Origin of the sequence: Streptomyces sp. G-G2, assembly GCF_030063135.1 — a bacterium.
Taxonomy (GTDB): domain Bacteria; phylum Actinomycetota; class Actinomycetes; order Streptomycetales; family Streptomycetaceae; genus Streptomyces.
Genome location: NZ_JASISO010000021.1, coordinates 57,406 through 112,663 on the forward strand (window position 1 = coordinate 57,406; position 55,258 = coordinate 112,663).

At 73.4% G+C, this 55,258-nt stretch carries 54 protein-coding genes and 1 pseudogene (2 of these 55 running past the window's edge); 33 read left to right on the top strand and 22 right to left on the bottom strand.

Annotated elements, in window-relative coordinates; all coding sequences use genetic code 11:
- Positions 1-882: the 3' portion of a HelD family protein gene (locus QMF80_RS18295; RefSeq protein ID WP_283454593.1), read on the top strand. Its footprint begins 1,389 nt before the window's first position; only the last 882 of its 2,271 coding nucleotides appear in the window; the start codon falls outside the window, past its left edge; it ends in the stop codon at positions 880-882.
- 116 nt (positions 883-998) lie between these two features.
- On the opposite strand, the gene QMF80_RS18300 is transcribed toward QMF80_RS18295, so the two are convergent.
- Positions 999-1,673 (bottom strand): DUF6445 family protein, encoded by a 675-nt coding sequence (locus tag QMF80_RS18300; protein WP_283454595.1) that lies wholly within the window; start codon positions 1,671-1,673, stop codon positions 999-1,001.
- An 80-nt stretch (positions 1,674-1,753) separates the two neighbouring features.
- Positions 1,754-2,248 carry a hypothetical protein gene (locus QMF80_RS18305; protein WP_283454597.1) on the bottom strand — a complete coding sequence of 165 codons (495 nt, stop codon included), beginning with the start codon at positions 2,246-2,248 and terminating at the stop codon, positions 1,754-1,756.
- A gap of 423 nt (positions 2,249-2,671) precedes the next feature.
- Between QMF80_RS18305 and QMF80_RS18310 the strand changes: the two genes are divergently transcribed.
- Together QMF80_RS18310 and QMF80_RS18315 are read left to right on the top strand one after the other, a co-directional pair.
- A complete protein-coding gene (locus QMF80_RS18310; protein ID WP_283454599.1) occupies positions 2,672-3,382 on the top strand; it encodes a DUF4142 domain-containing protein in 711 nt (236 codons plus the stop codon).
- A gap of 94 nt (positions 3,383-3,476) precedes the next feature.
- A complete protein-coding gene (locus tag QMF80_RS18315) occupies positions 3,477-4,829 on the top strand; it encodes a DUF1996 domain-containing protein (protein ID WP_283454601.1) in 1,353 nt (450 codons plus the stop codon).
- A gap of 246 nt (positions 4,830-5,075) precedes the next feature.
- On the opposite strand, the gene QMF80_RS18320 is transcribed toward QMF80_RS18315, so the two are convergent.
- On the bottom strand, positions 5,076-6,170 hold the full coding sequence (locus QMF80_RS18320) for a PucR family transcriptional regulator (protein ID WP_283454603.1): 1,095 nt from the start codon (positions 6,168-6,170) through the stop codon (positions 5,076-5,078).
- 426 nt (positions 6,171-6,596) lie between these two features.
- Between QMF80_RS18320 and QMF80_RS18325 the strand changes: the two genes are divergently transcribed.
- The 4 genes from QMF80_RS18325 to QMF80_RS18340 all read left to right on the top strand — a co-directional run bounded on the left by QMF80_RS18325 (position 6,597) and on the right by QMF80_RS18340 (position 10,883).
- On the top strand, positions 6,597-7,808 hold the full coding sequence (locus QMF80_RS18325) for a hypothetical protein (RefSeq protein WP_283454605.1): 1,212 nt from the start codon (positions 6,597-6,599) through the stop codon (positions 7,806-7,808).
- Entirely contained in the window at positions 7,805-9,253 is a 1,449-nt protein-coding gene (locus QMF80_RS18330; RefSeq protein WP_283454607.1) for an NADH-quinone oxidoreductase subunit NuoF family protein, read from the top strand. Before QMF80_RS18325 ends, QMF80_RS18330 begins: the two co-directional genes overlap by 4 nt.
- Positions 9,254-9,368: 115 nt before the next feature.
- The gene (locus tag QMF80_RS18335; protein ID WP_283454609.1) at positions 9,369-10,391 is read left to right on the top strand and encodes an SCO0930 family lipoprotein; all 1,023 of its coding nucleotides are present in this window, start codon (positions 9,369-9,371) and stop codon (positions 10,389-10,391) included.
- A 3-nt stretch (positions 10,392-10,394) separates the two neighbouring features.
- Entirely contained in the window at positions 10,395-10,883 is a 489-nt protein-coding gene (locus tag QMF80_RS18340; RefSeq protein WP_283454611.1) for a hypothetical protein, read from the top strand.
- Between the two features lie 71 nt (positions 10,884-10,954).
- Here the strand turns inward: QMF80_RS18340 and QMF80_RS18345 are convergent, their stop codons facing one another.
- From QMF80_RS18345 to QMF80_RS18355, 3 genes are all read right to left on the bottom strand, one after another.
- Positions 10,955-11,281, bottom strand: a complete 327-nt coding sequence (locus QMF80_RS18345; protein ID WP_283454715.1) for a putative quinol monooxygenase — start codon at positions 11,279-11,281, stop codon at positions 10,955-10,957.
- A 75-nt stretch (positions 11,282-11,356) separates the two neighbouring features.
- Positions 11,357-12,127 carry an IclR family transcriptional regulator gene (locus QMF80_RS18350; RefSeq protein ID WP_283454613.1) on the bottom strand — a complete coding sequence of 257 codons (771 nt, stop codon included), beginning with the start codon at positions 12,125-12,127 and terminating at the stop codon, positions 11,357-11,359.
- 52 nt (positions 12,128-12,179) lie between these two features.
- Positions 12,180-12,629, bottom strand: a complete 450-nt coding sequence (locus QMF80_RS18355; RefSeq protein ID WP_283454717.1) for a flavin reductase family protein — start codon at positions 12,627-12,629, stop codon at positions 12,180-12,182.
- A 316-nt stretch (positions 12,630-12,945) separates the two neighbouring features.
- Here QMF80_RS18355 and QMF80_RS18360 point away from each other — a divergent pair, with 316 nt between their 5' ends.
- The 4 genes from QMF80_RS18360 (at position 12,946) to QMF80_RS18375 (ending at position 16,297) form a co-directional block, all read left to right on the top strand.
- On the top strand, positions 12,946-13,866 hold the full coding sequence (locus QMF80_RS18360) for a SigB/SigF/SigG family RNA polymerase sigma factor (protein WP_502962877.1): 921 nt from the start codon (positions 12,946-12,948) through the stop codon (positions 13,864-13,866).
- Between the two features lie 177 nt (positions 13,867-14,043).
- Positions 14,044-15,036, top strand: coding sequence for an anti-sigma factor RsbA family regulatory protein (locus tag QMF80_RS18365; protein ID WP_283454617.1), 993 nt, complete (start codon positions 14,044-14,046; stop codon positions 15,034-15,036).
- A 212-nt stretch (positions 15,037-15,248) separates the two neighbouring features.
- On the top strand, positions 15,249-15,635 hold the full coding sequence (locus QMF80_RS18370) for an STAS domain-containing protein (protein ID WP_283454620.1): 387 nt from the start codon (positions 15,249-15,251) through the stop codon (positions 15,633-15,635).
- A 260-nt stretch (positions 15,636-15,895) separates the two neighbouring features.
- Complete coding sequence (locus QMF80_RS18375) at positions 15,896-16,297, top strand: ATP-binding protein (protein ID WP_283454622.1); 402 nt, start codon at positions 15,896-15,898, stop codon at positions 16,295-16,297.
- Positions 16,298-16,951: 654 nt separating this feature from the next.
- On the opposite strand, the gene QMF80_RS18385 is transcribed toward QMF80_RS18375, so the two are convergent.
- From QMF80_RS18385 to QMF80_RS18395, 3 genes are all read right to left on the bottom strand, one after another.
- Positions 16,952-18,025 (bottom strand): cation diffusion facilitator family transporter, encoded by a 1,074-nt coding sequence (locus QMF80_RS18385; protein WP_283454624.1) that lies wholly within the window; start codon positions 18,023-18,025, stop codon positions 16,952-16,954.
- Positions 18,022-18,513, bottom strand: a complete 492-nt coding sequence (locus QMF80_RS18390; protein ID WP_283454626.1) for a hemerythrin domain-containing protein — start codon at positions 18,511-18,513, stop codon at positions 18,022-18,024. The genes QMF80_RS18385 and QMF80_RS18390 overlap by 4 nt, the downstream gene beginning before the upstream one ends.
- A gap of 67 nt (positions 18,514-18,580) precedes the next feature.
- A complete protein-coding gene (locus QMF80_RS18395) occupies positions 18,581-18,847 on the bottom strand; it encodes a GlsB/YeaQ/YmgE family stress response membrane protein (protein WP_283454628.1) in 267 nt (88 codons plus the stop codon).
- Positions 18,848-19,066: 219 nt separating this feature from the next.
- Between QMF80_RS18395 and QMF80_RS18400 the strand changes: the two genes are divergently transcribed.
- Positions 19,067-19,228: a hydrophobic protein gene (locus QMF80_RS18400; RefSeq protein ID WP_283454630.1), complete on the top strand. Its 162-nt coding sequence runs from the start codon at positions 19,067-19,069 to the stop codon at positions 19,226-19,228.
- A gap of 105 nt (positions 19,229-19,333) precedes the next feature.
- Here the strand turns inward: QMF80_RS18400 and QMF80_RS18405 are convergent, their stop codons facing one another.
- Positions 19,334-19,837, bottom strand: coding sequence for a MarR family winged helix-turn-helix transcriptional regulator (locus QMF80_RS18405; protein ID WP_283454632.1), 504 nt, complete (start codon positions 19,835-19,837; stop codon positions 19,334-19,336).
- 128 nt (positions 19,838-19,965) lie between these two features.
- Here QMF80_RS18405 and QMF80_RS18410 point away from each other — a divergent pair, with 128 nt between their 5' ends.
- From QMF80_RS18410 to QMF80_RS18435, 6 genes are all read left to right on the top strand, one after another.
- Complete coding sequence (locus QMF80_RS18410) at positions 19,966-21,132, top strand: PP2C family protein-serine/threonine phosphatase (RefSeq protein ID WP_283454633.1); 1,167 nt, start codon at positions 19,966-19,968, stop codon at positions 21,130-21,132.
- A gap of 102 nt (positions 21,133-21,234) precedes the next feature.
- Entirely contained in the window at positions 21,235-22,518 is a 1,284-nt protein-coding gene (locus QMF80_RS18415) for a PP2C family protein-serine/threonine phosphatase (RefSeq protein WP_283454635.1), read from the top strand.
- Positions 22,500-24,239 carry a sensor histidine kinase gene (locus tag QMF80_RS18420; protein WP_283454637.1) on the top strand — a complete coding sequence of 580 codons (1,740 nt, stop codon included), beginning with the start codon at positions 22,500-22,502 and terminating at the stop codon, positions 24,237-24,239. The genes QMF80_RS18415 and QMF80_RS18420 overlap by 19 nt, the downstream gene beginning before the upstream one ends.
- 26 nt (positions 24,240-24,265) lie before the next feature.
- Positions 24,266-24,700 carry a response regulator gene (locus QMF80_RS18425; RefSeq protein ID WP_283454718.1) on the top strand — a complete coding sequence of 145 codons (435 nt, stop codon included), beginning with the start codon at positions 24,266-24,268 and terminating at the stop codon, positions 24,698-24,700.
- A 117-nt stretch (positions 24,701-24,817) separates the two neighbouring features.
- On the top strand, positions 24,818-25,183 hold the full coding sequence (locus QMF80_RS18430) for an STAS domain-containing protein (RefSeq protein WP_283454639.1): 366 nt from the start codon (positions 24,818-24,820) through the stop codon (positions 25,181-25,183).
- Positions 25,184-25,273: 90 nt separating this feature from the next.
- Positions 25,274-25,672 (top strand): ATP-binding protein, encoded by a 399-nt coding sequence (locus QMF80_RS18435; RefSeq protein WP_283454640.1) that lies wholly within the window; start codon positions 25,274-25,276, stop codon positions 25,670-25,672.
- A 77-nt stretch (positions 25,673-25,749) separates the two neighbouring features.
- Here QMF80_RS18435 and QMF80_RS18440 read toward each other — a convergent pair whose 3' ends face one another.
- The 3 genes from QMF80_RS18440 to QMF80_RS18450 all read right to left on the bottom strand — a co-directional run bounded on the left by QMF80_RS18440 (position 25,750) and on the right by QMF80_RS18450 (position 28,513).
- On the bottom strand, positions 25,750-26,133 hold the full coding sequence (locus QMF80_RS18440) for a hypothetical protein (RefSeq protein ID WP_283454642.1): 384 nt from the start codon (positions 26,131-26,133) through the stop codon (positions 25,750-25,752).
- 330 nt (positions 26,134-26,463) lie between these two features.
- Positions 26,464-27,381 (bottom strand): MurR/RpiR family transcriptional regulator, encoded by a 918-nt coding sequence (locus tag QMF80_RS18445; RefSeq protein WP_283454644.1) that lies wholly within the window; start codon positions 27,379-27,381, stop codon positions 26,464-26,466.
- An 85-nt stretch (positions 27,382-27,466) separates the two neighbouring features.
- The gene (locus QMF80_RS18450; RefSeq protein WP_283454646.1) at positions 27,467-28,513 is read right to left on the bottom strand and encodes an aldo/keto reductase; all 1,047 of its coding nucleotides are present in this window, start codon (positions 28,511-28,513) and stop codon (positions 27,467-27,469) included.
- 104 nt (positions 28,514-28,617) lie between these two features.
- Between QMF80_RS18450 and QMF80_RS18455 the strand changes: the two genes are divergently transcribed.
- From QMF80_RS18455 to QMF80_RS18470, 4 genes are all read left to right on the top strand, one after another.
- Positions 28,618-29,262, top strand: a complete 645-nt coding sequence (locus tag QMF80_RS18455) for a TetR/AcrR family transcriptional regulator (RefSeq protein WP_283454648.1) — start codon at positions 28,618-28,620, stop codon at positions 29,260-29,262.
- Between the two features lie 176 nt (positions 29,263-29,438).
- Positions 29,439-29,858: an aspartate 1-decarboxylase gene (gene panD / locus QMF80_RS18460; RefSeq protein WP_283454651.1), complete on the top strand. Its 420-nt coding sequence runs from the start codon at positions 29,439-29,441 to the stop codon at positions 29,856-29,858.
- A 23-nt stretch (positions 29,859-29,881) separates the two neighbouring features.
- Complete coding sequence (locus tag QMF80_RS18465) at positions 29,882-30,229, top strand: GNAT family N-acetyltransferase (RefSeq protein ID WP_283454653.1); 348 nt, start codon at positions 29,882-29,884, stop codon at positions 30,227-30,229.
- A complete protein-coding gene (locus QMF80_RS18470) occupies positions 30,226-30,906 on the top strand; it encodes an arylsulfatase (protein ID WP_283454656.1) in 681 nt (226 codons plus the stop codon). Before QMF80_RS18465 ends, QMF80_RS18470 begins: the two co-directional genes overlap by 4 nt.
- 428 nt (positions 30,907-31,334) lie before the next feature.
- On the opposite strand, the gene gnd is transcribed toward QMF80_RS18470, so the two are convergent.
- Entirely contained in the window at positions 31,335-32,777 is a 1,443-nt protein-coding gene (gene gnd / locus QMF80_RS18475; protein ID WP_283454658.1) for an NADP-dependent phosphogluconate dehydrogenase, read from the bottom strand.
- Positions 32,778-33,058: 281 nt separating this feature from the next.
- Between gnd and QMF80_RS18480 the strand changes: the two genes are divergently transcribed.
- Complete coding sequence (locus QMF80_RS18480) at positions 33,059-34,312, top strand: transglycosylase family protein (RefSeq protein ID WP_283454660.1); 1,254 nt, start codon at positions 33,059-33,061, stop codon at positions 34,310-34,312.
- Positions 34,313-34,450: 138 nt separating this feature from the next.
- On the opposite strand, the pseudogene QMF80_RS18485 reads toward QMF80_RS18480, so the two are convergent.
- Positions 34,451-35,239, bottom strand: a pseudogene (locus QMF80_RS18485) (DMT family transporter); the annotation flags it as partial.
- A gap of 352 nt (positions 35,240-35,591) precedes the next feature.
- Between QMF80_RS18485 and QMF80_RS18490 the strand changes: the two are divergent.
- Positions 35,592-37,055: an SDR family NAD(P)-dependent oxidoreductase gene (locus QMF80_RS18490; RefSeq protein WP_283454663.1), complete on the top strand. Its 1,464-nt coding sequence runs from the start codon at positions 35,592-35,594 to the stop codon at positions 37,053-37,055.
- An 85-nt stretch (positions 37,056-37,140) separates the two neighbouring features.
- Here QMF80_RS18490 and QMF80_RS18495 read toward each other — a convergent pair whose 3' ends face one another.
- Positions 37,141-37,668 carry an HD domain-containing protein gene (locus QMF80_RS18495; protein WP_502962878.1) on the bottom strand — a complete coding sequence of 176 codons (528 nt, stop codon included), beginning with the start codon at positions 37,666-37,668 and terminating at the stop codon, positions 37,141-37,143.
- A 337-nt stretch (positions 37,669-38,005) separates the two neighbouring features.
- On the opposite strand from QMF80_RS18495, the gene QMF80_RS18500 reads away from it, so the two are divergent.
- Positions 38,006-38,182, top strand: a complete 177-nt coding sequence (locus QMF80_RS18500; RefSeq protein ID WP_283454665.1) for a hypothetical protein — start codon at positions 38,006-38,008, stop codon at positions 38,180-38,182.
- 193 nt (positions 38,183-38,375) lie between these two features.
- A complete protein-coding gene (locus QMF80_RS18505; protein ID WP_283454667.1) occupies positions 38,376-39,359 on the top strand; it encodes an NAD-dependent epimerase/dehydratase family protein in 984 nt (327 codons plus the stop codon).
- 35 nt (positions 39,360-39,394) lie between these two features.
- Here QMF80_RS18505 and QMF80_RS18510 read toward each other — a convergent pair whose 3' ends face one another.
- The 3 genes from QMF80_RS18510 to QMF80_RS18520 all read right to left on the bottom strand — a co-directional run bounded on the left by QMF80_RS18510 (position 39,395) and on the right by QMF80_RS18520 (position 42,289).
- On the bottom strand, positions 39,395-40,840 hold the full coding sequence (locus tag QMF80_RS18510) for a lipase maturation factor family protein (RefSeq protein ID WP_283454669.1): 1,446 nt from the start codon (positions 40,838-40,840) through the stop codon (positions 39,395-39,397).
- A gap of 67 nt (positions 40,841-40,907) precedes the next feature.
- Positions 40,908-41,471, bottom strand: coding sequence for a DUF1990 domain-containing protein (locus tag QMF80_RS18515; RefSeq protein WP_283454671.1), 564 nt, complete (start codon positions 41,469-41,471; stop codon positions 40,908-40,910).
- Positions 41,468-42,289 carry a YndJ family protein gene (locus QMF80_RS18520; protein ID WP_283454673.1) on the bottom strand — a complete coding sequence of 274 codons (822 nt, stop codon included), beginning with the start codon at positions 42,287-42,289 and terminating at the stop codon, positions 41,468-41,470. Before QMF80_RS18520 ends, QMF80_RS18515 begins: the two co-directional genes overlap by 4 nt.
- A 196-nt stretch (positions 42,290-42,485) precedes the next feature.
- Here QMF80_RS18520 and QMF80_RS18525 point away from each other — a divergent pair, with 196 nt between their 5' ends.
- The 5 genes from QMF80_RS18525 to QMF80_RS18545 all read left to right on the top strand — a co-directional run bounded on the left by QMF80_RS18525 (position 42,486) and on the right by QMF80_RS18545 (position 48,647).
- Positions 42,486-43,760, top strand: coding sequence for a DUF6777 domain-containing protein (locus tag QMF80_RS18525; protein ID WP_283454675.1), 1,275 nt, complete (start codon positions 42,486-42,488; stop codon positions 43,758-43,760).
- Positions 43,761-43,767: 7 nt separating this feature from the next.
- Positions 43,768-45,831 carry a SpoIIE family protein phosphatase gene (locus QMF80_RS18530; RefSeq protein WP_283454676.1) on the top strand — a complete coding sequence of 688 codons (2,064 nt, stop codon included), beginning with the start codon at positions 43,768-43,770 and terminating at the stop codon, positions 45,829-45,831.
- Positions 45,832-46,036: 205 nt separating this feature from the next.
- Positions 46,037-47,287, top strand: a complete 1,251-nt coding sequence (locus tag QMF80_RS18535) for a hypothetical protein (protein ID WP_283454677.1) — start codon at positions 46,037-46,039, stop codon at positions 47,285-47,287.
- A gap of 20 nt (positions 47,288-47,307) precedes the next feature.
- Entirely contained in the window at positions 47,308-48,171 is an 864-nt protein-coding gene (locus QMF80_RS18540) for an Fpg/Nei family DNA glycosylase (protein WP_283454679.1), read from the top strand.
- Between the two features lie 140 nt (positions 48,172-48,311).
- On the top strand, positions 48,312-48,647 hold the full coding sequence (locus QMF80_RS18545) for a hypothetical protein (RefSeq protein ID WP_283454722.1): 336 nt from the start codon (positions 48,312-48,314) through the stop codon (positions 48,645-48,647).
- A gap of 67 nt (positions 48,648-48,714) precedes the next feature.
- Here QMF80_RS18545 and QMF80_RS18550 read toward each other — a convergent pair whose 3' ends face one another.
- Together QMF80_RS18550 and QMF80_RS18555 are read right to left on the bottom strand one after the other, a co-directional pair.
- The gene (locus QMF80_RS18550) at positions 48,715-49,233 is read right to left on the bottom strand and encodes a hypothetical protein (RefSeq protein WP_283454681.1); all 519 of its coding nucleotides are present in this window, start codon (positions 49,231-49,233) and stop codon (positions 48,715-48,717) included.
- 183 nt (positions 49,234-49,416) lie between these two features.
- Entirely contained in the window at positions 49,417-49,956 is a 540-nt protein-coding gene (locus tag QMF80_RS18555; protein ID WP_283454682.1) for a sigma-70 family RNA polymerase sigma factor, read from the bottom strand.
- Positions 49,957-50,257: 301 nt separating this feature from the next.
- Between QMF80_RS18555 and QMF80_RS18560 the strand changes: the two genes are divergently transcribed.
- A complete protein-coding gene (locus QMF80_RS18560; RefSeq protein ID WP_283454683.1) occupies positions 50,258-51,430 on the top strand; it encodes a CapA family protein in 1,173 nt (390 codons plus the stop codon).
- Between the two features lie 26 nt (positions 51,431-51,456).
- Here the strand turns inward: QMF80_RS18560 and QMF80_RS18565 are convergent, their stop codons facing one another.
- The gene (locus tag QMF80_RS18565) at positions 51,457-51,918 is read right to left on the bottom strand and encodes a universal stress protein (protein WP_283454685.1); all 462 of its coding nucleotides are present in this window, start codon (positions 51,916-51,918) and stop codon (positions 51,457-51,459) included.
- 60 nt (positions 51,919-51,978) lie between these two features.
- Here QMF80_RS18565 and lysX point away from each other — a divergent pair, with 60 nt between their 5' ends.
- A protein-coding gene (lysX, locus tag QMF80_RS18570) for a bifunctional lysylphosphatidylglycerol synthetase/lysine--tRNA ligase LysX (RefSeq protein ID WP_283454687.1) crosses the window boundary here: on the top strand, positions 51,979-55,258 show its 5' portion. It continues 20 nt past the right edge of the window; the window shows 3,280 of its 3,300 coding nt (coding positions 1-3,280); it begins with the start codon at positions 51,979-51,981; its stop codon lies off the right edge, out of view.

Consider the following 55,258-nt stretch of genomic DNA (forward strand, 5'->3'; position numbering starts at 1 on the left):
GACGACAGCGCGCTGCGCGCGGCCGAGGAGAAGGAACGCCAGGACCGTGTCGCCTACGCGCAGGGCGTGCTGGACCTCTCGCAGGGCTCGGAGTCCTACGAGTTCGAGGACGAGGAGAGCGAGTTCCTCGCCGCGCACGACCTCATCGACGCCGAGCGCATGGCGGAGCGCCACGAGGAGGACGACCACCGCAGCACCGCCGAGCGCGCCGCGGCGGACCGGACCTGGGCCTTCGGCCACGTCATCGTCGACGAGGCGCAGGAACTCTCCGAGATGGCCTGGCGGTTGCTGATGCGGCGCTGCCCCACCCGCTCGATGACGCTGGTCGGCGACCCGGCGCAGACGGCCGACGAGGCGGCCTGCGGATCGTGGGAACGCATCCTCGCCCCGTACGTCGAGGACCGCTGGGAGCTGGCCCGGCTCGGCGTCAACTACCGCACGCCGGCCGAGATCATGGAGCTGGCGGCCGCCGTACTGCGCGCCCACCATCCCGGATTCGAGCCTCCCCGCTCGGTGCGCTCCACCGGGGTGCGCCCCTGGGTGCGGGAGACCGGTGACCTCCCGCGCGCCCTCGCCGAGGCGGTGGCGGCCCACCTGCCGGCGGAGGGGCGGCTCGCGGTCATCGCGCCGCGTCCGCTGCACGGGGAACTGGCCGAGGCGCTGGCGGACCTGCGGGTGGAGGTACGGGCGGGGGAGGAGCCGGACCTGACCCGGCCGGTGGTCCTGCTCGACCCGCGGCAGGCCAAGGGCCTGGAGTTCGACACCGTCATCGTGGTCGAGCCCGCGGACCAGCAGCCGAGCGACCTGTACGTGGCACTGACGCGGGCCACGCAGACGCTGGGCGTCCTGCACACGGGCAGGCTGCCACGAGGTCTCGGCTGAGCCCCGCGGCGGGGGGAGGCGGGCGGACCGGGCGGCCGCCCGGGCGGGTCGGGCCGCCGTCGGGGTAAGGCCGCCGTCGCGGTCAGGCCGCCGTCGCGGTCAGGCCGCCGTCGGGGTCAGGCGGCCTTCCAGAAGAAGACGGCCGTCATCCGCTTGTCCTCCAGCGTGGTCCCGCAGTAGTCCGTGGCGCTGTGGATCATGTTGGCGGAGTAGAGCAGCAGCCGGTTGGCGCGGTGCGGCACGTCGACGTCCGGGGTGAAGGAGTCCGGGGCGACGAACCGGGTGCCCAGTGCGTCCACCAGGGTGTTGTGCGGGGCGATGACCTGATTGCCGCCGAGCACCCCGCCGGGCAGGCTCTGGCGGTAGAAGCTGGTCCCGTACGCCTTGGGGACGCGGGGGTTGAGGTACAGCACGGCGGCGTAGCGGCACAGGCTGCGGGAGTCGGTGTGGGGGCGGGGCTCGCACTCGCCCGCGCCGACCACCTGTACGCAGTTGTGGTTGAAGGTGCCGCTGCCCGCGGGCCGTTCGGCCCAGATCTCGCGGGCGCCGGTCGCCGCGCGGACCAGGCGTTCCACCCGCTCCAGCTCGCCGGGGTCCAGTCCGGGCATCACCCGCAGCCCGGGCCAGCTCTCCGGCTTGTGGGGGTACCCCTCGGTCCAGTCGTCCCTGGCCAGCGCGCGCTCCCGTACCGCGTCCGGGTCGGGGAGCACGTCGTCCAGGACCCAGTAGTCCCGGCCGCGGGTGGGCTTGCGGTAGGGGAGGACCGGGAGGGCGGTAGGTCGTAGGGACATGGGAGGGACCGTAACGGTCCTCCCGTGCCCGGCGGTCGAAAGGTGGAGTCAATCTTGCGTCAAGTGTTCACCAAACGGAACTACGTGCGGAGGGCGTCGAGGACGCCCCGGGCGAAGGAGTCGACCTTCGTGTCCATGGGCTTGAGGCCCTCGGCCTTCGGCTGGTGGCGGGCCTCGGCGGTGATCGTCACGGTGAGCGGCAGATTGCTGTCCCACACCTGCAGTTCGCGCACCTGGTGCATGTCGGTGGGCTTGTCGAAGTTGAGCCGGGTGGCCTCCCTGCCCACGTCGTTCACCTCGACGAGTTCCTTGTCGGGCATGTCCTTGCGGGAGTCCTCCCGGCCCCGTCCGAAGACGTCCTTGGCGAAGTCGACGCTCTCGGTGAAGGCGAAGTCCAGCTCGACCTTGACGTCCCCGAACGCGGCGTCGGCGGCCTCCACCAGCGGCTGGGCGCACGTGAAGCCGGGAGAGCCGCCGCCCGAGCGCTTGGCCCGGTCGGCGGCCTCCTCGCGTCTGCCGAGGGGGTCGGAGAGCCGGTCGTAGGGCAGGGAATTGCAGATCTCGGCGGTGGCCACCCACGGGTAGCCCCCTTGCCCTCCTGCGAGACCTCCTTCTTGGACCCGCTCCCGCCCCCGCCCCCGCATCCCGTGGCGGCGAGGGCGACGGCCAGGGCGGCCACGGCGGTCAGGGCATGGCGGCCGTGGCGGGCATGGATGTACCGGCGCATCGCGGATCTCCTGTCGGATGACCTGTCAAATGATCGAAAATATACTCAACCACGCTACGCGGCAGGGGAGTTGGGAACCGGAGGATTGACCGCGCGGACGCGCCCCGGGCGGGCGGAACCGTACCAGCCGTCCGGGGCCTCGCCCGGATGTTTGTCCGTTCCTGATGGGCCTTCCGTACGGGCCCCCCAACTCGCCTAGCGTCCCTTGGCACCCGGGGGAGCGCAGCCGGACGACCGCACCGCCCTCCCGGATCACGCACAAGGAGGCACAGTGCTGTCATTCCGCCGCCGGGCCGCCACCGGCCTGTCGCTCGCGTCGAGACAGGTGATCGGCACGGGCATCGTCATCGGCGCGCTCGCCTTCACCCTCGTCGCGCTGCTGATCCCCGTGCACACGTTCGGCGGCTCGGCCGCCGCCGCGGGCGGCGCCCGGACCCCGGCCGCCGCCGACGACGACGGAGCCGGGACCCTGAGCACCGCCTTCGGGCCCCTGAGCCCCCAGGACCGGGACTTCGTCCGCAAGGTGCGCCTCGCCGGGCTGTGGGAACTGCCCGCCGGGCGCCAGGCCCAGCAGCGCGGCATCCGCCCCGCGGTGCGCACCGCCGGAGAGCACCTGGTCGAAGGCCACACCGAACTGGACCGGCGGGTGCGCGAGGTGGGCGAAGCCCTCGGTGTCGACCTTCCGGACCGGCCCACCGACCAGCAGCAGGGCTGGCTGAACCAACTCGACCGGGCCCAGGGCGCCGAGTACGAGCGGCTGTTCGTCCAGCTGCTGCGCCGGGCCCACGGCAAGGTCTTCGCCCTGGTGGCCCAGATCCGGGCGCAGACCCGCAACTCGATGGTCCGGGACCTCGCCACGGACGCCAACACCACGGTGCTGGACCACATCTCGGTCCTGGAGGCGAGCGGGCTGGTCGACTTCGACGGCCTCGCGGACGCCACCCCGGCCCCCTCGGCCAGCCCGGCCCGACCGACCAAGTGACCCACCGGCCAAGTGACCCACAAACCAAGTGGCCCACCGGCCAAGTGACCTACCGACGACGTGACCTACCGACGAAGTGAAGTGAAGTGATCGCATGAGTCAGAACGGCCACAAACGCAGGCTCCGTCCCGCACACAAGGCCCTCGCCCTGGTGTCCGCCCTGGTTCTGGGCGGCGGCGGAGTGCTGCTCGTCACCCAACAGGCCTCCGCGGGCCAGGACCCCGGCTCCCCCCGGACCGCCCCGGTGACCGCCACCATCGACTGCCCCGACGTGGGCGACCAGCTGCGCGAGGTACCGGACCAGGCCCGCCCCGAGGTCGACGACAACCTCGCGCAGCTGGACGCGCAGGTAGCCGACGCCTACACGAAGCTGGCCTCCGGCCGGGCCCGCGGCGACGACCTGCTCGGCACGTTGAAGCAGCAGCGGGGCGAGTCCATCGGCAAGCTCTCCGACGCGCTCGGGCGGGCCTCCGCACAGCCTCAAGGGCTGGACGCGCTCAGCGGCTGCGCGATGAAGGCGGCCCCGGCCGGGGACGAGGCGCGCGGCGCCGCCCTCCAGGGCAGCGGGGGGCCGGCCCGCGCCGACTTCGTCGCCATCAACACCGTACGGCCCAACGTGCGTACTCCCGGACCCTCGTCCCGCGCCTCGACCGGGTCCCTGTCGGTGGACTGCGGCCGCAACGAGAACCGGCACCTCAATCCGGACAACGTCATCGTCGCGCCCGGCGTCGGCAACGGCGCCCACCACATGCACGACTACGTCGGCAACAAGACCACTGACGCCTTCTCCACCAACAGCAGCCTCGCCGCGGCCGGGACCACCTGCGCCAACGGCGACCAGTCCACCTATTACTGGCCGGTGCTGCGGCTGCGCGACGGCCGGGCCGAGAAGGACGCCAAGGCGCCGGGCGGCGGCCAGGACGCGAACGTCGGCACCATCCTGCGGCCCAAGCAGGTGACGACCGAGTTCAAGGGCAGCCCGGCCGACAAGGTCACGGCCATGCCCCGGTTCCTGCGGATCATCACCGGCGACGCGAAGGCGTTCACCAACGGCACCGCCAACGCCAACGCGTCCTGGAGCTGCACCGGGTTCGAGAACCGGCAACTGAAGGACAAGTACCCGGTCTGCCCCAAGGGCAGCGACGTCGTGCGCACCTTCTCCTTCCAGAGTTGCTGGGACGGGCGCAACACCGATAGCGCCAACCACCGCACCCACGTGGCCTTCGCGGGGCGCGACGGCTCGTGTCCCGCCGGATTCAAGGCGATTCCGCAGCTCGTGCAGCGGATCGTCTACGGAGTCCCGCAGGGCGCGCGGTTCGCCGTGGACAGCTTCCCCGAGCAGCTGCACAAGCCGGTGACCGACCACGGCGACTTCATCAACGTGATGTCGGACGCCCTGATGGCGAACGCCGTGCGCTGCGTCAACTCCGGTCGTTCCTGCCGCTAGTCCCAGCGAATCCCCGCGAACCACCGCGAGTTCCCGCTGGTGCCAGAGAATCCCCGCTCACGGGGTCCGGCCGTGAGGCCGGACCCCTCACGGACCCTCGGGGCCGGCGCCCTCCTCCCACCTCCCCGCGCCGCCCCGAGCGTGGCTCCGGCCCCTCCCCCGCCTGCACGGCGGGGAAGGGGCCGGAGCCTGTATGTGTGGGGGCGGGGCGCCCGCTGGTCCCTTCGGGCCTCTTCCGGCCCTGGATCAGAGGCCGTTGACGCGGGCCATGACGCCGAGGGGGCGGAAGTCCGCCGTGACGCTACGGGCCCGGCGGCCCACCCGCGAGTGCTGGCGCCGGACCTGGGCCATGAGGCGGCGGCTGCGCAGGGCCATTTCCAGTTCGAAGCGGGTCCGCGGATCGCGCAGCCCGGGTCCGAAGAGCTTCTCCAGCTGCCGCATGCGGTAGCGCACGGTCTGCGGGTGCACGCTCAGCGCCTTGGCGGCCTCGGGTGCGCCGCCGCCCTCCAGCCAGGCCAGGAGGGTCACTTCGAGGCGCTCGCTCTGCCGGGGGGTGAGGTCGGTCAGCGGCCGGAGCCAGCGCGCCGCCAGCGCGTGCGCGAGGGGCTCGTCCTGGAGCAGCAGCAGGGTCGAGAGGTGGTCGTCCACGAAGACCGGCCGGGCGTCGAGCCCGGCTCGGGTCGGGGTGAGGGCCAGCAGCCGCAGCGCCCAGCGCAGCGAGGAGGCGGTGTCGCGCAGGGGGACGGCGTGGCCGACGGTCGCGAACCGGCCGCGCAGGGCGCTCTCCAGCGGCCCGCGGGCGTCCGGGTCGGGGCTCGGGACCAGCAGGCACGGCTGGCCGCCGACCATCCCGGCGAGGCCGTCGTCCAGGGTCGCCGCCAGCTGCTGGGTCTCGCCGGGGGTGGCGAGGGCGATGGCCCGGACCGTGTCCGGCAGCGGCCAGTGGGCCGCCGCGGCCAGTTCGTCGAGGTCCGAATCAGCCATGGTCATGTCACCCGTAAGAACGGCGAAGAGCTCCCGCCGCGCGTGGTCGGGCGCGGCGGCGGATCCCTGGGCCGGTACGGCCGTCAGTGCGGGGCGCGGAGCGCCGCGACCGGGTTCCTCCCGCTCGTCATTCTCCGGCGCGGCGGGCGCGCCGTAACCGAGGACCGTGAGCAGGGCCGCCTCCACTTGGCGTCTGACGGTTTCGTCTCCGAGGTCCTCCACGAGTGCGGAGAACGCCGGAAGCCCGTCCCGGAGTTCCTCCACTATCCCCGCGGCGAGCGCGGGCAGCTCCTTTCGCAGGACCCGGGTCCATTCGCCTCGGGGGCGGGACCAGATGCGGTTGAGAAGTTCGCACATTGTTACCTCGTTCATGCCGGGGTACGGCCTGTCCCGTGGGAGGGTGGCACGCCCGAAGGGGCCACCTTCTCCTGTGCAGCGGCGGACCGGGCGCCAACCCGGCCACATCCGCCCCACTGGAAGGGAATCTTCCGGGGATACTCGATGCGTTGACGGTGTGGGCACCAGAAGTTGTCACGTTTCGATAAATCCTGTGGAGACGTTGCGAAGCTCCACGATGCTTCTGCACTCCGGCCCCCGCTCCCCGGTCGGCGAGGCACCCATCCGCCGCCCGCTGCCGAGCAGTTCCGACGATCACCCCGGGCGCCGAGCGCGTGAGGTGGAGTGCTCGGTCCTGGCGTATGGGAGAACTCGATGCCCCTGTCCCAGACCCGTGCGCCCCGCTCGCACCGGGCCCACCGAGCCAGACGCCACGCCGGAGCCGCCATGGCCGCGGCTGCCGGGCGTCGGGCCCTGCGGCGCCCGCCCCTGCTGTCCGCCGAGGGCGGCCCGCACCCCGGCGCGCTGTGCGCCGCCGCGCTCGCGGCCCTGCTCTCCCTGGGCGTGGCCGCCCGGGCGGGCGCCCTGACCCACCTGTGGGACTTCCTCGACTACGGGGCGGGCGTGCTCTCGCTCGTCTCCCTCACCGCCGCCGTCCTGTGGGGCCTGGCGGCCACCGACCGCACCCTGCTCGCCTCCGGCCACCGGCTCGTCGCCCAGGGCGCGCACCGCGGCCTCGCCGTCGCGGGGCTCGGCTTCCTCGCCCTGCACGTCTGGGTGAAGGTCGCCGAAGCGCGCACCACGGCCACCGCGGTGCTCGTGCCCTACGCCGACCCGGGCCAGCCCGTCCTCATCGGGCTCGGCACCCTCGCCGGGTACCTCTTCGTGGCCGTCGCGGTGTCCGGCGCCGTCCGCAGCGCCTTCGCCACCAAGGGCCGCTCACTGTGGTGGCGGGCCCTGCACATGGGCGCGTACCCGGCCTGGGGCGCGTCGCTGGTGCACGGGCTGAAGTCCGGCCGCGCCGCGAGCGGCTGGGTGACCGTCGCGTACGCCCTGTGCGTGATCGGGGTCGCCTGCCTGCTCGCCCTGCGGCTGCGGACCAGGCTGCGCGCCCTGAGCGGGCTGCCCGCCCGCGCCGCCGCTCCGCGTTCCGCCCCCGCTCGTGCCGAGGCCCCGCGCCCCGAGGCCGCCCGTGCGGCCGCCCCGCGGGCGGGGGCGGTCCTGTCCGGTGGCGGCCCGGCGGTCGCCGCGTGGGTGCCGGGGCAGCGGATCGGCGCCGATCCGCGTCCCTTCGTACCGCAGCCCGTGGAACAGGCCGGTGACCGGATGACGGCCCGCCTGGTACCGACCCCGTTCGACGAGGACCGGTCGACGACCCGCCTGGTACGGACCCGGCAGCGGCGCGCCGTCACCGAAGGGGCCGCGGCCGACCCGCTGCTCACCCCGCGGGCCGCGGCCGGTCCGGTGCTGGCGACCCGCTCGGCGGCCCCCTTCGCAGCGGCGCCCGCGGCGGCCCCGCCGCCCTTCCCGGGCCCCGATCCCGTGCACGAACGGCCCCCCTACGACCGGGTGTTCCTCGGCGGCGTACCGGTCGCGGGCGCCGACGGGCCCGGCGGCCCGCTCGGTGAAGCCCTCGGCGGACACTGGGGCCGACTGTGACGGGGTCGCCCCTCCCGGGCCTGGGCTGCGTCGGGCAGCCCCGGCTGCTGGCCGGGCTCGACACCGCCGAACGCCTGGACCGGGAAGCCCACTTGGCCGTCCACGGCCCGCTTCCCCGGCACAGCCCCGACGCCCTCCTCGCGCTGGCCGAGAACACCGACCTGCGCGGCCGCGGGGGAGCGGGCTTCCCCTTCGCCCGCAAACTCCGAGCCGTCACCCGGTCCGCCCGCGCGCGTGACGGACGGAGCGCCGTTGTCGTCAACGGCAGTGAAGGAGAGCCGAGTTGCCTGAAGGACACCGCGCTGCTGCTGCACGCACCGCACCTCGTGCTCGACGGCGCGCTGCTGGCCGCCGCCGCGCTCGGCGCCGAGGAGGTGGTCGTCGGTGTGACCCGGGAGGACGTGGAACGGTCGGTGCGCGCGGCCGTGGCCGAACGCGGTCCCTGCGGCAGCCGGGTCCGCGTGACCCGGCTCCCCGAACGGTTCGTCACGGGGGAGGGCACCGCGATGATCGCCGGCCTCGACGGCGGCGCCGCTCTCCCCTCCGGGCAGAAGGTGCGCACCAGCGAACGCGGGCTCGGCGGTCTGCCGACCCTGCTGTCCAACACCGAGACGTACGCCCAGCTCGCCGTCGCCGCCCGGCTCGGCGCCCTCGCCTACCGATCGGCCGGACTGCCCGCCGAACCGGGCACGATCCTGCTGACGGTCGCCGGATCCACGGTGGTGGAGGTACCCACGGGCACCTCGCTGGCGTACGTGCTGGGGCTGTGCGGATCGGGACCCGGCCAGGGCGTCCTGGTCGGTGGCTACCACGGCCGGTGGCTGAGCCCGGGGGCTGCGCTCTCCGCCGCCCTCTCCCGGGAGTCCCTCGCCTCCTTCGACGCGGTGCTCGGCGCCGGAGCGGTGCTGCCGCTGCCCGAGGACACCTGCCCGGCGGGCGAGGTGGCCCGGGTGGCCCGCTGGATGGCCGACGAATCCGCGGGCCAGTGCGGGCCGTGCGTCCGCGGGCTGCCGTCCCTCGCGAGCGCGGTGGCCGAGCTGGTCGGCGGGGGCGGCCGGGCCGCCCTCGAAGCGCTGGAGGCCCGGATGCGCGCGGTGCGCGGCCGCGGAGCGTGCAGCCACCCCGACGGTACGGCGTCCTTCGTGGCCTCCGCACTGGCCGTGTTCCCCGACGAGTTCCGCGACCACGCCGTGGGCAGCGGCTGCGGCCGCCGGGTCCTGGGCGCCCTTCCGCTGCCCGCCGACGCCAACCCGGAACGCCTCGTCGTGGACTGGACGCTGTGCAAGGGGCACGGGCTGTGCGTGGACCTGCTCCCCGATGTCGTCCGGCTGGACGCCGACGGCTATCCGGCGCAGGGGGTCATGGCGGTGCCCGCGCTCCTGCGTCCGAAAGCCCTCCGGGCGGTGCGCCGTTGTCCCGCGCTCGCGCTCCGCATTCAGGAGTAGTTCACCGTTTGGCGCGATCTGACAAATTCCCGGGGATCGCAAGGGAATTCGTTCCGCAGGCCCTAAGAAGGAGTCAGGGCGCGAAAGGCGCCGTACTCCACTGGAGGGATCCATCATGAACAACAGGCGTCGTGGCGCGATATTCGGATCGACGGCCGCGGTGGTATTGCTGGCGGCCGGATGCGGAAGCGGCGGAGCGAATTTCGGTCCGGCGGGCGCGGCGAAGCCGGCCGCCGCGAGCAAGGCGGCCGGGGGGGCCTACGATTCCACCGGATCCGGCGATTACGGCTCCGGATCCGGCTCCGCCTACGGGGCGGACGCGCCGGCGGCCTCCGCGGCGCCTCCCGCCGCCGGCTCGGGTTCGGCCTCGGGCGCCGCGGCCGGACCGGCCGGGCAACTGGCGGTACGGGCCGTGGCGGCCGTGGGCGACGTGGTGACGGACGGCGCCGGAGCCACCCTCTACCGTTTCGACAAGGACACCGCCCAGCCCCCGAAGTCGGCCTGTGTGGACACCTGCGCCACCACCTGGCCCGTCGTGCCGGCCGACGACGCCACCGCCTCGGCGGGCATCGCGCCCAACCTGCTGGGCGCGGTCGTCCGCCCGGACGGCACCCGCCAGCTGACCCTCGCGGGCTGGCCGGTGTACCGCTACGCGAAGGACTCCCAGCCGGGCGAGGCGAAGGGCGAGGGCGTCGGCGGAACCTGGCACGCGCTGGCCCCCGACGGAAAGAAGGCGGTGGACGCCGCCGCCCGCGGCGCCGAGCAGAAGAACTCCGAACCGCAATTGTCGGTGACCCGGGACGCGAAACTCGGAAACATCCTCGTCGACGCCGGAAAGCGCACGCTGTACCGGTTCAACAAGGACAGCGCGTGGCCCATGAAATTCGGTTGCCTGGACGCCTGCCTGGACACCTGGAAGCCGGCCGCTCCCGTGGACAAGCAAAAGGTGGACGGAATTCCCGCCGCACTGGTCGGATCGGTGAAACGCCCCGACGGCAGCATGCAACTGACCATCGACTGCTGGCCCGTCTACACCTTCACGGGCGACACCGCGCCCGGCCAGACCAACGGGCACAATAAACAGGGGCTCTGGTTCGCGGTCACGGACACGGGCAAGAAGGTTCCGGCGGGCGGCTGAACCATGGCCCGCCCACCGCGCCCCGACCGCCGCCTCGTGCCGTTCGCCGCAGCCGCGTCCGTCACCCTGGCCGCCACCCTGCTGGGCGCCGCCTGCTCCGGCCCGGCGCCCCACCCGAAACCCCGCGCGGCGCCCGCCGCTCCCGGGTCCGTCACGCTCCAGCAGCTCGCCACCGCCCTCGGCTGCACGGCCGAGGTCACGGTGGACGCGGAGGAACTGCGCGAGGGGGCGTGCGGGTCGGGCCCGGCCGCCTACCGCCTGGCCACCTTCGCCGCCGACGAGGGCCAGCGGGCCTGGCTGGCCGAGTCACGCGCGTACGGCGGCAGCTACCTGGTCGGTCCCCGCTGGGTCATCACGGCCCCCACCCCCGAATCCCTGACCCCGGCCCGCACCCGCCTGGGCGGCACCCTCGAATCCGGCGCCACGCACGGGACGATGGAGGGCATGGAGGGCATGGAGGGCATGGAGGGCATGCGGGGCATGGACCACTGACGCACCCCTCGTGCGCGGGCGCCGTGGATTCGGTGCTTCGGGGCCAGGGATTCGGGGCCAGGGATTCGGGGTCAGCGGTTCGGGGTGAGCTCGGCCATGGTGTTCCAGCCCTGGCCGGGCACCTCGACGTTGATGATCTCGGGGGCGGTGGCGATCGCGTCGGCCATGACGGCCATGCCCGCCCGGAAGTGCTCGGACCGGACGTGGGCCTCGCCCGCGGCGGCGTCGGCGAAGGCCTCCAGCAGGACGTACTGGTTCGGGTCCTCGATGCCGCGCGACCAGTCGTAGAAGAGGTTGCCGGGCTCGGCGCGGGTGGCCCGGGTGAAGTCGTCCACGACGGTGAGCCAGTCGTCGGCGTGCTCGCGGCGGACGGTGAACCTGACGGCGATGAAGATGATGCCGCCCATGGTGGCCCGTACCGGCCGGACCGGCCACCGCAGTCCCCGCGGATTCCGGGCCTGCCGGAATTCCGGTCAGAGCGCGTCCGCCGCGGCCCGCGCCACGGCCGCGCGGACGTCCCCGCGGCGCCGCCGGAAGTCCTCGGTGGCCAGCGATACGGACAGCGCGTGGACGGTGCCGTCGGGGCGCGGCCCCGGCAGGCTCACGGCGAGGCAGGTGTACGCCGGATCCGCCTCGCCCAGCGAGACGGCGAAGCCCTGCCCCCGCACCCGGGCGAGTTCGGCCTCGAAGCGGTCGGCCGCGGTGATCGTACGGTCGGTGAACCGGGCCATGCCGTGTTCCGCCAGGTACCGCCGCCGCACCGGGCGGGGCAGCTCGGCCAGCAGGGCCTTGCCGTGCGCGGTGGCGTGGGCGCGGATCTCCGGACCCGGGACGAACGGCGCTGCGGTGTCCGTCACCGGAGCCGTGCTGTCGACGACCGTGATCACTCCGCCCCGGTACACGGTGTAGTACGCCTCCGCCGAGGCGGCCCCGCGCAGCCGGTGCAGCATCTCGATGACGCCCGGGGCCGGGCGCAGGTGCCGCTGGAACGAGCGGTGCAGGGCGGGCACGCGCGGACCGGGAACGTACCCCTCGGCGGTGCGGGCGAGGTGCCCGCGGGCGGTCAGTGCCCCGAGCAGGTGGTAGGCGGTGGACAGTGAGCACTCCACCTGGCGGGCCAGTGCCTTCGCGCTCACCGGCCCCGGCGCGTCGGTGACGGCGTCGAGCAGCGCGAGCGCCCGCTCCACCGACCGGAGGCCGGAGGAGGCGGACGGTCCGGGAGCGGGGGTCGTCGTGCCGGTCATCCCCCGAGCCTACGGCCGCCGCCGGCCGCGCGGGCCCGGGACGGCCCGCCGCTCAGGCGGGATGGCCCGGCGGCAGCTCCTTGACCGCGCGGTACCTGAGCAGGGCGGGCGCGGGGCCGTCGGGCCGGGCGGGGGAGTGCTCGGTGGGGGCCAGCAGGAAGCCCGTGTGGTCGCCGCCCTCGACGCGCCGCTCGATCCGGCCGACGAACCAGGCGCAGGCGTCGGTGAGCACCGGGCTCCCGTCCGCGCTCGGCCGCCAGGCGACCCGCGCGAACTTGTCGACGTGGTCACCGGTCTCGCCGCCGAACAGCTCCGCGAGGTCCCGCTGGTCGCTCCCCAGTACGTGCACCGTGAGGAAGGTGGCGTGATGGCTGACCCGGAAGGTGTGGTTCAGGTGGGACAGCCACACGAAGAAGCGGGGCGGGTGGATCGAGCACTGGGAGGCGAAGCCCACCAGGCACCCGGCCCGCTCGCCCCCGGCCGCGACCGTGACGACGTACATCGGACCGTCGAGCACGTCCGTGAACGGGTCCAGCGGATCCGACGGGGCCGAGGGGTCCGGGGGCACCAGCGGCACCGAGGGCGCCGGGGGGTCCGACTCGTTCGGTTCGGTCACGGGGCCACTTCCTCGGGGCGGCTGGCACGATGGTGGTACTGCTTCTGCCCGCGCGTCCGGTACGTATGCGGGCCCGCCGGGGCCGACGGTTCGCAGGTCCGCACGGGCCCGTCCGAAAAGACCGCCGCGCGGTGGGTGTAGGTTCCGGATTCGGGGGCAGACGAGGCCCCGATGTATCCGCTCCAGGGAGGGAACCGTCATCATGTCGCGGTCTGACACAGTCGTGAGCCCCGTGTGCGAGACGACGGTCGCGGTCGTCACGCCGTCCGCCGAATGCGTGACGGGGACGTCGCCCGTCGGCCTGCCCCACGTGCCGAACGCCCGTGAGGTCGCGCCCGCGGACGCGCGTGAGCTGTCGAGGATGTTCCTCGTCCGGCTGCGCGCCCTGGAAGAGGGAACGCGCGAGTACCAGTACGCGCGCAACACGCTGATCGAGATGAACGTCTCCCTCGTCCACTTCGCCGCCCGCCGCTTCCGCGGCCGCTCCGGCGGTGGCGGGGTCGAGATGGACGACATCGTCCAGGTGGGCACGATCGGGCTCATCAAGGCGATCGACCGCTTCGATCCCGAGCGCGAAGTCGAGTTCTCCACCCTCGCCCTCCCCTACATCACGGGCGAGATCAAGCGCTACTTCCGCGATACGACCTGGGCCGTCCACGTACCGCGCAGGCTCCAGGAGCTCCGGACCGAACTGGTCAGGAGCCAGGAGGAGCTGACGGACGTCCTGGGCCGGACCCCGACGGTCGCGGAGCTGGCCGAGCACCTCGAACTCGACGAGGCGGAGGTCCGTGACGGTCTGGTGGCGGCCAACGGCTACACCAGCGGCTCGCTCGACGCGGGCACCGAGTCCGAGGAGCAGTCGGCGAGCGGCCGCAGGACCCGCCCGCTGGCCGAGAGCATGGGCGACGTGGACCCCGCCGTGGAGCTCTTCGAGGACATGCACACCCTCGCTCCGCTGCTGGGCCGGCTCAAGGAGCGCGACCGTCTGATCCTGGCGATGCGCTTCGGCCAGGAGAAGACCCAGGCCGAGATCGGGGTCGAGCTGGGCGTCTCCCAGATGCAGGTGTCCCGGCTCCTGTCGCGGATCCTCTCCGAGCTGCGGAGCGGCATGCTGAGCGTCTGAAGAACCCCGCGCGGGTAGGGGGCGCGGGTCAGGGGCGCGAGGCGACGGATACGGGTGCGGGTACGAGTGCGGGATCACGGAATATGAGATGTGGGACAGGGGACGCGATGCGGGGCGCGCCGCCGGTACTCTGGTATGCGTTTCGATGCCGACCGTGACCGCCCACGAGGGAAGAGTGTGATTCCACCCGCCCACCACCCCAGCCGCACGGAGCCGAGCGGGACCGTCGGCGCCGCGCTCGGCGCGCCCGCGCCCTTCGTCCACCCCGCCCTGTTCTACCGGGGACCGCGGGACTACGCGGCCGGAGTGGGCGGCTTCGTCCGGACCGCGCTGACCGCCGGTGAACCGGTCCTCGTCGCCGTGCCCGGCCCGCACCTGGAGGCCCTCCAGGGCGACCTCGGCGCGGAGGGCGACGGAGTCGAGTACGTCGACATGAGCGCCCTCGGCCGCAACCCCGGCCGCATCCTGGCCGCCCTCCAGGACTTCGCCGACCGGCACCCGGGCCGGTCCGCGCGGATCGTGGGGGAGCCGATCTGGGCCGGCCGTTCGACCGCCGAGGTCCTGGAGGCCACCCGGCACGAGGCGCTGATCAACACCGCCTTCGCAGGCCGGCCCGCGACCATCCTGTGCCCGTACGACGTCACCGCGCTCCCGCCCGAGGTGGTGGCCGACGCCCGGCGGACCCATCCGACCCTCATCGAGGACGGCCTGGACCTGCTCAGCCCCGGCTACACCGACGCGGCGATCGTCTGCGCGGACTGCGATCTTCCACTGCCCGCACCGCCCGCCGGGGCGCTCGTCCTCGACTACGCGGGGGGCGGGCTCGGCCACCTGCGCGAGCACACGGAAACCTGGACCCGCGGCACCCCCCTCGACGCCGGGCGGCGCGGCGACCTCGTCCTCGCCATCAGCGAGGCGGCGGCCAACTCCGTCGCCCACGGCGGGGGAAAAGGGACCCTGCTTCTGTGGGCCACGCCCGCGGGCCACGTCGTGGCGGAGGTCAGGGACGGCGGCCGACTGTCCGATCCCCTGGCGGGCCGCCGCCGCCCCGCTCCGGCCTCCGGCAACGGTGGACGCGGGCTGTGGATGGTCCACCAGCTCTGCGACCTCGTGGAGGTCAGGGCCCTCGACTCCGGGCTCACGCTGCGCCTCCACATGGCGATCGGCTGACCTGGGCGGGGGAACAGCGGTGACCACCCTCCCGGCCTCTGTAAAGTTGAGAGGGGTTCGTGGGAGTTCGCAAGGGCTCATGCGGTTCGGCGGAGTTCGGACGGGTTTCAACCAGTCTCACTCGTGCGGAACGGTTCGGACGCCGACACCGGCAGTGCTAGACGACGTATCGAGAGGTTGACGTGGGAACTCGTAACCAAGGGGACGGCGACGTGCCGACCGCCGCTGCCGCCGCGGCAGCAAGCTACGCGGCGCCCGGGCCTCTCGGAGCCGAGCTGCGAGACGACCGGACGGGCGCCGTGGTGTGCGCCTTCGAGGGGGATCTGGACCTCGACGGCCTGGGCCGCGTCCAGCCCGTGCTGGACGAGGCCCTGCGCTCGGGGGCGCCCCGGCTGGTGGTCGACCTGGCGCGGCTGGGCTTCTGTGACTCCTCGGGCCTCAACCTGCTGCTCAGCCTGCGCCTGGACGCGGAACGGCAGGGGGTGTCCCTGCGGCTGGCCGCGCCCAACGAGCAGTTGTCCCGGCTGCTGCGGCTCACCGGCGCCGACACCGTGTTCACCATCGACCGTTCTGTCGCGGACGCCCTCGCGGCGCCGTGACCGGCGATACCGCGCGGGTACCCGAGGTGTTCGAGCGGACAGGGCGGGTAAGCGCGGAGTCTGGGACACCGAGAGGGCCCAGCCAGTGTTCGCGCGAGTATTCGGAACGGCAGGAGCGCGCCATCAACGGACAGATCAGCGCCAACGGGGGTGAGACCGCGTTGAAATCCCAACGACCTCAGATCAGTGATCCGCTACGTGTGGACACCAGGGCTTTGATCCAGCGCCGTCGTCTTGGGCTGCGGGGGGTCGGGGGCCAAGTGGCCAAGGGACGTGAGTTCGCCCGCACCGCCCTGCGGGACTGGGGCTGGGGCGAGCGGGAGACGGCCGAAGACGTCCTGCTGCTGGTGTCCGAGCTGCTCACCAACGCCGTCATCCACGCGGGCGGCTGCCACGAACTGGTGGTCACCGCCGCCGAGGGCGTCCTGCGCGTCGAGGTCTTCGACGGCGAGGGCACGATGCCCCGGCTGCGCACCGAACAGCGGAGCGCGGTGCCCGGCGGCCACGGACTGTACATCGTCCAGCGGCTCTCGGACCGGTGGGGCGTCCGGCCGCACGCCCAGGGCAAGGCGGTCTGGGCGGAGGTCGAGGCGGTCCGCCTCATCACGGGCTGCCCCGTCCACCCGATGACCGGTCCCGCCCACCCGCTGGTTTCGCAGTAGCCGTACGGCCGTCCCCGCCCGCCGTCCCCGCCACGTTTTCCGCGTCGCGCTCCAGGGCGCACGGCGGCCATCAGGAACGTACGGGCGCGACCGTCCGGCCGGGCCGTCTCCTGCGGCTGCTGCCGTCGCAGACGGCCGCGACGGCCGGACAGTGACCGCTGATCACCCGTCTCCTGGCGGACCCGTGGCCGCCGGCGGCCGAGCCCGGCGTCACCACTTCCTGTTCCGCGGGGTGCCCGGCGGCCGGGGGCGGGGCTGGAGTACTTCGGCGCGGGTAGCATCGCCCTCCGCTTCGCCGGACCGCAACCGGTGGACCGCGACCGGCCGTTCCTGCGCAAGGACACCCCGCGGACTGATGCTGGCGGTGCTGGCGTGTGGGCGGTGCTGACCTGGCGGCGGAGCCTGCTACGGCGGCGGAGCCTGTACGGCGGCGGAGCCTGTACGGCGGCGGAGCCTGTACGGCGGCGCGAGCGGCTCCTTCGGCAGCGTCCACGGCCCGCTCAGCGCGTTCGCCTCACCGCTGTTCCGGTCCTGCCCGACCTCGCCCGCGCTCTTCCTGGGCCTGGCGTTCGCCACCCAGCTGGAAGCCGTCAGAGCGGGCGTGGCCGCCCCGGTCACCGCCGACCCCGGGGTCTCAGGCGGCGCCCGTTCGGCTCACGGCCGTGCGCCGCGGTGGACCCGTTCGGCTGCCGCGGCGTCCGTCACGTCGAGGAACACCTGGTCCAACTCGGGCCAGCGGCACTTGAGTTCGGTCCGGATGCGGACCATCGCGTCCTCGACCGTCTCACTGTCGTATCCCGCCGTGAGATCGACGCCGGCGGCGAGCAGTATCGCGTCGGGGTCCATGCGCATGGTCAGCAGGGCGGTGACCGAGTCGATCTCGGACTGCTCCAACAGGCACTCGCGCACCTCCCGTTGAAGCACGGGATCGGCCGCCTCGCCGATCAGCTGCGCCCGGGCACCCTTGCCGAGGGTGTAGGCGACGTAGACGAGGAGTACGCCGATGAGGATGGACGCGCACGCCTCGTACGCCACCTGACCCGTCGCCATGTGCAGCCCCATGCCCGCCATGGCCAGCAGCACGCCCGCGCAGGCCGTGCTGTCCTCGGCGAGGACCGTCCGCAGGGCGGGGTCGCGGCCCGCCCGGATCTCCTCGGCGGCGCTGTGACCGGCGGCCCGCGCTGCGCCGCGCACCTGGCGGACGGCCCGTACCAGGGAGACGCCCTCGGCGAGGAGGGCGACGAAGAGCACCGCCAGGCCGATCAGATAACCGTCCCGCGATTCGGAACTGTCCGAGCCGAACGCCTCGATGCCCTGGAAGACGGAGAAGCAGCCGCCGGTGACGAAGATGCCGACCGCGGCGAGCAGGGACCAGAAGAACCGTTCCTTGCCGTAGCCGAAGGGGTGCTGGTCGTCCGCCGGTCGCCTGCTGCGCTTGAGCGAGGCGAGGAGGAAGACCTCGTTGAGGCTGTCCGCGATGGAGTGGGCCGCCTCGGACAGCAGGGCCGGGGACGCGGCGATGACGCCGCCGACGGCCTTGGCCAAGGAGATCGCCAGGTTGGCGGCGAGGGCCACCCACACCGTGGTGCGGGTCTCGCCGTCGCGCCGTGCCGCCGCGGCCCCGGGCCGGTCCGCGGCCCCGGAGCGGTCCGCCGTCCCGGAGCGGTCCGGGGACGGGGACCGCTCCGGGGTCCGCGCGGGTCCTGTCGTGCCGCCGTCGGCCGTCATCCCCGTACGACGGACCGTACGTGTTCCACCCGGCCGCAGTCCGCAGCGAGCTGCCGGTCCCGCTCGCGCGTGAAGGCGGCCCCCAGCTCGGCGCGGCGGTCGTCCGGCACGCTCTCCCGGGCGCCGTTGAGGATCGTCCGCTCCTCCTCGTCGATGTGGTGCGTCACGGCCTTCGCGAGGTCCTCCAGCCGCTCGTCCCATGCGTCGGAGCCCACCTCGGACACCTCCAGCAGGGCCAGGAGGGCCTCATTGCCCTCGGCGTGCTCCTCGGTTCCGTGGTCCACCTCGTCGTCGTCCACGTTCTTGAACCGCTTCAGCGCGCCGTACACCTCCTTCTCCTCGGCTTCTCCGTGCGCGACGAGCAACGCGGAGAACTCCTTCAGAGCGCGTGCGCGGTCGGCTTCGACGCTCCGCATCCGGCGGAACAGCTCCTCCATGGTGCGGTGATCCGCGAGGATCAACGCGACGACATCGTGTTCCGCGGTCATGGTGTGCTCCTTCGGGCGGCGCGGATGGCGCGGGCGGGGACGTGGCCGGGACCGGGGGCGGCCGCGGTCACGCGCGGCGCCGGCCGGTGACCAGCCGGTAGACGATCAGCAGGATCAGCGATCCGGCGATCGCGGCGATCCAGGTCGAGAGGTCGAAGAACCCGTCGATCGAGTCGACCCCGAAGATGACCTTGCCCAGCCAGCCTCCCAGCAGGGCGCCGACGATCCCGATCAGGATCGTGACGATGAACCCGCCGGGGTCCCTGCCGGGCAGCAGTGCCTTCGCGATGATTCCAGCGAGCAGTCCGATGACGATCCAGGCGATGATTCCCACGATGTTCCTTCCGGGAGCCGGTGATTCCTTCTCCCGCCGACTGCTCGCTGCCGGAATTTTCAAACCCGGGCCGTTACGAGCCCCCCGCCGCGTTCCCTCCCGTGCCCTTCCCGTGTGCGGGCGCGTCGCGCGCTTCCCCCTCCGCGGACGAGCGACACCTGAAATGGGATGCATAGGAGGGGATCGGCAGGGCAGACGGCTCTTCGGAGGTTGATAAACATGGTTCCCCTGCTCCTCGTACTTCTGCTGGTCCTGATCCTTTTCGGCGCCGGTTTCGCGCTCAAGATCCTCTGGTGGGTCGCGATCGCGGTGCTGGTGCTCTGGCTGATCGGATTCGTCGCCCGCCCGAAGAGCGGCAGCGGGCGCTGGTACCGCTGGTAGCGGCGCGCATCTCCGCCACGGCGGCCGGAACCGGGCGTCGTGACCGTGGCCCGTGGGGCCCACCCCTCCCGGAGGGGTGGGCCCCACCCCGTGCCCGGGACCGCCTCAGGCGGTCCGGGACTCGGCGCCGTTCAGCGTCCGCGGCAACCGCAGCGGAGCGGAGACCGCCTCACGGAGGTCCGCCAGCCCGACGGCCAGCGCGGCGCGGGAGGCGGGCGGCATCGCGGCGATCGCCTCCGTCAGGGCTTCCTTCCTGCGGGCGCGCAGATCGACGAGGTACGTCCGGCCCTGGGCCGTCAGCCGCAACTGCAGCTCACGGCGGTCGGCCGGGCTCGGGTTCCGCTCCAGGAAACCGACCGCCTGCAGCCGGTCGCACAGCCGGGTGACCGACGACGGCGCGGCCCCCAGCAGGCCGCCGAGCGTGCGCAGGTTGATCTCCTCGTTCTTCTCGACGAGGAAGAGCACCCGTGCCTGCGCGGAGGAGACCGGCGGCGCGCACACCGTGTCCCGGCCCCGCTCCCAGACGACTTCCAGCAGCTCGATCAGCTCGCTGACCTCGGCGACCGCGGACACCGGCGGCCGGGGCGAGCCGATCGGGCTCTGACGCATGTGACACTCCCTACCGGATGAACGAGCTGCTTCGCCCGTCGAGCCGACGGCCGCGGGGCAGACCCATACTGACAGTTGCGAGAAAGGCAGGTCCCAGGCCGGTGGACGGATCAGAGGATGTCGCGCGCATGCTGCGCGCCGCCGCACCGCACGAACTGTTCGACAAGGTCCGCGAAGTGATCACCGAACGGTACGGTGCCCGCGCCGTCGAGCTGCTGATGGCGGACTACGCCCTGACCAGCCTCCAGCCGGTGACCGAGCTGCCCGACACCGCCGAACCGCTCTCCCTCCACAACAGCGCTCCGGGCCGTGCCTTCGGCGCGCAGGAGCCGTACGTCACCGGGGACGCGGCCGGGGTCACGGTCCACCTGCCGGTCAGCGTCCGGGGCGACCGGGTGGCCGTCCTGAGCGTGGGCTTCCCGGCGGGCCGCTACGCGCCCGCCCTCCTGGGGGAGCTGCGGGACATCGCCGACGCCCTGGCCCACGCGATCCTCGTCGCCGAGCGCGACACCGACGTCTTCCTGCGGGCCCGCCGGGCCACCCGGCTCACCCTCGCCGCCGAGATGCAGTGGCAGCTCCTGCCGGGGCGGGCCTGCTCCCGGCCCGAGTACGAATTGGGCGGACAGCTGGAGCCCGCCTACGCCATCTACGGCGACAGCTTCGACTGGTCGGCCTCCGCCGACCACCTGACGCTGTCCGTGAACAACGGCATGGGTGAGGGGATCGACGCGGCCCTGCTGACCAACCTCGCCGTCAGCGCCCTGCGCAACGCCCGCCGGGCCGGGCTGGGGCTGGTGGACCAGGTGAGCCTCGCCGACCAGGCCGTCTACGGACAGCACCAGGGAGCCCGCCACCTCGCTCTGCTCCTGCTGCGCTTCTGCCTGCGCACCGGGGAGGTCGAGGTCATCGACGCGGGCTCGCCGCGGATCTGGCGGCTCCGGAGCGGCACGCTGGAACGCATCGAGCTGGAGGCCCAGCTCCCGCTGGGCATGTTCGAGGACACGATCTACGAGTGCCAGCGCTTCCGGGTGCTGCCCGGGGACCGGCTCTTCTTCCTCAGCGACGGGGTCTACGACGTGGCTTCCCCGGGCGGCGAGAGGTACAGCGAGTACGCGCTGGCCCGGGCCGTCACCCGCACCCGGCTGCTGCCGCCCTCCCAGGTGCCCAGGGCGGTCCTGGAGGAGCTCGCCGGACACCGCGGGCAGATCGAGGCGGCCGACGACGCCATGGTCGTGTGCCTCGACTGGCACGGCCGGGAAGGGCCGGACTCGGGTGCGGCGGGCCAGGATAATTGACCAGTTCAAATATTGCCTAACGGCAAATGATCATTCTAAGCTCGGACCGATCAGGTGCCCGCCGGGCGCCCGCGCTCTCTGGTGAGAAAGGAAACGAACGCCATGGGGAGCGCTCTGGGCCTGGGTTCTCAGTACCAGGCCGACAGCACCAGAGCACGGGCGGTCAGCCCGCCCCGACCGGTTTCCTCGGTCGAACAGGACCGCTTCGAGACCCTGTGGAGCGGCAGGCCGCCCCACGTCCTCCTCATCGAGGACGACGAGGGTGACGCCGTCCTGGTCGAGGAACTGATGGAGGACAGCGGGGTCGAGGTCCGCCTGGGCCGTGCCCGCACGCTCGCCCACGCCCTCGCGCAGCTGGACGCCGAGCGGCCCCAGTGCGTCCTGCTCGACCTGCACCTGCCCGACGCACAGGGCCTCGACGCCCTCAACAAGGTGTTGGCCAAGACCGCCGAGGCCGCCGTCGTCGTGCTCACCGGACTCTCCGAGGAGAAGGCGGGCCTGGCGGCCGTCGCGGCCGGAGCCCAGGACTACCTGGTGAAGGGCCGCCTGGAGGCGGACGTCTTCATGCGGGCCATCCGCTACGCCATGCAGCGCAAGCAGACGGAGCTGGCCGCCGCCGCCCTGCAGACCGGCCGACTGCGCGCCGAGGAGAACGCCCGGCTCGAACGCGGCCTCCTGCCGACCCCCCTGCTCCTGGACGACACGGTCTCGGTGTGCGCCCGCTACCGGCCCGGCCGCGCCCAGGCGCTCCTGGGCGGAGACTTCTACGACGTGGTCCAGACACCCGACGGGGCCACGCACGCCGTCGTCGGCGACGTGTCCGGACACGGACCGGCCGAGGCGGCCCTGGGCGTCTGCCTGCGCGTGGCCTGGCGGGCGTTCGTCATGGCCGGAGCGCGGGGACAGGAGCTGCTCGACCTCCTGGAGAAGATTTTGGTGGCGGAGCGGTCCGGGCCCGAGATCTTCGCCACCCTCGTCGCACTCACCCGCCCCGCGGGCGCGGACCGCATCTGCGTACAGCGCGCCGGACACCCCGGCTTCCTGATCCGCTCCTCGGAAGGGGTGCGGCTGCAGGCGGTCGACGGCGGGCCCGCGCTGGGGATCATGCCGGACTGGGACTCGGCCTGGCCGGTGACCGAGGTGCCGATGGAACCGTCCGGCGCGGTGATGCTCTTCACCGACGGCCTGATCGAAGGACGCGTCGGGGCCGGGCCCGTGCGCCTGGAGGAGCAGGGCCTGCTGGACATCGCCCGTCACCACACCGAGCTGCCCGCCGATGCGTTCGTCGACGCCCTGATCCACACCGCGCAGAGCCTGGCCGCTGACTGGGGCGGCCTGGCCGACGACGTCGCCGTACTCCACCTCGAATGGAACACCTCCTCGTGACCCCGCCGGAACAAGTAGACCCGTCCACCACCCGTGCCGACAGCGTCACCCGTACCGAGGGCGCCGCTCCCACCGAGGGCGCCGCTCCTACCAGCAGCGCCGCGCGTGGCACCCGTACCGTCACGGGCCTGCGCGCGCTGAGCGTGCGCGCCTGGTTCATGACCGCGCTCGCCCTGCTCGCCGCCATGGTCCTCACCACGGCCGGGGTGGGAGCGGCCCTGCTGTCGAAGACCACCGCGGCGGGCGACCGGCTCGTGGACGGGATCGCCCCCGCCCAGCGGGACGCCCTGCGGCTGGAATCGGCGCTGCTCGAGCAGGAGACCGGAGTCCGCGGCTACCTCCTGTCCCACGAGCCGGTCCTGCTGGAGCCGTACGAACGCGGCCAGCACGGCGAGCGCGAGGTGGCGGGGCGGCTGTCCACGCTGCTCGCCGGCGAGAGCGAGGCCCAGGCCGACGTGCGCGCCGTGGAGGACGCCGCCCGCGCCTGGCGGGACGGTTTCGCCACCCCCGCCATCGTCGCGGCACGTGACGGCGGCCCGGCGCCCTCCCTGGAGGAGGGCAAGGACCGCTTCGACGAAGTGCGCCGGCGGATCGCCACGCAGCAGGCGCGGCTGGACCAGCTCCAGGCCGACGCGCGCCGCACCTTCTCGCAGGCCCGTTCCGAGCGCGACCACATCCTGCTCGCGATCGTCGCGGGGTTCCTGCTGACCGGGATCTGCCTCGCGCTCCTGCTCCACATGGGCGTCGTACGCCCGCTCGGCGCGGTACGGGAGGCGTCCCGGCGGGTCGCGGGCGGGGCCTTCGGCGAGGAGATCCCCGAACGCGGGCCCTCCGACCTGCGCTCCCTGGCCCGGGTGGTCGAGGCCATGCGCCGTCGTACCGTCGAGGAGCTGGCGGCCTCGCGGACGAACGCGCGGGAACTGGAGCGCACGGCCGCGGACCTCGACGCGCAGGCGGTGGAGCTGCGCCGGTCGAACGCCGAGCTGGAGCAGTTCGCGTACGTCGCCTCGCACGACCTCCAGGAGCCGCTGCGCAAGGTCGCCTCGTTCTGCCAGCTGCTGGAGAAGCGCTACGGGGACCAGCTCGACGACCGCGGCGCCCAGTACATCGCGTTCGCGGTCGACGGCGCCAAGCGGATGCAGGTACTGATCAACGACCTGCTGACCTTCTCCCGGGTCGGCCGGGTCCAGGACGCGCGGGAGACGGTCCCGCTCGACGGCACGCTCGACCGGGCGCTGCGCAACCTCGCTGCCGCCGTGGAGGAGACCGAGGCGCGGATCACCCGGCCGGAGGACCTTCCCGAGGTGGAGGGCGACCCGACCCTGCTCACCATGCTCTGGCAGAACCTGATCGGCAACGCGGTCAAGTTCCGCGAACCGGGACGTGTGCCCCACGTCGAGATCGAGCTCCGGACCGGCACCGAGGCGGATCCCGGCTTCCACACCTTCAGCGTCACGGACAATGGGATCGGCATCGCGCCCGAGTTCGCCGACAAGGTGTTCGTCATCTTCCAGCGGCTGCACGGCCGGGAGGCCTACGGGGGCACCGGGATAGGACTCTCGCTCTGCAAGAAGATCGTCGAGCACTCCGGCGGGCGCATCTGGATCGACACCACCCGTGCGGCGGGCGAGCCGGGCACCCGGCTGGTCTTCACCCTGCCCGTGCACGGCACGGACACCCCGCCCCGGAGCACCGAACCCGCGGAAGGAACCACCCAGTGATCACGCCCAGCCCCGAGTCCCGTTCCATGCAGCAGCCCGCGGAGGTCCTCCTCGTCGAGGACGACGCGGGCGACGAACTGATGACGCGCGAGGCGTTCGAGGACAACAAGATCGGCAACACGCTGCACGTCGTACGGGACGGCCTGGAGGCCCTCGACTTCCTCTACCGCCGCGGCGAGCACACCGGCGCCCCGCGCCCCGATCTGATCCTGCTCGACCTGAACCTGCCCAAGTACGACGGCAGGCAGGTGCTCGAACAGATCAAGACCGACCCGGAACTGAGCCACATCCCCGTGGTCGTGCTCACCACCTCGGCCGCCGAGGAGGACATCCTGCGCAGCTACAAGCTGCACGCCAACGCGTACGTGACGAAGCCGGTGGACCTCGACCAGTTCATCCGGGCGATCCAGCAGATCGACGACTTCTTCGTCACCGTGGTGAAACTGCCGCGGGCCTTCTGAACACCACGACTTGCACACCACGACTTGAACACCAGGACCGGACGCGACCGGATACCGCCGGAGCACGACCAGGCACGACCAGGCACGACCAGGCTTGAGAAGAGAGACGGGTATCCCATGGACACGGACGGCGGCGCCAGAGCGCGCAACCGCGTCGAGACGCGGTCCGAGGGCGACGTACGCGTCGTCGTGATGTCGGGCGAGTTCGACATGGACAATGTGGACGAGCTGCGGACGGCGCTGGATCCCGCGGCCGTCGGCGTCAGCCGGTTCGTCCTGGACGTCACCGGTGTGACCTTCGCCGATTCGACCGCGCTCAACATCATGCTGAAGCCCGTACGGGCCCTGCCGGTCGTACTGGCGGGGACCATCCCGGCCCGGCTGGCGAGGCTGCTCCAAGTCACCGGAGCCGACGGGGTCTTCGCGGCCGCTCCCACGGTCGCGGCGGCGAAGGTGGTGCCCCTGCCGCCGCGCGGCCGCTGAGCGCGGCGCGGGGCGAGGGAGGGGTTGACGGACCGGATTCGGGGCAAACGAGCATGGTCCGGTCGTAAGGACCCCTGGAGGAGGCGAACGGTGCGGTACGGGGAGAACAGCCCGCTGCCTACGGTCCCGCGGACCGCCACGCAGGCGCGGGACCGGGTCCGCTCGCTCATCGAATCGGCCGGGGTCCGGCCGGGGGAGGACGCCCTGGCCGACGCGCTGCTCGTGACCTCGGAACTGGCGACGAACGCGATCCGCCACGGTGGCGGGATCGCCGGGTTCAGCGCCTCCGTATCGGCGGACGGCCTGCGCCTGGCGATCGCCGACACCACCGCGGCCCCTCCGGTCGCCCGGCCCACCGCGACGTCCCGCCCGGGCGGCTTCGGCTGGCCCCTGATCCGCCACCTCACCCGCAGTGTGGCGATCCGCCCGACCCCTCGCGGCGGCAAGTGCATCGAGGTCCGCGTTCCCCTGTCCGCCGTCGCGTCCTGACGGCTGGTCAGGACCGCGCTGTCAGGGCCTGGGTGTCACGGGCCGGCTGCCACGGCCGGGGTGTCGGGGTTGTGGTGTCACGGGCGGCGGTTGGCGCCCTGGGCGAGCAGGGCGTCGCCGACGAGGCGGACCCCGCGGGACAGGCGGCCCAGTTGCTGGAGCTCGACGGCGTACATCCTGATCGAGTTCTCGATCACGGACGCGGCCACGCCCATCGCGGGCAGTTCCGCCCGGCTGGTCTCCAGGGCGATCCGCATCGTCCGTACCTCGTGCTGCAGTTGGAGCTGCGCGTGCCGGGCGAGCAGTGCGGGATGGCGGGTCAGCGTCGGGTAGGTGCCGTAGCGGGCCGGGAGCAGGTCCCGCAGCCAGCGCATCGCCGTGCGGTCCCAGTCCTGGGTGCCGGGCGCCTTGACCTGGCAGGGCCAGTCGGGGCTGAGGGTGAGGGAGGCAGTCTGGCGCATTCTCGTCGCTTCCGAGTGGTGTCGAACTCTGATCGAGACGTTGCTGCGGCGGCCTCGGCCCAGGGGTTGACCGAGGCCGCCGTGAGCGCTCCGGTGGATCCGAATGCCGGGACCGGGCACGGGTGGGACGTGAGGAGGAGGCGTCACACCGCGTGTCCGGTTCCGGGAGGGCTTGGGGGTCGCCCTCCCTGGCGTCTGGTGGATCCGGGGCGCTGGCCAAGTAAACATATATACCGTCGAGTAAGCAAGGGAATGAAAAATTACATACGACGCGGAGGCGTCGGCGTACCCGGAGGCGGGACGGGGCGCCGGACGGGGTGGCGGACCGGCCTACAGGAAGAAACCGTGCTGGTCGGCGACCTGCTCATAGCCTTCGAGGCGGGCCTGCGTCCGCTCGGGGTCCGCGTCGGCCATCGCCTGCAGCAGGGCCGCGGACAGCATGCCGGGCGCCGCGTACGAGTCGAAGACGAGCCGGGACCCGGTGCCCGCGGTCAGCACCACGTCCGCCGCGTCCGCCAGCGGCCCCAGGGTGGGGTCGGTGATCAGCGCGGTACGGAGTCCCACGCTCCGCGCGGCCCGGAGCGCGCCCAGGGTCTCCCTGGCGTGCCGGGGCATGGCGTAGGCCAGCACCCAGGTCCCGCCCGCCGCCCGCGACTGCAGCAGGGCGTCGTAGGCCACGCTGCCGCCCCGGGTGACCAGGCGTACGTCGGGGTGGATGCGCCGGGCCGCGTAGGCGAAGTACTCCGCCAGCGACACCGAGATCCGCAGGCCGAGCACCGTCAGCGGCACGGAACCGGCCAGCTCGCGCCCGATGTCCAGCACCTGGTCGGTGTCCGCGAGCAGGCGGCGCAGGTTCTGCAGGTTATCGATCTCGGCGTCCACGGCCGCCTGGAGCTCGTTGTGCCGGAGCTGCCCACCGCCGCCCGGGGAGCCCGCGACCGCGCTCAGGGCGATCGGTTGCAGCGCGTCCCGCAGGGCGGGATAACCGGTGAACCCGAGGGAGACGGCGAAGCGGGTCACGGACGGCTGGCTGACGCCGACCCGTTCGGCCAGCTCGGTGATCGAGAGGAACGCGGCCTCGGTGAGGTGATCGATGAGGTACTGGGCGATGCGCCGCTGCCCCGGGGACAGCCGGTGGCCGTCGAAGAGCGCGCGGACGCGCTCGCCGGGGGTGCGCTCATGGTCCGGCGACTGCCCACCCGGCGTGATCGCGGCCGCCTGGGCGCGTGCCTGCTGCCCGGATGACACCGGCGGGCCTCCCTCTCATGTCACTCGTCACCCAACATAGCTCACGCCCTGTGCCCGCCCCGCCAGCTGATCACCGCCGCCGGTGTCAGTGCGCCGTGCCGAGCAGCGGCGGGTTGAGGCGGGCGAAGGCTTCCTGGCGTTCGTACGGGAAGTGCGGGTAGGGGGCGGGGCGGTGGCTGGCGGTGTCGAGGCGGGTGATCTGCTCGGGGGTCAGCGACCAGCCGACGGCGCCGATGTTCTGGCGCAGCTGCTCCTCGTCGCGGGCGCCGATGATGACCGAGGCCACCGTCGGGCGCTGGACCAGCCAGTTCAGGGCGACCTGGGGCACCGTCCGCCCGGTCTCCCGGGCCACCTCGTCCAGGGCGTCGACCACGTCGTACAGCAGGGCTTCGTCCACCGGCGGTCCGTAGTCGGCCGTCCGGTGCAGTCGGCTCCCGGTCGGCAGCGGGCTGCCGCGCCGGATCCTGCCGGTGAGGCGTCCCCAGCCCAGCGGGCTCCATACGAGGGCGCCGACGCCCTGGTCGTGGCCGAGGGGCATGAGGTCCCACTCGTAGTCGCGGCCGACGAGCGAGTAGTAGACCTGGTGGGCGACGTAGCGGGGGAAGCCGTGCCGGTCGGCCGCGGCGAGCGACTTCATCAGCTGCCAGCCCGCGAAGTTGGAGACTCCGACATGGCGGATCTTGCCGTCCCGGACGAGCCCGTCCAGGGCCTCCAGAACCTCTTCGACCGGTACGGACGCGTCGAAGGCGTGCAGCTGGAAGAGGTCGATGCGGTCGGTGCCGAGCCGCCGCAGGGCGTCTTCCGTGGCCCGCACCAGACGGACGCCGGACGTGCCTGCCTCGCCCGGGCCGTCGCCCATGGGCAGGCCCGCCTTCGTCGAGATCAGCACCCGGTCGCGGCGCCCTTGGAGAGCCTCGCCGAGTACGGTCTCCGAGGCGCCGGCCGAGTACACGTCGGCGGTGTCGAACAGCGTCACTCCCGCGTCGAGGGCGATGTCGACCATCCGGCGCGCCTCGCGGATTCCGGTGTCCCCCCAGGCACCGAACAGCGGGCCGCTGCCGCCGAACGTTGCGGCGCCGAAGCTGAGGACCGGCACGTCGAGACCGGACGCACCGAGCTGCCTGTATTCCATGACGGACTCCTTCGAGGCATGATGGGATATTAATGGGACGCCTGACCCGTTAAGCTGTCCTCAAGGTAGCAGGGGTGTGGCGCTAATGGAACCGGAGAACCGTTATGACGGCTGAGGAGATGGACCCGGGCACCGTGCGGCCCGGCGGACGCACGGCCCGCGTCCGGAGCGCCGTCCTGCGGGCGGCGGGCGACCTGCTGGCCGAAGCCGGGTTCGACCGGCTCGACCTGGCCGAGGTCGCCCGCCGCGCGGACGTCGGCAAGACGACGGTCTACCGCCGCTGGGGCACTCCGGCGGGACTGGTGGCGGACCTCCTCGCGGAGATGGCCGAGCAGTCCCTGCCGCGCACCGAGAGCGGATCGCTGGAAGGCGACCTGCGCGCCAATGCCGCGCTCGTGGCGCGGACCCTGACCGACCCGCGCCAAGGGCCCCTGTTCAGGGCCGTGATCGCGGCCGCCGCCACCGACCCGCGCACCGCCGCGGCCCTGCACCGCTTCTACGCGGTGCGGGTCGCGGAGTGGGTCCCCTGTGTCGAACAGGCCGTCGTGCGGGGCGAACTGCCGCCGGACACGGACCCTGAGGAGGTCGTCCGCGCGGTCTCCGCCCCCCTCTACTACCGCCTCCTGACCACGGCCGCCCCGCTGGACGCCGCGGCGGCCGACCGCGCGGCCGCCGCGGCCGCCGCCGCGGCCCGCGCGGGAGCCTTCGTCCGCACCGCGGCCCGAGGGGCGCCGGGGGCCGTCACGTGACGGGGCTCTCGGTGCGCGCCCGTGAGGGGTTCCGTAGCCTGATCCCGTCGCGGCGCCCGGGGCCGCCGATACCGGGACGACACGAGCGAAGTCTGCCGAAATCCGGGTCGTTGTAGAGTGGTTGACGCCCTTGACCTGCAGAAAGCAGGCAGGGAGCCGTAATCTAGGAGCGCTCAGTGCTGCGAACCCTGTTCAAGTCCAAGATCCACCGGGCCACCGTCACCCAGGCCGACCTGCACTACGTCGGATCCGTCACGATCGACGCCGATCTCATGGAGGCGGCGGACCTGCTGCCCGGAGAGCTCGTGCACATCGTCGACATCGACAACGGCGCCCGGCTGGAGACGTACGTCATCGAGGGCGAGCGCGGCTCGGGAGTGATCGGGATCAACGGGGCCGCCGCCCATCTGGTGCACCCCGGGGACCTGGTGATCCTCATCAGCTACGCCCAGTTCGAGGACGCCGAGGCGCGGGCCTTCGTCCCGCGCGTCGTGCACGTCGACGGGGACAACCGGATCATCGAACTGGGTACGGACCCGGCCGCCCCGGTGCCGGGGACGGACCAGCGGCGCAGCCCGCACGCGACAGCCATCTGACGATCCGACGAAGGAGACCACCCATGGCGATCGACATCAGGGACCTGCGCGCCGCCGGGCGCCTGGAGGCCCACGACGGCGCGGACCTGGTCGGGGGGATCGCCTACTTCGTGCTCTCCGCCGGACCGTCGGCGGGCGCCCTGGTCGCCGTGCACACGGTGGTCGAGCCGGGCCACGAGGGCCGCGGCATCGCCGGGGACCTCGTCCGCGCCTTCTACGCGATCGCGGCCGCCGAGAAGGTGGCCGTGGTCGCGCTCTGCCCGTATGCCGCGAGCTGGGCCGCCCGGCACCCCGACGAGGCGCCGCAGCCCCCCGCCGAGGCGGTGGAAGCGGCGAAGCGGCAGCTGGACACGGACCCGGACCTCTGGTGAGCGGGGCGGGCACGCTGACCCTGCTCCACACGTCCGCGGTGCACGTCCCCGCCTTCGAGGCGCTGCGCGACCGGAACCACCCCGGGGTCGGGCTGCGCCACATCGTGGAGCCGGGGCTGCTGGAACGGGCCCGCGCGGCCGGACCCGAGGCGGTGGCGGCCCAGATCGCGGCCCTGCTCGGTGCGCGAGCCGCGGACGGTGCGGACCGGGGGCCGGCGCTCTGCACCTGCTCCACCATCGGCGCGGTCGCCGAGGCCCTCGCCCCGGCGCTGGGCCGCGCGGTCCTGCGGGTCGACCGGCCCATGGCCGCGGCGGCCGTCCGCGGGGGCTCCCGCGTCGCGGTCCTCGCCGCGGTGGAGAGCACCCTGGCCCCGACCCTGGCCCTGCTGGAGGAGGAGGCCGCCGCCCTCGGCCGGGAGCGGCCCGGGTACGCGGCGACCGCGGCCCTGCTGCCGCGGGTGGTCGAGGGAGCCTGGGAGCGGTTCGAGGCGGGCGACGACGCCGGGTACCTCGCCCGGGTGGCCGCGGCGGCGGACGCGGTGACGGGCGCGGACGTGATCGTGCTGGCCCAGGCCTCGATGGCGGGGGCGGTGGACCTCGTACGCACGAACGTTCCGGTGCTCGCCAGCCCCGCGATCGGCCTGGCCGCGGCGGTGGAAGCGCTCCGGCGGGCATAGGGGCCGGTATCGCGGGAAGGTGGGCCGTATGGTGCGAAACGTAGAGGTCCAGAGCTCCCGGCGGCCCCCGAACCCGTTCCCCGCCCCGCCCCGCGGCGATATCGAGCCGATCCCGGAACCCGGGGTACCGGACCCGGCCGTCCCGGAACCGACGACGCCGGACCCGTTCCCGGCGCCCTGGCCCGGCCCCGGCGTGCCCGACCCGGGAACCCCGGACCCGGGGAGGCCCGGCCCGGGAACCCCCGACCCCGTGCCCGCGCCGCCCCGGCCCGCGCCGCCGGTCCCCGGGCCCGTTCCCGAGCCCGACCCGGTCCCGCCGCCCCCGGGGCCCGCGCCGCTCCCGCAGCCCGGACCCCTCGGCTGATTCTTCGGCGGCGCCGTCGGCGGTACCGCCCGCAGCGTCCGCGCCGACGGGCCGGTCCGCCGGGTCAGTCGGTGCGGACCTCTGAGCGGTCGCCGCTCCAGAGGGTGTGGAACGAGCCCTCGCGGTCCGTACGCCGGTAGGTGTGCGCCCCGAAGTAGTCCCGCTGGCCCTGCGTCAGGGCGGCGGGGAGCCGCTCCGCCCGCAGCGCGTCGTAGTACGCCAGCGAGGCCGCGAAGGCGGGCACCGGTACGCCCTGGCCGACGGCGGTCGCCAGCACCGCCCGCCAGTCGTCCTGAGCCGCGCCGATCTCCTGCGCGAACCGCTCGTCGGCCAGCAGGCTCGGCAGGTCCGGCCGGGCGTCGTACGCGGCCCGGATCCGGTCCAGGAAAGCCGCCCGGATGATGCAGCCGCCCCGCCACAGCGAGGCCACGGCGCCCGGGTCCACGCCCCAGCCGTACTCCTCGCTGCCGGCCTGGATCTGGTGGAAGCCCTGGGTGTACGAGACGATCTTGGATGCGTACAGGGCCTGCTCCACCCGGGCGGCGAACGCGTCCGCCTCCTCCGGCGCGAGGGCGGCCGCAACCGGGCCCGCGAGCGTCCGTGAGGCGGCGCGCAGCTCCCCGTGGCCGGAGACGGCGCGGGCGAAGACGGCCTCGGCGATCCCGGACACCGGAACCCCGAGGTCCAGGGCGATCTGCACGGTCCAGCGGCCGGTGCCCTTCTGCTCGGCCGCGTCGGCGACCACGTCGACGTAGGGACGCCCGGTCGCGGCGTCCGTGTGGGCGAGCACCACCGCCGTGATCTCGATCAGGTAGGAGTCCAGCCGCCCCCGGTTCCATTCGCGGAAGGTCTCCGCGATCCGTGCGGGGGAGTAGCCGGCGACCTCGCGCAGCAGGTGGTAGGCCTCCGCGATCAGCTGCATGTCGGCGTACTCGATGCCGTTGTGCACCATCTTCACGAAGTGGCCCGCGCCGTCGGGACCCATGTGCGAGGTGCAGGGCGTGCCGTCGGCGGCCTTGGCGGAGATCTTCTCCAGCATCGGGCCCAGGGCCTCCCACGACTCCGGCGAGCCGCCGGGCATGATGCTCGGCCCGAGCAGCGCGCCCTCCTCACCGCCGGAGATGCCCACGCCCACGAAGTGGATGCCCTGCTCGCGCAGCTCGCGCTCACGGCGCCGGGTGTCTTCGAAGTGCGCGTTCCCGCCGTCGATGATCACGTCGCCCGGCTCCAGCAGCGGCGCGAACTCGTGGATCACCGCGTCGGTCGGCTCCCCGGCCTTGACCATGATGACGAGGCGCCGGGGGCGCTCCAGCGCGTCGGCGAACTCCTTGGCGGACTCGGCGGCGATGAACGTGCCCTCGTGGCCGAATTCCTCCACCAGGGCCCGGGTCTTCGAGGCGGTGCGGTTGTGGACGGCCGTGGTGTAGCCGTTCCGGGCGAAGTTGCGGGCGAGGTTGCTGCCCATCACCGCGAGCCCGGTGACGCCGATCTGGGCCGTGCTGCTCATGCGTGTGCTCCTGGTGTCGTCGGGGTGCGGGTGCGGGTGCGGGTGCGAGGTGCGAGGTGCGAGGTGCGGGGTTCCGGTCCGTCGTTCCGTGCGCCGCGGCGCGCCGTCGTGCCGACGCTTTCACGCGGGACCGCCGACGCTACATCGGGACACACCCTTATAGATCTCCTACCCGTCGAGATCACCTCAACGGCCCTTGCTGTGCGCGGTGTTGCGCCACTTGTCAGGTCCCGGCCGTGACGTTAGGTTGTGCGGTTCCTGATGTCTTCAAGGGGGCTCCCATGGGCGCACGGGCCCGGCACCGCCGGTACCAGCCAAGCACCATCAACCGGGCCTCGTTGGTGGTGACCGCGGGCGGCGCCGGAATCGCCCTGCCCTTCATCGGCGTCGGAGCCGCGCACGCGGCTTCCGTCGACACCTGGGACAAGGTCGCGGCCTGCGAGTCCACGCACAACTGGCACATCAACACGGGCAACGGCTATTACGGCGGGCTCCAGTTCACCCAGAGCACCTGGCGCGCCTTCGGCGGTACCTCGTACGCCGCCCGCGCCGACCTGGCGACCAAGGACCAGCAGATCGCGGTCGCCGAGAAGGTGCTCGGCTCGCAGGGTCCGCAGGCCTGGCCCGTCTGCTCCAAGGAAGCGGGTCTGAGCCGCAGCGGCGGTACACCGGCGGTGACCCCGGACGTGCAGCCCGCGGCGGCGAAGGCGCAGACGAAGACCCCCGCACAGCCGCGGGCGGCGAAGCCGCAGACCGCGCAGGCCGCACCCGTCGCGAACCAGAGCGCGTCGGCCGCCCCGACCGGGAGCCCGGTCGCCGCGAACCCGTACGTCGTCGTGCGGGGCGACTCCCTCTCGGGCATCGCCCAGGGCCAGCACGTCGAAGGCGGCTGGCAGGCGCTCTACGAGACCAACCGGACCGCCGTCGGCGCCGACCCCGACATGATCTTCCCGGGTCAGCGGCTCACCCTGCGGGTCACGGCCGCGCCGGTCACCCCGCCGCCCGCCAATACCCCGCCGCCCGCGGCCGTGAAGCCGCCCGCGCCCTCTCCGGAGAAGCCGCCGCGGACCGCCGATCCGGTCAAGCCCGTCGAATCGGCGGCGGCCAAGCCGAAGCCCGCGTCCGCCTCGGGAACGTTCGTCGCGCCCGTCGACGGGGGCCTCGGCACGGCCTACCGCGTCGCGGGTTCCTCATGGTCCAGCGGATACCACACGGGCGTCGATTTCCCGGTGTCGACCGGCACCGCCGTCAAGGCCGTCGCCCCCGGCGAGGTCGTCTCGGCGGGCTGGGCGGGCGCCTACGGCTACCAGGTCGTCATCCGGCACACCGACGGCCGGTACTCGCAGTACGCGCACCTCTCGGCGCTCGGTGTCAAAGCCGGTCAGCAGGTGAGCGGGGGAACGCGGATCGGCCGCTCCGGCTCGACCGGCAACACCACCGGACCGCACCTGCACTTCGAGATCCGGACCGGGCCCGGCTACGGCACGGACGTGGACCCGCTGGCCTACCTGCGCGGGCACGGCGTGGACGTCTGAGGGCTCCGCACCCGCGAAGCCCGCCGCGGATCCGGCGGCCTCCGCCGACGCGAAGTCCGCGTCGGCGGGCGCCGCGTCGCCGGAGGGCACCCGAGCGCCGGGCGGAACGACCGTGAGCAGCACCAGGCCCGCCGCGGCGACCGCCGCGCTCAGCAGCGCGGCCACCGTGCCGAGGGCGCCGTAGCGGAAGCTCTCGCCGAACAGCCAGATGCCGACGCCCGCCGCGACCACCGGATTGACCACCGTCACCGTAGCCAGCGGCGCGGTCAGCCCGGCGCCCCGGTAGGCCGCCTGGGACAGCAGCAGCCCGGCCGCCGCCAGTGCGGCGATGGAGGCCAGCTGCGAGGCCTGGCCGAACACGGCGCCCCGTTCGACGCCTTCGGCCACCGACTTGGTGAACACCGAGGCCATGCCGAAGGCGGTACCGGCCGCGGCCGCCAGCAGCACGCTGCGCATGACCGCCCGGGGCACCCGGTGGGCCGCCAGGAGCAGGGCCGCCGCCAGCGCGGCCGTCACGGTCAGCAGCAGACTGCGCTCGCCGCCCGACAGGGTCTGCTCCGCGCGCCCGTCACCACCGGTCAGCGCCAGCAGCCCGGCCAGTCCCACCGTGGCCAGCACCGCCCCGCGCCAGGCGGCCGTGCCCGAGCGGCGGCCGACGAAGACGGCGGCCAGCGGCAGGGCGAAGACGATCGTGAGCGCGCCCAGCGGCTGGACCAGGCTCAGCGGGCCGTAGGCCAGCGCCGCCACGTGCAGCAGCGCGCCGAGCCCGTTCAGTGCGACGGCCAGCCACCAGCCGCTCCGGGCCAGCGGCGCGTAGTGCTGCCGCTCGTCGCCGCCCGCCGCCACGCGCTCCTGCACGATGGCACCGGCGGCGTAGGCGAGCGCGGAGACAAGGCAGAGGAGGACTGACACGGCGAGGGCACTCATGTCGGCCACAATGCCTGGTTCGACTTGAGTATTCCTCGTCCCACAGGTGGTGATCGCCTGTACTCCTTGAGTAGTACAGGAGTAGCAAAGCTGTAGTCCTCCCGCCCGTCACGGGGTGTTCCGTCCCTCCTGGGCGTGCGCCTGTAGCACGACCGCCCGCGGCTGCCCAGGGGGTTGGGCGGGGAAACCGGCGGGACGTCGCCTTCGCCTGCGCAGCGTGATGATCGGATCGCCGTGCGTCAGGAGAGGGGGAACGGGTTTGGTTCCGGGCGCGTGGGATCCGTACAGTTTCCCTTTTGGAGAGTTCGCGACACGCGGGCGCGGACGAGTTGATCGAGGAACGGCAACGGCCATGACGGTGACCGAAGACATCCAGACGTACGGACCGGGGATCGACCCCGAGCGCCTGGCCGTCTGCCTCGCAGTGCTCGACGAGCTGGACAAGCTGGACGTCGATCACCCCGACGCCGTCACCGTACGCCGCGCCACCGCGGGCATCTACCGCACGGTCAAGCAGCGCCGCCGCCAGGACCGCCGCGCCGCCAAGACGGCCAACGACAAGGCCGTCACCGAGGCGACCGCGACCGGCTCGGCCGACCGCATCGACGACGAGACCCAGGGCAACGCCCTGAGCGCCGCGACGAGGGGCCCGGTCGCCGGAATACTCCAGCGCCCCCGCTCCTGCTACGTCTGCAAGACGCGCTACGTCGAGGTCGACGCCTTCTACCACCAGCTCTGCCAGGACTGCGCCGCCTTCAACCGCGAGCGCCGCGACGCCCGGACCGACCTCTCCGGCCGCCGCGCCCTGCTCACCGGCGGCCGCGCCAAGATCGGCATGTACATCGCGCTGCGGCTGCTGCGCGACGGCGCCCACACCACCATCACCACCCGCTTCCCGAACGACGCGGTCCGCCGCTTCAAGGCGATGCCCGACAGCCACGAGTGGCTGCACCGCCTGAAGATCGTCGGCATCGACCTGCGCGACCCGGCCCAGGTCGTGGCGCTCGCCGACTCGGTCGCCGCCGAGGGCCCCCTCGACATCCTGATCAACAACGCCGCGCAGACCGTACGCCGCTCCCCGGGCGCCTACAGCGAGCTGGTCGCCGCCGAGAGCGCCCCGCTGCCCGCGGGCGAGCTGCCCGCCTCCGAGGTCATCGGCACCTTCGGCAGTGGCACCGTCGACCGGGTCGCGGCCCTGCCCAGCGGCCACGGCGAGAAGCTCAGCGCCCAGGACGTCACCGAGCTGGCGCTGGTCTCCGGCTCGGCCTCGCTGGAGCGGATCGCCGCAGGTACCGCCATCGACGCGGGCGGCCTGGTCCCGGACCTGCACGACACCAACAGCTGGATCCAGACGGTGTCCGAGGTGGACCCGATCGAGCTGCTCGAAGTCCAGCTGTGCAACTCCACCGCGCCGTTCATCCTGATCAGCAAGCTGCGCCCGGCCATGGCCGCGGCCGCCGCCGGGCGCCGCTACGTGGTCAACGTCTCCGCGATGGAAGGCGTCTTCGGCCGCGGCTACAAGGGCGCCGGTCACCCGCACACCAACATGGCGAAGGCCGCGCTGAACATGCTGACGCGCACCAGCGCCCAGGAGATGTACCAGTCGGACCAGATCCTGATGACCGCGGTCGACACCGGCTGGATCACCGACGAGCGCCCGCACCCGGACAAGGTCCGGCTCGCGGAGGAGGGCTTCCATGCCCCGCTCGACCTGGTCGACGGCGCGGCCCGGGTCTACGACCCGATCGTCCGCGGCGAGGCGGGCGAGGACCTCTACGGCGTCTTCCTCAAGGACTACGCGCCCGGCAACTGGTAGCCGGGCCGCCGGGCTCCGCCCGCTCCGGGCCGCCGGGGCTCCGCCCGTCGGGGACGTCCGGTCCCTCCCGCCCAGGGCCGTCCGTTCAGGACGTGCGGTCGTACGCCCCGGCCGCCACCCGCTCCAGCACCGGCCGCCAGTCCTCCATCACCCCCGCGTCCAGCCCGACGACCTTGCCCGCGTCGTCGGCCTGGCGCAGGGTGACCGCGGCCGCCGCGTCCGGATCCGCCGCGAACGCCGCGGCCTCCGCCGGACTCATCACGCCGCCCTGCGCGCGCAGGGTCAGCGCGCTCTGCGGGGACAGCGCCCGCCCCGGTTCCACGGCCGCCAGATAACGCTTCGCGGGCACGTGCAGCCGGACCAGCCGTGTCACCCGGGCGCCGAGCAGGGGCCGGACCGCCTCCGCGCCGTGCCGGGCGTGCCCCGCGTCGTCCCCCGGGAACAGCAGGTGGCCCAGATCGTGGACCAGCCCCGCCACCTGCAACTCCTTGTCGAAGGGGTGGGAGCGCCGCAGCAGTGCGGCGGTCTGCAGCGCGTGGTCGTGCAGATCGACGGGGTCCCCGCCGCGGTCGGGTGCGTCCCACGCCCCGCGGCAGGCGCGCAGTAGGTCCATCAGCTCCTCGACGCAGCCGATCACCACCGGCTTCCCGGATTCCAGCACCAGGGCTCCTCCCGTCGCGCGATCCGTCAGGTATCCCGCCGAGCAGAGCAGCCCCACCCGTCGTCGCGGCGGACGAGGTCCTGAATTCCGGGGGAAATCAAGAGGTCTAAAGTGGATTTTACCTTTCCATCGAGCGGGCCTCCGCTCATATGTGTACCCTGAAGCGCACGGACGGCCCCACCAAGGCAACGCTCCGTATCGAAAGCCATGGCGCCACCGCGTCCGGATGTCCTTTTCTTGCCCGGCAGCGGCACGCCCGCCGGGTTACGCGACACAAAAGGAGTGCGCGGTGACACCAGAACTGACGAAGCACGACCAGGGACTGCTGGAGCGGACGGAGTACCGTTCCCGCACCCACTCCGACCAGCTCGGAAGCCTGGAGGTGTGGGCCCGGTCCGCGCCGATCCGGCTCGCCGGGTACGAAGAGGACCTGGCGGAGCCGCACATCCTGCCCGGCATCGACTGACCGCCCGCGACACGCTTCGCGACCCACCCCGCGACATCTCGCGACACCCCGCGGCCTTGACCGGCCCGCACCGTGCCCCCGCGCCGACCGGCGACGGGGGCGCGTGGGTTCCCGTCCCGCGTACGCCGTCAGCGTCATCGCTGTTGGCGATCAAGGGTTCCGCGCCCCAGGGCCGCCGGGCAGGCTGGCCGGTATGAAACTGCTGATGCTGGGCGGGACCGAGTACGTGGGCCGGGCGATCACCGAGGACGCCCTCGCGCGGGGCTGGGAGGTGACGGTCTTCCACCGGGGCCGCCATGCCCCGCCGCCGGGAACCGCCTCCCTGCTCGGCGACCGCACCGAAGCCGGCGGACTCACGGCCTTGGCCGCCGGGGAGTGGGACCTGGCCGTCGACACCTGGGGCGGCGCCCCCACCGCGGTCCGTGACGCGGCCCGGCTGCTGCACGGGCGGGTCGGGCACTTCACCTACATATCCAGCCGGTCCGTGTACACCTACCCCAGCCCGCCCGGCCTCGGCGAGGGCGCCCCCGTGGTGGAGGGCTCGGCCGACGCCGCGCCGCAGGGCTACGCCCAGGACAAGCGCGGCGGGGAACTCGCGGCCGTCGGCGCCTTCGGCGAGGAACACGCCCTGCTCGTGCGCCCCGGACTGATCATCGGCCCCTACGAGAACGTCGGACGGCTGCCCTGGTGGCTGAACCGGGCGGCCCGCGGCGGCCCCATGCTCGCCCCCGGCCCGCGTGAACTGCCGCTCCAGTACATCGACGTTCGCGACCTCGCGCGCTGGACCCTGGACGCCGCGCGGGACGGGCGCGGGGGAGCGTACAACCTGGTCTCGCCGCTCGGGCACACCACGATGGGCGGGCTCCTCGACGCCGTCACCGCCGTCACCGGCGGCCGGGCCGACCTGCGCTGGACCGCCGCGGAACCGATCCGGGACGCCGGGATCGAACCGTGGACCGAACTGCCCATCTGGCTCCCGGAAGGAGAGCTGCACGACTACATGTTCGGCGGTGACGTCACCAAGGCGCTGGCCGCGGGGCTCGTGTGCCGTCCCGTCGAGGAGACCGTGGCCGCCACCTGGAGCTGGCTGGAGAGCCTCGGCGGAGCGGCCCCGCAGCGCCCCGACCGCCCGGCGCCGGGCATCGGAGCGGAGCGGGAGGCCGCGCTGATCGGGTGAGCCGCGCGGGCCGGGTGCGATCCGCAAGGGACGGCCTACACGGGGGATTCGGCGCCGGGGCCGGGGTCCGCGAGCCGGGTGGGCGGCAGGAACTCGCCCACCAGCCTGCGCTGCCACCAGGCCCCGGTGGCGCGCAGTTCGCGCCAGGTGGTGAAGCGGTAGCGGTACAGCCGCGCCCTGACGTAGAGCGGCGGGGCGTCCGGGAACGGATTGTGGCCGAGCAGCCGCAGCGTGTCCCGGTCGCCCGCCAGCAGCCGCTCCACGAAGGGTCCGAACCAGTCGCGGGCGTAGCCGGGGGAGAGGGCGGCGAACCACATCAGCCAGTCCAGCCTCAGGTGGTACGGCGCGAACTGGCGCGGCAACCGCCCCGGCCGCCCCGGTTTGCCCTTGAACCCGTACTCCAGCCACGCCCCGTCCCGGTGCGGCGCCGGATCCGCGGTGCCCTCCACGACCACCTCGTCCCGGATCCGGCCGACGGTTCCGAAGGCCCCGTAGGCATTGACCAGATGGAGCGCGTCGAAGGAGCGGTTCATCACCTGCCGCCGCGACAGCAGGTTCCGCACCGGACCCCGGCTCAGCACCAGCACCAGCGCGGTCAGCGCGCACACCGCGACCTCGTACCAGAGCGGGGCGGCGCGCGCCGCGGCGGCGGGCGGCGGGCCCGTGAGCGCGGTGAAGTCCACGGCGGACAGCGCGAGCGCGATCGTCAGCCAGTTGAGCCAGGCGAAGTTCCCCGACAGCACCAGCCACAGCTGGGTCGCCGCGATCACCCCCGCCGCCACGGAGGCCACCGGCTGCGGGGTGAACAGCATCACCGGCACGAGCAGTTGGGTGACGTGGTTCGCCGCGCACTCGATCCGGTGCACCGGCCGAGGCAGCCGGTGGAAGAACCAGCTCAACGGCCCAGGCATCGGCTGTGTCTCGTGGTGGAAGTACAGGCAGGTCAGCCGCCGCCAGCAGGGGTCCCCGCGCAGCTTGATCAGGCCCGCCCCGAACTCCACGCGGAAGACCACCCAGCGCAGCAGCCACAGGACCAGCACCGGCGGCCCCACCCGGGCGTTGCCGAGGAACACCGCGAGGAACCCCGCCTCCAGCAGCAGGGACTCCCAGCCGAAGGAGTACCAGGTCTGCCCGACGTTCACGATCGACAGGTACAGCGCCCAGAGCAGGGCCCACATCGCCATCGCCGCGCCGAGCGGTACGGCGTCCCCCGCACCCGCGGCGAGCGCCGCCGCCAGCCCGGCTCCGGTCCAGGCGCAGCAGGCGAAGAGCCGGTCGGAGTAACGCAGTTGGAACAGGCTGGGGGCCCGGCGGAAGGGCACGTTCCGGACGTACCGCGGGACCGGGAGCATCCCGCGGGCGCCGATCAGCGCCCGGAACTGGAGGGCGGCCCCCGCGAAGGCGCAGACGTAGACGCCCGCCAGGGCCCGCTGGAAGACCAGCCGGCCGAGCCAGTACCCGGGTGCGACGAACCAGTCCATCGCTCCCAGTATCGGCCGCGCGGCCGACACCCGCCTCCGGACCGCCCGCCCCCGGGCCGCCCGCCGGTCAGGTGTGCGCGACCAGCGAACGCAGGGTCCGGCCCAGCATCCGGGCGTAGCCGAGCTGGAGGACGGGGATCAGTGGACCGGCCAGCCGGGTGTACCAGGCGCCGGGTCGGCTGAAGGCGATGACCGCGAACCAGACCGCGCCGTCCTCGGCCAGCTCCACCAGAAACGATTCCTCGCCGCACTCGGGATGCCCGTCGAGGGTCCCGTAGGCGAAGCCCACCCGGGCCGGTTCGTACGCGGTCCAGATCACCTCGCACGGCGCGCTGATCCGCAGCGGGCCGAGCCCGATGCCGACCTCGACCCGGCTGCCCGGCCGGACGGCCCCGTGCTCGGCGCGGACCCGCATGCCCGTGGCGCGGTGCAGGCCGAAGGTGGTGAGGGCGGCGCCCGCGGCCTCGAAGGCGGCCCGGCCGCGGCCGACCCGGACCCGGTGGCCGAGGTGGTGGTATCCGGCGGGCAGCGGCCGCACCCGGGTGGCCCCGCGTTCGGGGTAGTTGACCCGGTCCGGGTCCGCGGCCTGCGCCTGCCGGGGGCGGGCGCCCTCGCTGATGATGCGGGTCATGCGGGACTCTCCTTCAGGCGGCGCCAGGCCAGCACGGAGCACAGTGCGAAGCCGAGGGCGTTTCCGAGGCCGTGGGTCGCGGCCATCCAGGTCAAGGTGGGGTGCGGGACGCCGCCGGCCTCGCCCAGCGCCCACCACAGGGCGAGCAGCATGGTGACGGCCAGGACGGCGGCCGAGGTGCTGAGCAGCGCCCGGGTGTACCGATCGCGCGCGTCGGCGCGGATCTGCCGCCAGGTCAGCAGGGCCACCGCCCACATCCCGGAGGTGAGGACCAGGGCCCCCGCCAGTTCTGCCCAGTCGTCGACGAAGTACCCGGCGAGCACCAGCAGCGTTCCGCCGGGCACGCTGTACGCCGCCCAGCGGGCCCACGGCCCGGGCGCGGCGGCCCGGCACACCAGCCCGGCCACCAGGGCGGCCGCGAATCCGGCGAAGTGGAAGTGCGGCACGGTCAGCGCGAGGATCTCCAGGTCGAAACCGAAGAGCCCGTGCCCGGTCCGCTCGGCGACCAGGGCGGTACCGGCGACGGAGGGCGCCGTGAGCGCGGTGAGGACGGCGATCTCGGGCGGGGCGAGCGAACGGGTGCGGGCCAGCCGGACGGGTGCGCGCAGGGCGAGCGCCAGGGTGCCCGCCGCGTAGAGCGCGGCGAGCGTGCCCGCCGCGGGGCCGCGCGGCAGCCAGAGCGAGACCGCGCCGGGCGCGGCGAGGAGGGGCCAGTACCGGGCGAGGCGGCGTAGTCCGGCCGGGTCGATGAGGCGCAGCCCGGCGGGTACGACGTAGAGCATGCCCAGGGTGACGATGAGGTTCACCAGCACCGTCATCCTGGACCGCCCTCCCCCGTACGGCCGAACGCTTGAACGCGTTCAACTCGCAGTCGTGAGCGTAGAGGGTTTCTTGAACAGGTTCAAGACTGTCGGACGGGGTTGCCCGCGTCGACGGCGCTCCGCTTGCGACACCCCCGGGCATACGGCAGACAGGAGGGAGGAACAGGGCGAACAAGGAAATAGGGAGAAGCTCGTGACGGATCAGCACGACCACCGGACTCCGCCACACCGCACCCCGCCCCGGCCACCCGGCCGCCACGCCGCGGTGGGCGCCGCCCTCCTCGTGGCCCTCGGCCTGCTCACCACGGCCTGCACGGGCTCCACCCCCGGAAACGACGGCCCCGCGGCCGCCCGCGAGAGCCAGGACGTCCTGCTCCAGCCGGTCGCCGCCCCGGGCCCCGACCCCTTCACGGCCTCCACCGCCGCCGCCGAATCCGCGCCGGCCCAACCGCCCGCGCCGAACCCGGCGGGCGAGGGCATCCGCACCGTCGGCGGAGCCACCCCGGGCCTCTACGGCGGCGCCCACGGGGTCGGCAGCTGCGACATCGAACGCCAGGCGGGCTTCCTCACCGCCGACAACGCGAAGGCGGGTGCCTTCGCCGAGGCCGCCCGCACCGAACGGGCGAAGATCCCGGAATTCCTGCGCGGCCTGACCCCCGTCGTCCTGCGCGCCGACACCCGGGTGACCAGCCACGGCTTCAAGGACGGCCGCGCGAACGCCTTCCAGGCCGTCCTCCAGGCCGGTACCGCGGTCCTCGTCGACGACCACGGCATGCCCAGGGTCCGCTGCGCCTGCGGCAACCCGCTCCAGTCACCGCGCGCCGCCAAGGGCGCCCCGGTCGACAAGGGCGCTCCGTGGAACGGCTACCAGCCGAGCCAGGTCATCGTGATCGAACCGACCCCCCACGTGCTGGACGGCCTGATCATCGCGAACACCGCCGACAACACCTGGATCGACCGCAAGACCGGCGACGGCGGGGCCCAGGACAGGAGCCCCCAGGCGCCGCCCCCGTACGACCCGGCCGACGGCATCCCGCCCGCCGACCAGTCGGCCCCGGCAGGCACCACCCCGCCGTCGGCGCCCCCGTCGGGCGCGCCGCAGAACCCGCTGAACCCGCCCGGCCCGCAGAAGCCGCCCGGCCCGCCGAACCCGCCCGGCCCGCCGAACTCCCGGGCCCCGCAGATTCCGCAGAGCCCCCAGGTCCCGCCGAGTCCGCAGGAACCGCAGGCTCCGCAGAACGAGCCGGTTCCGCCCGCCCCGCCGCAGCCCCCGCCCTCCGACGTCCCCTCCGACGTCCCCGCCGACCCCTCCTCCGAGCTGCCCCCCGCCCCCGACGGGCCGAGCGTCACCCCGTACGACCCCTTCGCGCCGTACGACCCCACCGTGCCCACCGACCCGAACGACTCCTACGGCATTCCCGGCGAGCGCCCCAGCCCGGATCCCGGGTTCTCGCGGGAGAGCGTCTGATCCGCCGGTGTGTCATGGTGGATCGGTGCCGAGCACCGTATCGCTGCCGGACGACTGGCCCGCACGTCCGGACCGGTCGCTCTCGCTGAACCGGATGGGCAGCTTCGACTGGGACCTGGTCACCGGCCTCATGCACATGGACGCTCCCGCCCTCAACGTCTTCGACACCCTCCCCGCCGACTACGACGAGCGCCCCGAGTCCCTCTCGCCACGGGTCCCGCCCGCCGAGGCCGTCCGGCTCGACGCGCTGGTCTCCGCCGCCCTCAAGGGCGGTTCGGACAGCTACGGCGCCTACTTCCGGATCCGCTGCCGTGACGGCCGACTGCGGTGGACCCACACCCAGGGCCGGGTCATGCGGAACGAGGACGGGCGCCCGTACCGCATCATCGGCATCGTCCGGGACGCGACCGAGGAGCTGAGCCACTCGGCCGAACGGCTCGGCCTCGACGAGGAACGCCGCCGCCAGACCTCCGTGGTCGAGGGCACCACCGCCGCCCTCGCCCACGCGCGCACCGTGCGGGACGTCATCGACGCGCTCAGCGACTCGCAGGGCCTGGAGCGCCTCGGCACCATGGGCATGGTGATGGGCCTGGTCGAGGCGGGCCGCATCCACCTGGTCGCCGAGGGCCCCGAGGGCAGCTTCGTCCCCGGCACCCGCTACACGCGGGTCGACGAGCAGTACCCGATGAGCGAGGTCGTCCGCTCGCTCCAGCCGCGGTTCATCGACTCCGCGTACGAGTTCGCCGCCTCCTACCCGGGGCTCTGGTCGAAGGTCTCCTCCATGCGGATCTCGGCCGCCGCCTACCTCCCGCTGATCGCCCAGGGCCGCCCGATCGGCGCGATCGGCCTCCTCTACGAGGACAAGGACGGCTTCACCCAGGACGAACGGAACCTCCTCGTCGCCCTCGGCAGCAGCATCGCCCAGAGCCTCCAGCGCGCGATGCTGCTGGAACAGGAACACGACCTCGCCGAGGGGCTCCAGCAGGCCATGCTGCCGCGCCGGATCCCCGCCGTGCCCGGCGCGCAGATCGCCGTGCGCTACCGCTCCGCCCGGATGGGCCGGGACATCGGGGGCGACTGGTACGACGTCATCCCGCTGCCCGGCGGCCGGGTCGGCGCCGTCATCGGCGACGTACAGGGGCACGACACCCACGCGGCGGCCGTGATGGGCCAGCTCCGCATCGTGCTCCGCGCCTACGCCGCCGAGGGGCACTCGCCCGCCACCGTGATGGCCCGGGCCTCGGTCTTCCTCCACGAACTCGACACCGACCGGTTCGCCACCTGCACCTACGTGGAAGCCGACCTGGCCACCGGGGTGCTCCAGCTGGTCCGCGCGGGCCACCTCGACCCGCTGCTGCGCTCGCGCGACGGGGACTGCCGACGGCTGCCGGTGGAGGGCGGCATGCCACTGGGGCTCTCCGCGGAGTTCGGCCGTCTGGAGTATCCGGTGACCACCGTGGAACTGGACCCGGGCGAAACGCTTCTCCTGTGCACCGACGGTCTCGTCGAACAGCCCGGCGCCGACCTCGACGACGGCATCCAGCAGCTCACCGCCATGGTCCGCGGCGGCCCGCAAGACCTCCAGCTGCTCGCCGACCGGCTGGTGGAGGTCGCCGACGAGCGCGGCGGCGACGACGACATCGCGCTCCTCCTGCTGCGCCGCCAGGCCGAGGACGCCCCGCGGGCGGGCGGCCGTCTTCAGCAGCACGTGGCCCCCGGCGACCCCGAGGCCCTGGTCTCGGCCCGCCACATGATCGGCGCGGCCGTCCACGCCTGGGGCGCCCGCGGCCGGGCCGACGAGATCGAACTCGTCGCGGACGAGCTGATCGTGAACGCCCTCATGCACACCGACGGCCCGGCCATCGTCACCCTGCGCGTCCTGACCGGCCCCGAACGCCGCATCCGCGTCGAGGTCGAGGACCGCTCCAGCGCCCTCCCGCGCCGCCGCGATGCGGGCGACACGGGGGTCTCGGGCCGCGGCCTGATGCTGGTGGACCGGCTGGCGGACGGGTGGGGCGTGGAATCCCGGGGCAGCGGCAAGTGCGTGTGGTGCGAGTTCGTGATGACCTGAGGGCGTGATGCTGTGAGGGCGCGCCGACCTGAGTCCGTGGGGACCTGAGGACCTGGGGCGCGATGACCTGAGGGTTCGTGGCGCGGCGGGAGGGGAGGCCGCGGCGCACCGGGAGGGGCGGCCCGGGTACGGTCCCGGCCGCACCGGCGGCGCCGGGACAAAGTGCGTTGCGGCGGGTCACGGTGATGGCGCAGGATCGGCCCCGATGACCAATGCCACGCACGACGTCCGCCGGTCGCTGAAGGCCGGAGATCTGCCCGGAGCCGTCCGGGCGCTGCGGCCCCACGCCGGGACCGCCTCACCCGCCGAACTGGCCAAGGCCACCCGGGGACTCGCCGAGGCCGCCGGATTCGCCGACCTGGCCGAAGCGGCGCGGGCCGCCGCCAAGAAGCCCCGGGACCCCGGGGCGCTCTACGCGTTCGGCTACGCCTGCGTGGAACGCGGGGTGTCCTTCGTCGCCGTCACCCCACTGCGTCACGCGCTCGCGCTGCTGCCCGGATCCCGCAAGATCCTGGCCGAACTGGTCACCGCCCTGGAGGACGAGCACCGACACGCCGAGGCCGCCACCCTGCTCGCCGAACGCGCCGAGCGGCTGCCCGCCTGGCCCGAGACCTATCTCCTGGTGCACAACACCCTCCTCGCCGGGGACTTCGACGGCGCCCGCGCTGCCGCCGTGCGCCTGCCCGCCCCCGAGGACGACACCTGGCTCGGGGCCCACGGCCGCCAGCGCCGCATGCTGGGCCGCGCCGAACTGGCCCGCGCCGCGGGCGGCCTCGACCACGCCGACCTGCGCGGCTGGCACTTCGGGCTCACCGGCGCGCTCCTGGGCACCCTCTCCCCGTACGGCTACGCGGCCGGGATGACCGGCCGCTACGCCTTCCTCGGCGACAGCCCCGCACTGGCCCGGCGCGGCCTGGACCGGCTGGCGCTCGCCCTGGCGGCGACCGGGCAGCGCCCCACGAGCGTCTCGCTGCTGCCGGGCCGCTCCGACCGGATCCTCGGCCTCGCCGCGGCGAGCGTGTTCGGGCTGCCCGCCCTGCCGTACGACCCGGCCCGCACGGACACCGTCGTCGTCGCCCACGACCTGAACGCGGGCGACCCCGGCCTCGTGGCCACCCTGCGCACCCGCGCCGACGGCCAGATCCTGTACGAACACGCGACCTGCTGGACCGGCCCGCCCCCGGTGAGCGCCGACTTCAGCGCGCTGCTGTGCCAGTACGTCGTCGCGCCCTGGGCCGCGCACGGGGACCGGGCCGCCGACGAGCGCCCCGAGGAGGAGGTCGCCCGCGACGTCGTGGCCGCCGACCCCGCCCCGGACGGGGGCGACGGCCTGACCCCGGCCGACCCGGACCGCGAGTTCCTCGCCTACGCCGCCGCCGTGGCCCCCGGCTGGCTCGGCGGGACCCGCGACCGGGTCGGCTCGCCCGGCCCGGTGCCCAGCTCGCGGTTCGGCTGAGCGCGCGGCACCCTGGGAGGGTGCCGGAACTGCCCGAGGTCGAGGCCCTCAGGGAATTCCTCGACGAGCAGCTGACCGGGCGGGTCGTGGAGCGCGTCCTCCCGCTCAACGTGAGCGTGCTCAAAACCTACGATCCGCCGCTCACCGCCCTCGACGGGCAGCCCGCGGGGCCCACCGCCCGGTACGGCAAGTTCCTCGCGCTGCGCATCGGCGAGCTGTACCTGGTCAGCCACCTGGCCCGGGCCGGGTGGCTGCGCTGGCACGACGCCCTGCCCGCGCAGCCGCCCCGGCCCGGTGGCAAGGGCCCGCTCGCGCTGCGCGTCGTACTCCAGGACGGTGGCGGCTTCGACCTCACCGAGGCGGGCACCCAGAAGCGGCTGGCCGTGTACGTCGTCCACGACCCGGGGGAGGTGCCCGGGATCGCCCGGCTGGGGCCCGACCCGCTCGCGGAGGACTTCGGGCGCGCGGAGTTCGCCGCGCTGCTCGCGGGGGAGCGGCGCCAGCTCAAGGGGTTCCTGCGGGACCAGAGCGTCCTCGCCGGCATCGGCAACGCGTACAGCGACGAGATCCTGCACTTCGCGCGCATGTCCCCCTTCAAGCTCGCCTCCTCCCTCGACGAGGCGGAGGTCACGCACCTGTACGAGGCCGTCCTGGCCACCCTGCGCGAGGCGCTCGCCCGGAACCACGGGGTCGCCGCCGGGCGGCTCAAGGCCGAGAAGAAGAGCGGGCTGCGGGTGCACGGGCGGACCGGCGAGCCGTGCCCGGTGTGCGGGGACACCGTGCGCTCCGTCTCCTTCGCCGATTCCTCGCTCCAGTACTGCGCCACCTGTCAGACCCAGGGCAAACCCCTCGCCGACCGGCGGCTCTCCCGCCTGCTCAAGTAGCTCCCCGGGGCGCCCGGGCCGTGCGTACACTGGCGCCCACCATGCCCGCCCCGTCGCCCCCGCCCACGCCCCTGCCCGAAGGCCAACGGCCCTCGGCGCAGCCCGGAGTCCCCGCTTCGCGGCGGGAGGTCGTCACGGGGGTGGCCCGCGGCGCGCGCGGCAGGCCGCCCGCGCACACCCCGGCGCGCTCGGAGATCTCCCAGCAGACATCGCTCGGGGCCACGTACGTACGGGCCTTGATGCGGAGCCAGTTGAGGGCCGCGCTGGCCGCCCTGACCGCGCTGCTGGCGCTGGTCGGGACGCTGCCGCTGCTGTTCTCCCTGCCGCGGGTCGACGCCGGGCCGCTGGTGTGGGTGGGGCTCGGCGTCGTGGTGTACCCGGTGATGTGGCTGATCGCCCGTCGGTACGTCGTGCGGGCCGAGCGCAACGAGGCGGACTTCACCGGCCTGGTCACCGAGCAGTCGCCGCCGGAGTGACGGCGCCGCGGGGACGGCGCCGGAGCGCGGGTGCCGGACCGGCGGCGCGGTACCAGCGGCGCCGGTCTCAGAACAGGTGTATCGCCAAGTGCCCGAGAGGCAGCCCCAGTTGCCACGCCGGGGTCCACACCCGCGCGTTCTCGTCCAGCCCCGGCGGGCTGTCCGTGTGGCCGTGGCCCTCCGGATCGAGGTTGGTGGCGAACAGCTCGGTGCGCTCCAGCCAGGCCCAGGCGTCGCGCGCCAGTTCCAGGTCGGGTTCCTCGCCCCCGCCGCCCTCGCCACCCTCGCCGGCCTCCCGGGCCTCCTCGCCGAGTTGGAGGAACCGGGTCTGCACCCAGTCGCGCCAGGGATGGCCGTACGCCGTCAGGGAGAGCCACTCGTCGAGCTGTGAGACCACCCGGATCCCGGACAGCTCGCCCGCCGCGTCGGAGAGGTAGATCGTCAGTGCCAGGGTGTCCCGCCCGGCCCGGAATTCCAGTGTGCTGACCGGGATCAGCCGCCCCGTGCGCAGCAGTTCGTCCGCGATGTACTCGGCGTAGAGCCACGCCATGGGCACCGCTAGCCCGCCGTCACTGGTGCCGTTCATACCCTCGGGCCGCACCGTTCCACCTTCTCCCCCGTGTCGAGCTTCCCGCCGTCGGTCAGAGCCTTCCCCCAGAGGCTCGCAGGACGGGCGATGTTTACTCAACTTGGACGCTCTGATGCCGATTTCGATGCGTCGCGCGTCCACTCCGGTCATTCCTTGAGCGGTTCTCGGCCAGCCGCGGGGTCAGGCGCCGAGCCCGTACCCGTACCCCTGCAGGTCCTTGCGCAGAGCCCGAAGGGCGTAATACGTGCGGGACTTGACGGTTCCTGCCGGTATGCCCAACTCCTCGGCGGCCTCCGCGACCGACCGGTCGCGGAAGTAGACCTGCAGCAGCACCTCCCGGTGCTCGGGGCCCAGGCTGCCCACCGCCCGCCGTACGTCGATCGCGGTGACCGAACTGGAGACGCCGTCCCGGTGCGCCGGGGTCAGTTCCAGGGCCTCCGGCTCCACCTCCTGGGGGCGCGAGAGCCGTGCCCGGCGCGCGTCGATCGCGAGCCTGCGCCCGACGGTGAACAGCCAGGGCCGGATGGAGGTGTGGGCGCTCTCCAGCACCTCGGGGTGCTGCCAGGCGCGGACCAGCGTCTCCTGCACGAGGTCCTCGGCGCGCTGCGCGTCGCCGTTGCAGAGGCCCAGAAGGAATCCGAACAGAGCCCGGCCGTGTTCGCGCTGGAGTTCGACGAGCGCCTTGGGGTCGGTGCGGCAGAGCGTGGGGGAGGGGGACACCGAATGGCTCCTTCCGGGGATCGGTGCGGATCGACAAGACCACCCTGACCTGCGACGGGCCCGCCGGGAACCGGCGGGAAGCGGCGCTGCGCCCAAGCACCCCGGCCGTCCGGTGGGCGGCCCCCTCCGGCGGTGAACGGTCGAACGGCGCGGTGAACGGCAGGTGCCCGAGCCGCGGTCGGCCCCGGCGCCGCCAGGCGGGTGAGTGCGGCCCCGGTGTCCGGACCCGTTCCTTGACTTGTGCGTACCGCCCCTGAGGATGCGACTGATCGGATAGTCCTATGAATGGGAGCCGGGTCAGATGACCAAGCGCACGCGGCAGGCCGTATCCGTCCTCTCGGCCGTCCTCCTCTCGGCCGGGGCCGCCGCGGGCTGCTCCGGCGCCCCGGGCACCCCCGGCGCCGCACGCACCGCGCGCACGGCGGGCGCCCCGGGAGCCCCGGAGAAGGGCTTCACCCTGGTCGCGAGCGGCGACGTGCTCCCGCACGAGTCGGTCATCCGGGACGCGGCCACGGGCGGCGGCGACTACGACTTCAAGCCGATGTTCGCGGACGTCAAGCCGGTGGTGTCCGCCGCCGACCTGGCGCTCTGCCACAGCGAGACGGTCTACGGGGAGGACGGCGGCCCCTTCACCGGCTACCCCGATTTCACGTCCCCGCCCCAGGTGGCCGCGGCCCTCAAGGACGCCGGGTACGACGGCTGCTCGACCGCCTCGAACCACACCCTCGACGACGGCGCCGCGGGCTTGAAACGCACCCTTGACGCCTTCGACAAGGCGGGCCTGGGACACGCGGGTTCGGCCCGCACCGCCGCCGAGGCGGCCCGGCCCACGCTGTACAAGGCGGGCACGGCCAAGGTCGCGCACCTCGCCTACACCTACGACACCAACGACCACCCGATGCCCGAGGGCCAGCCGTGGGCGGTCAACCTGATGGAACAGGAGAAGATCGTCGCCGACGCCCGGGCGGCCCGGAAGGCGGGCGCGGACGTGGTGCTCGTCAGCCTGCACTGGGGCACCGAATGGCAGACCGAGCCGGACGAGCGCCAGCTCTCGCTCGGCAAGGCGCTCACCGCGTCCCGGACCGGTGACCGCCCCGACATCGACATGATCCTCGGCACCCACGCCCACATCCCGCAGGCCTACGAGAAGGTGGACGGCAGCTGGATCGTCTACGGCATGGGCGACCAGATCGCGGGCGAGATGTTCAACCACACGGGAGCCCGCGACCTCCGGGGCAACATGAGCAGCATGGCCCGCTTCACGTTCGCGCCCCCGGCCGCGGAGGGCCGGCGCTGGAGGGTCACCAAGGCGGAGTCGGTCCCGCTCTACTACGACACGGACAAGGGCAGGTCGGTCGATCTCGGCGACCCCGCCAAGGCCGAGGCGGCGGACCTGAGCGAGGTACGCGACCAGATCACCACCACCGTCCTGAGCCGGGGTGCGGCCGCCGAGGGCCTGACGATCGGGAAGTAGGGCCCCGGCGCCGGTACCGGATCTCCTTACGGAACCACCGTCACCGGCCAGCGGCCCGCCTTGACCAGGCGGACCGCCACCGAGCCGAGGATCCGGTGGCCGGCCTGCTCCGAGGCGCCGACGACCACCGCGTCCGCGGTCAGCTCCTCGGCCGCCGTGACCAGACCCGAGTACGGGTCCCCGCGGAAGGTGTGGAACTGCCAGCGCATCTCGTAGATGCCCTTGAGGCGTTCCGCGGATTCCTGGATCTCGGCCGCGATCCCCTCCGCGATCTCCTCGGTGGTCCCCGCCACCGGCACGCCCATGGCCGCCCCGGCGGGGATCACCGGCTGGACGTACACCAGCGCCAGGAGGGCGTTCTGGCGCCGGGCCAGCCCGGCCGCGTACGCCGCCGCCCGCAGCGACGACTCCGATCCGTCGACCCCGGCGAGAATCACCTTCGGGCCGTCCGTACCGCGTTCGAATCCCGTACCCACGTGCTCTGTCACCCCACCGAGGTTAGTTCGTTCGGCGCGCGGACCGGCGCGCGCCTCCCTACAGTGCGAATCATGAGTGCCACCGTGGAGGAGACCCGCGGGACCCGGAACCGCTTCCTGAACCGGGTGCCCGACGGATTCGGCGCGTTCTTCGGAACGCTCGGCCTGGTGTGCGCCGTGCTGGCGCTGTCCCCGACGCTGCGGCGGCTGCTGCGGCCCGTGGTCCGCTTCCTCGACCAGTTCGTGGTCCCGGTCAGCGAGAACCTCGCCTACGCCGTCTTCCTCTTCCTCCTGGCCGCCGCGCTCGCCGCCCGCAAGAAGGTCGCCTGGTGGATCGTCGTCACCTATCTGGCCCTGCTCATCCTGGTCGACGTACTGATCCTGGCCGACGGGGACTACTGGGTCTCCATCGTCTCGGGCGTCATCGCCGTCGCCGCCATGGTGCTGCTGATCGCGGCCCGCAAGGAGTTCTACGCCGCCTCCAGGCCGGGAGCCATGTGGCGGGCCATGATCGTCCTCGGCCTCGGGCTGCTCGTCGCCGTCTTCCTCGGCTGGGGACTCGTCGCGATCTTCCCCGGCACCCTGCCCAAGGGGCAGTGGCTGGACTGGGCCGCCAAACAGGTCTTCGGCGGACTCTTCTCCGCCCGCCAGTTCGACGGCCACCCGCCCCGGCCCCTCTACTTCCTGCTCGGCCTCTTCGGCGCCGTCGCCCTGCTGAACGCCGCCTCCACCCTCTTCCGCTCGCAGCGCATGACCGCCGCCCTGCACGGGGACGAGGAACCGCGCATCCGGGCGCTGCTCGGGGCCTACGGCCGCAACGACTCCCTCGGCTACTTCGCGACCCGCCGCGACAAGGCCGTCGTCTTCGCCCCCAACGGCAAGGCCGCCGTCACCTACCGCGTCGAGGCGGGCGTCTGCCTCGCCAGCGGCGACCCCGTCGGCGACCCCGGCGCCTGGACCCCCGCCATCGACTCCTGGCTCGCCGTCGCCCGGCGCTTCGGCTGGCAGCCCGCCGTCATGGGCGCCTCCGAGGAAGGCGCGACCGCCTTCGCCCGTTCCGGCCTGAGCGCCCTCCAGCTCGGCGACGAGGCGATCCTGCACATCGCGCACTTCGACCTCGACGGCCGCGACATGCGCGTCACCCGGCAGGCCGTCAACCGGGTCCGGCGCACCGGCGCCACCACCGTCATCCGCCGCCACTCCGCCCTCACCGAGGAGGAGATGCGGCGGATCGTCGACCGAGCCGACACATGGCGCGACACCGAGACCGAACGCGGCTTCTCCATGGCCCTGGACCGGCTCGGGGACGCCGCCGACGGGGACTGCCTGCTCGTCGAGGCCTTCGACGGCCAGGGCGAACTGATCGCCCTGCTGTCCTTCGTGCCCTGGGGCAAGGACGGCATCTCGCTCGACCTGATGCGCCGCGACCGGGCCGCCCCCAACGGGGTCATGGAGTTCATGGTCGCCGAACTGTGCGCCGCCGCCCCCCGGCTCGCGGTGCGCCGGATCTCCCTCAACTTCGCCGTCTTCCGCTCGGCCTTCGAGGAGGGCGGCCGGATCGGGGCCGGCCCCGTCCTGAAGCTGTGGCGCAAGCTGCTGCTCTTCTTCTCCAAGTGGTGGCAGCTGGAAGCCCTGTACCGGTCCAACGTCAAGTACGGGCCCGAGTGGTACCCGCGCTTCCTGTGCTACCAGGACGCGGGCTCGCTCGCCCGGGTCAGCCTCGCCTCCGGCATCGCCGAGGGCTTCGTCTCCGTACCGAGCCTGCGCACCCTGTGGGGCAACGGCCACGCCAAGGGCGCCACGCCCCCCGCCAACACCGCACACCTGCCCTCCATGGACTCCCTCAACCTCCACGCCGTCGGCGAGGACGCCCCCGGAACCGCCGAGCGGCTGCCCGAACAGGTCCGGGTCCGCCACCGCAAGCTGGAGCGGATCCGCGCGAGCGGCACCGACCCCTACCCCGTCGGCATCCGCCCGCGCACCCACACCGTGGCCCAGCTGCGCGCCGCCCACCCCGGCTACCCGCCCGGCGCGCGGACCGGGGAGCAGGCCACCGTCGCCGGACGCGTGATGGTCGTACGCGACCTCGGTGGCGTGGTCTTCGCCGTGCTGCGCGACTGGACCGGGGACGTACAGCTGATGTTCACGCGCGACGAGGCCGGAACCGACGTGCTGGGCGATTTCACCACGCAGGTGGACTTCGGCGACCACGTCGTCGCCAGCGGGGAGATCGGCAGCAGCAGGACCGGTGAGCTCTCCGTCGTGGTCGGGTCCTGGCAGCTCACCGGGAAATGCCTGCGCCCCCTGCCCGACAAGCGCAAGGGCCTGGCCGACCCCGAGGCCCGGGTCCGGCGGCGCTACCTCGACCTGGTGGCCAGCCCGGAGGCCCGCGAGGTCGTACGGGCCCGCTCCAGCGCGGTGCAGGCGCTGCGCCAGGGGCTGCTCGACCGCGGCTACCTGGAGGTCGAGACCCCGATGCTCCAGCAGATCCACGGCGGCGCCAACGCCCGCCCCTTCCGCACCCACATCAACGCCTACGACATGGACCTCTACCTGCGGATCGCGCCCGAGCTGTACCTCAAGCGGCTGTGCGTCGGAGGCATGGAGAAGGTCTTCGAGATGGGCCGCACCTTCCGCAACGAAGGGGTCTCCTACAAGCACAACCCCGAGTTCACGATGCTGGAGGCCTACCAGGCCTTCGCGGACTACGACGTGATGCTCGACCTGACCCGGGAGCTGATCCAGGGCGCCGCGACCGCCGCCTTCGGCTCCCCGATCGCGCACAAGGCAGGGCCCGACGGGAAGCTCGCCGTCCACGACATCTCCGGTGCCTGGCCGGTCAAGACGATGTACGGGGCGATCAGCGAGGCCCTCGGCGAGGAAGTCGACGCGGACATCGGGGAAGCGGCGCTGCGCCGCCACTGCGACCGGGCCGGGGTGCCGCACACCCCCGAGAACACCCGCGGTGACGTGGTGCTGGAGATGTACGAGCGGCTGGTGGAGGAGCGGACCAAGCTCCCCACTTTCTACAAGGACTTCCCGACGGACGTCTCACCGCTGACCCGCCAGCACCGCAAGGACCCCCGGCTCGCCGAACGCTGGGACCTGGTCGCCTTCGGCACCGAGCTGGGCACGGCCTACTCGGAGCTGACCGACCCCGTCGAACAGCGGCGGCGGCTCACCGCCCAGTCGCTGCTGGCGGCGGGCGGCGACCCGGAGGCGATGGAGATCGACAACGACTTCCTGGACGCGCTGGAGTACGCCATGCCCCCGACGGGCGGGCTGGGCATCGGGGTGGACCGGCTCGTCATGTTCCTCACCGGTCTGACGATCCGCGAGACGCTTCCGTTCC

Excerpts from the sequence above, each read along its gene's own strand:
- QMF80_RS18390 (WP_283454626.1), bottom strand. The coding sequence starts at position 18,513 with ATGACCGCGGAACACGATGTCGTCGCGTTGATCCTCGCGGATCACCGC.
- QMF80_RS18400 (WP_283454630.1), top strand. The coding sequence starts at position 19,067 with ATGGTTCCCCTGCTCCTCGTACTTCTGCTGGTCCTGATCCTTTTCGGC.
- QMF80_RS18300 (WP_283454595.1), bottom strand. The coding sequence starts at position 1,673 with ATGTCCCTACGACCTACCGCCCTCCCGGTCCTCCCCTACCGCAAGCCC.
- QMF80_RS18450 (WP_283454646.1), bottom strand. The coding sequence starts at position 28,513 with ATGGAATACAGGCAGCTCGGTGCGTCCGGTCTCGACGTGCCGGTCCTC.
- QMF80_RS18515 (WP_283454671.1), bottom strand. The coding sequence starts at position 41,471 with ATGACCCGCATCATCAGCGAGGGCGCCCGCCCCCGGCAGGCGCAGGCC.
- QMF80_RS18505 (WP_283454667.1), top strand. The coding sequence starts at position 38,376 with ATGAAACTGCTGATGCTGGGCGGGACCGAGTACGTGGGCCGGGCGATC.
- QMF80_RS18410 (WP_283454633.1), top strand. The coding sequence starts at position 19,966 with ATGCTGCGCGCCGCCGCACCGCACGAACTGTTCGACAAGGTCCGCGAA.
- gnd (WP_283454658.1), bottom strand. The coding sequence starts at position 32,777 with ATGAGCAGCACGGCCCAGATCGGCGTCACCGGGCTCGCGGTGATGGGC.
- QMF80_RS18425 (WP_283454718.1), top strand. The coding sequence starts at position 24,266 with ATGCAGCAGCCCGCGGAGGTCCTCCTCGTCGAGGACGACGCGGGCGAC.
- QMF80_RS18560 (WP_283454683.1), top strand. The coding sequence starts at position 50,258 with ATGACCAAGCGCACGCGGCAGGCCGTATCCGTCCTCTCGGCCGTCCTC.
- QMF80_RS18550 (WP_283454681.1), bottom strand. The coding sequence starts at position 49,233 with ATGAACGGCACCAGTGACGGCGGGCTAGCGGTGCCCATGGCGTGGCTC.
- QMF80_RS18455 (WP_283454648.1), top strand. The coding sequence starts at position 28,618 with ATGACGGCTGAGGAGATGGACCCGGGCACCGTGCGGCCCGGCGGACGC.
- QMF80_RS18465 (WP_283454653.1), top strand. The coding sequence starts at position 29,882 with ATGGCGATCGACATCAGGGACCTGCGCGCCGCCGGGCGCCTGGAGGCC.
- QMF80_RS18405 (WP_283454632.1), bottom strand. The coding sequence starts at position 19,837 with ATGCGTCAGAGCCCGATCGGCTCGCCCCGGCCGCCGGTGTCCGCGGTC.
- QMF80_RS18325 (WP_283454605.1), top strand. The coding sequence starts at position 6,597 with ATGGCCGCGGCTGCCGGGCGTCGGGCCCTGCGGCGCCCGCCCCTGCTG.
- QMF80_RS18355 (WP_283454717.1), bottom strand. The coding sequence starts at position 12,629 with ATGTACGTCGTCACGGTCGCGGCCGGGGGCGAGCGGGCCGGGTGCCTG.
- QMF80_RS18415 (WP_283454635.1), top strand. The coding sequence starts at position 21,235 with ATGGGGAGCGCTCTGGGCCTGGGTTCTCAGTACCAGGCCGACAGCACC.
- QMF80_RS18350 (WP_283454613.1), bottom strand. The coding sequence starts at position 12,127 with ATGACCGGCACGACGACCCCCGCTCCCGGACCGTCCGCCTCCTCCGGC.
- QMF80_RS18420 (WP_283454637.1), top strand. The coding sequence starts at position 22,500 with ATGGAACACCTCCTCGTGACCCCGCCGGAACAAGTAGACCCGTCCACC.
- QMF80_RS18480 (WP_283454660.1), top strand. The coding sequence starts at position 33,059 with ATGGGCGCACGGGCCCGGCACCGCCGGTACCAGCCAAGCACCATCAAC.
- QMF80_RS18360 (WP_502962877.1), top strand. The coding sequence starts at position 12,946 with ATGTCGCGGTCTGACACAGTCGTGAGCCCCGTGTGCGAGACGACGGTC.
- QMF80_RS18495 (WP_502962878.1), bottom strand. The coding sequence starts at position 37,668 with ATGGACCTACTGCGCGCCTGCCGCGGGGCGTGGGACGCACCCGACCGC.
- QMF80_RS18520 (WP_283454673.1), bottom strand. The coding sequence starts at position 42,289 with ATGACGGTGCTGGTGAACCTCATCGTCACCCTGGGCATGCTCTACGTC.
- QMF80_RS18320 (WP_283454603.1), bottom strand. The coding sequence starts at position 6,170 with ATGTGCGAACTTCTCAACCGCATCTGGTCCCGCCCCCGAGGCGAATGG.
- QMF80_RS18340 (WP_283454611.1), top strand. The coding sequence starts at position 10,395 with ATGGCCCGCCCACCGCGCCCCGACCGCCGCCTCGTGCCGTTCGCCGCA.
- QMF80_RS18535 (WP_283454677.1), top strand. The coding sequence starts at position 46,037 with ATGACCAATGCCACGCACGACGTCCGCCGGTCGCTGAAGGCCGGAGAT.
- QMF80_RS18490 (WP_283454663.1), top strand. The coding sequence starts at position 35,592 with ATGACGGTGACCGAAGACATCCAGACGTACGGACCGGGGATCGACCCC.
- QMF80_RS18430 (WP_283454639.1), top strand. The coding sequence starts at position 24,818 with ATGGACACGGACGGCGGCGCCAGAGCGCGCAACCGCGTCGAGACGCGG.
- QMF80_RS18385 (WP_283454624.1), bottom strand. The coding sequence starts at position 18,025 with ATGACGGCCGACGGCGGCACGACAGGACCCGCGCGGACCCCGGAGCGG.
- QMF80_RS18335 (WP_283454609.1), top strand. The coding sequence starts at position 9,369 with ATGAACAACAGGCGTCGTGGCGCGATATTCGGATCGACGGCCGCGGTG.
- QMF80_RS18315 (WP_283454601.1), top strand. The coding sequence starts at position 3,477 with ATGAGTCAGAACGGCCACAAACGCAGGCTCCGTCCCGCACACAAGGCC.
- QMF80_RS18510 (WP_283454669.1), bottom strand. The coding sequence starts at position 40,840 with ATGGACTGGTTCGTCGCACCCGGGTACTGGCTCGGCCGGCTGGTCTTC.
- QMF80_RS18440 (WP_283454642.1), bottom strand. The coding sequence starts at position 26,133 with ATGCGCCAGACTGCCTCCCTCACCCTCAGCCCCGACTGGCCCTGCCAG.